Source organism: Synechococcus sp. 1G10 (assembly GCF_002252625.1).
Taxonomy (GTDB): Bacteria; Cyanobacteriota; Cyanobacteriia; order PCC-6307; family Cyanobiaceae; genus Regnicoccus_A.
The window spans coordinates 1-55,683 of the sequence record NZ_NQKW01000015.1 but is presented as its reverse complement, the minus strand read 5'-3'; the positions used below and the strand labels follow the sequence as shown (position 1 = coordinate 55,683).

Annotated in this window: 53 protein-coding genes and 1 pseudogene (1 of these 54 only partly in view); 19 read left to right on the top strand and 35 right to left on the bottom strand. The window is 64.6% G+C overall.

The window, feature by feature from the left end; translation table 11 throughout:
* Together CJZ82_RS12505 and CJZ82_RS12500 are read left to right on the top strand one after the other, a co-directional pair.
* Positions 1-993, top strand: partial view of an ABC transporter ATP-binding protein gene (locus CJZ82_RS12505; RefSeq protein WP_094556109.1) — the 3' portion only. 627 nt of this gene lie to the left of the window's left edge; 993 of the gene's 1,620 nt are visible here — the last part of the coding sequence; its start codon lies beyond the left edge, outside the window; the stop codon is at positions 991-993.
* Between the two features lie 3 nt (positions 994-996).
* Positions 997-2,307, top strand: a complete 1,311-nt coding sequence (locus CJZ82_RS12500; RefSeq protein WP_094556108.1) for a chloride channel protein — start codon at positions 997-999, stop codon at positions 2,305-2,307.
* Here CJZ82_RS12500 and CJZ82_RS12495 read toward each other — a convergent pair.
* Genes CJZ82_RS12495 through CJZ82_RS12485 form a run of 3 tightly spaced genes read right to left on the bottom strand, consistent with a single transcriptional unit; the run spans position 2,258 to position 4,565 of the window.
* Positions 2,258-3,262, bottom strand: coding sequence for an RluA family pseudouridine synthase (locus CJZ82_RS12495; protein ID WP_094556107.1), 1,005 nt, complete (start codon positions 3,260-3,262; stop codon positions 2,258-2,260). The genes CJZ82_RS12500 and CJZ82_RS12495 overlap by 50 nt on opposite strands.
* Entirely contained in the window at positions 3,259-4,182 is a 924-nt protein-coding gene (gene ylqF, locus CJZ82_RS12490) for a ribosome biogenesis GTPase YlqF (RefSeq protein WP_094556120.1), read from the bottom strand. Before ylqF ends, CJZ82_RS12495 begins: the two co-directional genes overlap by 4 nt.
* Positions 4,182-4,565, bottom strand: a complete 384-nt coding sequence (locus tag CJZ82_RS12485) for a universal stress protein (protein WP_094556106.1) — start codon at positions 4,563-4,565, stop codon at positions 4,182-4,184. The genes ylqF and CJZ82_RS12485 overlap by 1 nt, the downstream gene beginning before the upstream one ends.
* Positions 4,566-4,702: 137 nt before the next feature.
* On the opposite strand from CJZ82_RS12485, the gene pgk reads away from it, so the two are divergent.
* Positions 4,703-5,908 (top strand): phosphoglycerate kinase, encoded by a 1,206-nt coding sequence (pgk, locus tag CJZ82_RS12480; protein WP_094556105.1) that lies wholly within the window; start codon positions 4,703-4,705, stop codon positions 5,906-5,908.
* A gap of 6 nt (positions 5,909-5,914) precedes the next feature.
* Here the strand turns inward: pgk and CJZ82_RS12475 are convergent, their stop codons facing one another.
* Positions 5,915-6,301: a hypothetical protein gene (locus CJZ82_RS12475; RefSeq protein ID WP_094556104.1), complete on the bottom strand. Its 387-nt coding sequence runs from the start codon at positions 6,299-6,301 to the stop codon at positions 5,915-5,917.
* A gap of 72 nt (positions 6,302-6,373) precedes the next feature.
* On the opposite strand from CJZ82_RS12475, the gene CJZ82_RS12470 reads away from it, so the two are divergent.
* A complete protein-coding gene (locus CJZ82_RS12470) occupies positions 6,374-7,270 on the top strand; it encodes an NAD(P)-dependent oxidoreductase (protein ID WP_094556119.1) in 897 nt (298 codons plus the stop codon).
* Here the strand turns inward: CJZ82_RS12470 and CJZ82_RS12465 are convergent.
* Entirely contained in the window at positions 7,260-8,015 is a 756-nt protein-coding gene (locus tag CJZ82_RS12465) for a hypothetical protein (protein WP_094556103.1), read from the bottom strand. The genes CJZ82_RS12470 and CJZ82_RS12465 overlap by 11 nt on opposite strands.
* 72 nt (positions 8,016-8,087) lie before the next feature.
* On the opposite strand from CJZ82_RS12465, the gene CJZ82_RS12460 reads away from it, so the two are divergent.
* Positions 8,088-9,167 (top strand): glycosyltransferase, encoded by a 1,080-nt coding sequence (locus tag CJZ82_RS12460; RefSeq protein ID WP_094556102.1) that lies wholly within the window; start codon positions 8,088-8,090, stop codon positions 9,165-9,167.
* A 9-nt stretch (positions 9,168-9,176) separates the two neighbouring features.
* On the opposite strand, the gene cobD is transcribed toward CJZ82_RS12460, so the two are convergent.
* Entirely contained in the window at positions 9,177-10,349 is a 1,173-nt protein-coding gene (cobD, locus tag CJZ82_RS12455; protein WP_094556101.1) for a threonine-phosphate decarboxylase CobD, read from the bottom strand.
* A gap of 168 nt (positions 10,350-10,517) precedes the next feature.
* On the opposite strand from cobD, the gene CJZ82_RS12445 reads away from it, so the two are divergent.
* Positions 10,518-11,339 (top strand): pentapeptide repeat-containing protein, encoded by an 822-nt coding sequence (locus tag CJZ82_RS12445; protein WP_094556099.1) that lies wholly within the window; start codon positions 10,518-10,520, stop codon positions 11,337-11,339.
* Positions 11,340-11,342: 3 nt separating this feature from the next.
* Here CJZ82_RS12445 and CJZ82_RS12440 read toward each other — a convergent pair whose 3' ends face one another.
* The 6 genes from CJZ82_RS12440 to CJZ82_RS12415 form a co-directional block, all read right to left on the bottom strand.
* Positions 11,343-13,508, bottom strand: a complete 2,166-nt coding sequence (locus CJZ82_RS12440; protein WP_094556098.1) for a type II secretion system protein GspD — start codon at positions 13,506-13,508, stop codon at positions 11,343-11,345.
* A 115-nt stretch (positions 13,509-13,623) separates the two neighbouring features.
* A complete protein-coding gene (locus tag CJZ82_RS12435) occupies positions 13,624-14,454 on the bottom strand; it encodes a hypothetical protein (protein ID WP_094556097.1) in 831 nt (276 codons plus the stop codon).
* Positions 14,451-15,164, bottom strand: a complete 714-nt coding sequence (locus CJZ82_RS12430; RefSeq protein WP_094556096.1) for a PilN domain-containing protein — start codon at positions 15,162-15,164, stop codon at positions 14,451-14,453. Before CJZ82_RS12430 ends, CJZ82_RS12435 begins: the two co-directional genes overlap by 4 nt.
* A complete protein-coding gene (locus CJZ82_RS12425) occupies positions 15,161-16,084 on the bottom strand; it encodes a hypothetical protein (RefSeq protein ID WP_094556095.1) in 924 nt (307 codons plus the stop codon). Before CJZ82_RS12425 ends, CJZ82_RS12430 begins: the two co-directional genes overlap by 4 nt.
* A 94-nt stretch (positions 16,085-16,178) precedes the next feature.
* On the bottom strand, positions 16,179-17,384 hold the full coding sequence (locus CJZ82_RS12420; RefSeq protein WP_094556094.1) for a quinone-dependent dihydroorotate dehydrogenase: 1,206 nt from the start codon (positions 17,382-17,384) through the stop codon (positions 16,179-16,181).
* Positions 17,381-18,109 (bottom strand): ribonuclease H, encoded by a 729-nt coding sequence (locus CJZ82_RS12415; protein WP_094556093.1) that lies wholly within the window; start codon positions 18,107-18,109, stop codon positions 17,381-17,383. Before CJZ82_RS12415 ends, CJZ82_RS12420 begins: the two co-directional genes overlap by 4 nt.
* 77 nt (positions 18,110-18,186) lie before the next feature.
* Between CJZ82_RS12415 and CJZ82_RS12410 the strand changes: the two genes are divergently transcribed.
* On the top strand, positions 18,187-18,897 hold the full coding sequence (locus CJZ82_RS12410) for a DUF3747 domain-containing protein (RefSeq protein WP_094556092.1): 711 nt from the start codon (positions 18,187-18,189) through the stop codon (positions 18,895-18,897).
* 251 nt (positions 18,898-19,148) lie between these two features.
* On the opposite strand, the gene rplL is transcribed toward CJZ82_RS12410, so the two are convergent.
* The 8 genes from rplL to gloA all read right to left on the bottom strand — a co-directional run bounded on the left by rplL (position 19,149) and on the right by gloA (position 26,125).
* Positions 19,149-19,532, bottom strand: a complete 384-nt coding sequence (gene rplL / locus CJZ82_RS12405) for a 50S ribosomal protein L7/L12 (RefSeq protein ID WP_094556091.1) — start codon at positions 19,530-19,532, stop codon at positions 19,149-19,151.
* A 62-nt stretch (positions 19,533-19,594) separates the two neighbouring features.
* Positions 19,595-20,125: a 50S ribosomal protein L10 gene (rplJ, locus tag CJZ82_RS12400; RefSeq protein WP_094556090.1), complete on the bottom strand. Its 531-nt coding sequence runs from the start codon at positions 20,123-20,125 to the stop codon at positions 19,595-19,597.
* A gap of 287 nt (positions 20,126-20,412) precedes the next feature.
* Entirely contained in the window at positions 20,413-21,120 is a 708-nt protein-coding gene (rplA, locus tag CJZ82_RS12395) for a 50S ribosomal protein L1 (RefSeq protein ID WP_094556089.1), read from the bottom strand.
* Positions 21,121-21,239: 119 nt separating this feature from the next.
* Complete coding sequence (gene rplK, locus CJZ82_RS12390; protein ID WP_094556088.1) at positions 21,240-21,665, bottom strand: 50S ribosomal protein L11; 426 nt, start codon at positions 21,663-21,665, stop codon at positions 21,240-21,242.
* A gap of 123 nt (positions 21,666-21,788) precedes the next feature.
* Positions 21,789-22,472 carry a transcription termination/antitermination protein NusG gene (gene nusG, locus CJZ82_RS12385; protein ID WP_094556087.1) on the bottom strand — a complete coding sequence of 228 codons (684 nt, stop codon included), beginning with the start codon at positions 22,470-22,472 and terminating at the stop codon, positions 21,789-21,791.
* Positions 22,473-22,535: 63 nt separating this feature from the next.
* Entirely contained in the window at positions 22,536-22,784 is a 249-nt protein-coding gene (gene secE / locus CJZ82_RS12380; protein ID WP_094556086.1) for a preprotein translocase subunit SecE, read from the bottom strand.
* A 68-nt stretch (positions 22,785-22,852) separates the two neighbouring features.
* Positions 22,853-25,663: an ATP-dependent Clp protease ATP-binding subunit gene (locus CJZ82_RS12375; RefSeq protein ID WP_094556085.1), complete on the bottom strand. Its 2,811-nt coding sequence runs from the start codon at positions 25,661-25,663 to the stop codon at positions 22,853-22,855.
* A gap of 54 nt (positions 25,664-25,717) precedes the next feature.
* Entirely contained in the window at positions 25,718-26,125 is a 408-nt protein-coding gene (gene gloA, locus CJZ82_RS12370) for a lactoylglutathione lyase (RefSeq protein ID WP_094556084.1), read from the bottom strand.
* Between the two features lie 139 nt (positions 26,126-26,264).
* Between gloA and eno the strand changes: the two genes are divergently transcribed.
* The 3 genes from eno (at position 26,265) to CJZ82_RS12355 (ending at position 29,286) form a co-directional block, all read left to right on the top strand.
* Entirely contained in the window at positions 26,265-27,560 is a 1,296-nt protein-coding gene (eno, locus tag CJZ82_RS12365; RefSeq protein WP_094556083.1) for a phosphopyruvate hydratase, read from the top strand.
* A gap of 65 nt (positions 27,561-27,625) precedes the next feature.
* Complete coding sequence (locus CJZ82_RS12360) at positions 27,626-28,105, top strand: hypothetical protein (RefSeq protein WP_094556082.1); 480 nt, start codon at positions 27,626-27,628, stop codon at positions 28,103-28,105.
* A gap of 197 nt (positions 28,106-28,302) precedes the next feature.
* Positions 28,303-29,286, top strand: coding sequence for a hypothetical protein (locus tag CJZ82_RS12355; protein WP_233130224.1), 984 nt, complete (start codon positions 28,303-28,305; stop codon positions 29,284-29,286).
* 14 nt (positions 29,287-29,300) lie between these two features.
* Here the strand turns inward: CJZ82_RS12355 and CJZ82_RS12350 are convergent, their stop codons facing one another.
* Positions 29,301-30,437 (bottom strand): FAD-binding oxidoreductase, encoded by a 1,137-nt coding sequence (locus tag CJZ82_RS12350; RefSeq protein WP_094556080.1) that lies wholly within the window; start codon positions 30,435-30,437, stop codon positions 29,301-29,303.
* Between the two features lie 150 nt (positions 30,438-30,587).
* Between CJZ82_RS12350 and CJZ82_RS12345 the strand changes: the two genes are divergently transcribed.
* The gene (locus CJZ82_RS12345; RefSeq protein ID WP_094556079.1) at positions 30,588-30,923 is read left to right on the top strand and encodes a YidB family protein; all 336 of its coding nucleotides are present in this window, start codon (positions 30,588-30,590) and stop codon (positions 30,921-30,923) included.
* A gap of 18 nt (positions 30,924-30,941) precedes the next feature.
* On the opposite strand, the gene CJZ82_RS12340 is transcribed toward CJZ82_RS12345, so the two are convergent.
* The 5 genes from CJZ82_RS12340 to CJZ82_RS12320 all read right to left on the bottom strand — a co-directional run bounded on the left by CJZ82_RS12340 (position 30,942) and on the right by CJZ82_RS12320 (position 35,701).
* Positions 30,942-32,624, bottom strand: a complete 1,683-nt coding sequence (locus CJZ82_RS12340; protein WP_094556078.1) for an AarF/ABC1/UbiB kinase family protein — start codon at positions 32,622-32,624, stop codon at positions 30,942-30,944.
* Complete coding sequence (locus tag CJZ82_RS12335; protein ID WP_094556077.1) at positions 32,624-32,965, bottom strand: hypothetical protein; 342 nt, start codon at positions 32,963-32,965, stop codon at positions 32,624-32,626. Before CJZ82_RS12335 ends, CJZ82_RS12340 begins: the two co-directional genes overlap by 1 nt.
* A 36-nt stretch (positions 32,966-33,001) precedes the next feature.
* Positions 33,002-33,475 (bottom strand): hypothetical protein, encoded by a 474-nt coding sequence (locus CJZ82_RS12330; RefSeq protein WP_143593662.1) that lies wholly within the window; start codon positions 33,473-33,475, stop codon positions 33,002-33,004.
* A gap of 84 nt (positions 33,476-33,559) precedes the next feature.
* Complete coding sequence (sulP, locus tag CJZ82_RS12325) at positions 33,560-35,251, bottom strand: sulfate permease (protein ID WP_094556075.1); 1,692 nt, start codon at positions 35,249-35,251, stop codon at positions 33,560-33,562.
* A gap of 207 nt (positions 35,252-35,458) precedes the next feature.
* Positions 35,459-35,701 (bottom strand): hypothetical protein, encoded by a 243-nt coding sequence (locus tag CJZ82_RS12320; protein WP_094556074.1) that lies wholly within the window; start codon positions 35,699-35,701, stop codon positions 35,459-35,461.
* Between the two features lie 342 nt (positions 35,702-36,043).
* Here CJZ82_RS12320 and CJZ82_RS19640 point away from each other — a divergent pair, with 342 nt between their 5' ends.
* From CJZ82_RS19640 to CJZ82_RS12310, 3 genes and pseudogenes are all read left to right on the top strand, one after another.
* Complete coding sequence (locus CJZ82_RS19640; protein ID WP_369820060.1) at positions 36,044-36,190, top strand: hypothetical protein; 147 nt, start codon at positions 36,044-36,046, stop codon at positions 36,188-36,190.
* Positions 36,191-36,208: 18 nt separating this feature from the next.
* A pseudogene (locus tag CJZ82_RS12315) lies at positions 36,209-36,976 on the top strand (polyphosphate kinase 2 family protein); the annotation flags it as partial.
* 59 nt (positions 36,977-37,035) lie between these two features.
* The gene (locus tag CJZ82_RS12310; RefSeq protein ID WP_094556073.1) at positions 37,036-37,641 is read left to right on the top strand and encodes a GUN4 domain-containing protein; all 606 of its coding nucleotides are present in this window, start codon (positions 37,036-37,038) and stop codon (positions 37,639-37,641) included.
* On the opposite strand, the gene CJZ82_RS12305 is transcribed toward CJZ82_RS12310, so the two are convergent.
* From CJZ82_RS12305 to argJ, 4 genes are all read right to left on the bottom strand, one after another.
* Positions 37,616-37,894: a hypothetical protein gene (locus CJZ82_RS12305; RefSeq protein ID WP_198949761.1), complete on the bottom strand. Its 279-nt coding sequence runs from the start codon at positions 37,892-37,894 to the stop codon at positions 37,616-37,618. The two genes, CJZ82_RS12310 and CJZ82_RS12305, sit on opposite strands and share 26 nt — an antisense overlap.
* Complete coding sequence (locus CJZ82_RS12300; protein ID WP_094556072.1) at positions 37,891-41,133, bottom strand: efflux RND transporter permease subunit; 3,243 nt, start codon at positions 41,131-41,133, stop codon at positions 37,891-37,893. The genes CJZ82_RS12305 and CJZ82_RS12300 overlap by 4 nt, the downstream gene beginning before the upstream one ends.
* Positions 41,134-41,386: 253 nt before the next feature.
* Entirely contained in the window at positions 41,387-41,836 is a 450-nt protein-coding gene (locus tag CJZ82_RS17950) for a hypothetical protein (RefSeq protein ID WP_143593661.1), read from the bottom strand.
* Positions 41,837-41,939: 103 nt separating this feature from the next.
* The gene (argJ, locus tag CJZ82_RS12290; RefSeq protein ID WP_094556070.1) at positions 41,940-43,169 is read right to left on the bottom strand and encodes a bifunctional glutamate N-acetyltransferase/amino-acid acetyltransferase ArgJ; all 1,230 of its coding nucleotides are present in this window, start codon (positions 43,167-43,169) and stop codon (positions 41,940-41,942) included.
* A gap of 37 nt (positions 43,170-43,206) precedes the next feature.
* On the opposite strand from argJ, the gene coaE reads away from it, so the two are divergent.
* Positions 43,207-44,670: a dephospho-CoA kinase gene (gene coaE / locus CJZ82_RS19635; RefSeq protein WP_094556069.1), complete on the top strand. Its 1,464-nt coding sequence runs from the start codon at positions 43,207-43,209 to the stop codon at positions 44,668-44,670.
* Here coaE and CJZ82_RS12280 read toward each other — a convergent pair.
* Genes CJZ82_RS12280 through gatB form a run of 3 tightly spaced genes read right to left on the bottom strand, consistent with a single transcriptional unit; the run spans position 44,659 to position 47,032 of the window.
* Positions 44,659-45,147, bottom strand: a complete 489-nt coding sequence (locus CJZ82_RS12280) for a hypothetical protein (RefSeq protein ID WP_094556068.1) — start codon at positions 45,145-45,147, stop codon at positions 44,659-44,661. The genes coaE and CJZ82_RS12280 overlap by 12 nt on opposite strands.
* A complete protein-coding gene (locus CJZ82_RS12275; protein WP_094556067.1) occupies positions 45,137-45,547 on the bottom strand; it encodes a nucleotidyltransferase domain-containing protein in 411 nt (136 codons plus the stop codon). The genes CJZ82_RS12280 and CJZ82_RS12275 overlap by 11 nt, the downstream gene beginning before the upstream one ends.
* 15 nt (positions 45,548-45,562) lie before the next feature.
* Complete coding sequence (gene gatB, locus CJZ82_RS12270) at positions 45,563-47,032, bottom strand: Asp-tRNA(Asn)/Glu-tRNA(Gln) amidotransferase subunit GatB (RefSeq protein WP_094556118.1); 1,470 nt, start codon at positions 47,030-47,032, stop codon at positions 45,563-45,565.
* A 124-nt stretch (positions 47,033-47,156) separates the two neighbouring features.
* Between gatB and thiO the strand changes: the two genes are divergently transcribed.
* The 4 genes from thiO (at position 47,157) to CJZ82_RS12250 (ending at position 52,076) form a co-directional block, all read left to right on the top strand.
* The gene (gene thiO / locus CJZ82_RS12265; RefSeq protein ID WP_369820059.1) at positions 47,157-48,368 is read left to right on the top strand and encodes a glycine oxidase ThiO; all 1,212 of its coding nucleotides are present in this window, start codon (positions 47,157-47,159) and stop codon (positions 48,366-48,368) included.
* Positions 48,369-48,668: 300 nt separating this feature from the next.
* The gene (locus tag CJZ82_RS12260) at positions 48,669-49,634 is read left to right on the top strand and encodes an outer membrane protein (RefSeq protein ID WP_143593660.1); all 966 of its coding nucleotides are present in this window, start codon (positions 48,669-48,671) and stop codon (positions 49,632-49,634) included.
* A gap of 236 nt (positions 49,635-49,870) precedes the next feature.
* Entirely contained in the window at positions 49,871-50,848 is a 978-nt protein-coding gene (locus CJZ82_RS12255; RefSeq protein ID WP_233130223.1) for a hypothetical protein, read from the top strand.
* 58 nt (positions 50,849-50,906) lie between these two features.
* Positions 50,907-52,076 (top strand): aldo/keto reductase, encoded by a 1,170-nt coding sequence (locus tag CJZ82_RS12250; protein WP_094556063.1) that lies wholly within the window; start codon positions 50,907-50,909, stop codon positions 52,074-52,076.
* Here the strand turns inward: CJZ82_RS12250 and CJZ82_RS12245 are convergent.
* Positions 52,073-53,602 (bottom strand): GMC family oxidoreductase, encoded by a 1,530-nt coding sequence (locus CJZ82_RS12245; RefSeq protein WP_094556062.1) that lies wholly within the window; start codon positions 53,600-53,602, stop codon positions 52,073-52,075. The two genes, CJZ82_RS12250 and CJZ82_RS12245, sit on opposite strands and share 4 nt — an antisense overlap.
* 234 nt (positions 53,603-53,836) lie before the next feature.
* Complete coding sequence (locus CJZ82_RS12240; RefSeq protein WP_094556061.1) at positions 53,837-55,408, bottom strand: IS5 family transposase; 1,572 nt, start codon at positions 55,406-55,408, stop codon at positions 53,837-53,839.
* Between the last annotated feature and the right edge of the window lie 275 nt (positions 55,409-55,683).

Genomic DNA, 55,683 nt, shown 5'->3' with positions numbered 1-55,683 from the left:
GCTCTGCTGCTGATCAGCCACGACCTCGCCATGGCGGGGCGATGGTGCCAGCGCATCGCCGTGCTCGACCATGGGCAGGTGGTGGAGGAGGCGCCCGCCATCAGCCTGCTGCAAGCTCCCAGGGCACCGCTCAGCCAGCGGCTGGTGGCGGCGGCCCGCGCCCGCGAAGGCAGCCACACCCCAGGCGCCGCCGAGGCGTCGCTGCTGCTGGAGGTGGAGGAACTGCGCTGCTGGCATCCGCTGCCCTCACCGCCGTGGCGGCAGCGCTGGCTGAAGGCCGTCGATGGGGTGAGCCTGCGCCTTGGGGCGGGAGAGACCCTCGGGGTGGTGGGAGCGTCCGGTTGCGGCAAAAGCACTCTCTGCCGCGCCCTGATGGGTCTGACACCGGTGCGTGGTGGCCGCGTGAGTCTGGAGGGCCGCGACCTGCTCAGGATGGGCGGGGGAGAGCTCGCCAGAGCCCGCCGCAGCCTGCAGATGGTGTTCCAGGATCCGCTGGCCTGCCTCAATCCGAGCATGACCGTGGGGGAAGCGGTGGCGGATCCGCTGCTGATCCATGGCGTGGCCAGCAGGCTTGAGGCCCGCGCCAGGGCCCGCGAAGGGCTGGCCACCGTGGGACTGGAGCCGCCGGAGCTCTACGAGAACCGCCTGCCGCGTCAGCTCTCGGGAGGCCAGCAGCAACGGGTGGCCATCGCCCGTGCCCTGGTGCTGGAGCCGAAGGTGCTGCTCTGCGATGAGAGCGTGAGCATGCTCGACGCCGAAGTGCAGGCGGAGGTGCTGGCCCTGCTGCGGCAGCTGCAGGGGCGCCTCGGTCTGGGGTTGATCTTCGTGACCCACGACCTGGCAGTGGCCGGCGGCTTCTGTCAGCGACTGATCGTGCTCGACGGGGGGCGAATCGTGGAGGAGGGGCCCGCAGGAGCGATGCTCGAGCGGCCCCAGGCCATGATCACCCGCCAGCTGGTGGAGGCCTGCCCACGGCTGCCAGCGCCCGCCTGAACCATGGCCTTCCTGCGCCGGGTGTCATTGCGGAAGATCGCGAGCCTGCTGCGGCTGTTCCTGCTGGTGAATGCGATCGGCATCGGGGTGTCCCTGGCGATCTGGGTCTACGGACTGGAAATTCAGGCGGTGAATGCCCTGCGCCTCCAACTGGCCAATCACCTGCCCCGCTGGTTCGTGCTGCCCATGATGGGCGCGCTGGGGGGCGCCATCGCCGGAGGCCTGATCAGCGCTGTCGAGCCCGGTGCCAAGGGATCGGGGATCGTGCAGGTGATGCTCTGGCTGCGAGGGGTGCCGGTGCCCATGGGTTGGCGGGTGGCGGTGGTGAAGCTGCTGGCCAGTGGCGTGGCGATCGGCGGCGGCATCCCGGTGGGGCCTGAGGGGCCATCGATTCAGATCGGTGCCTCCCTGGCCAAGGAAGCCGCTGGTGGGATTTACCCCCACGACCACCAGCAACGTCTGGCGGTGGCCATCGGCAGTGGCGCGGGATTGGCTGCCATGTTCCACTCCCCCCTTGGTGGAGCGCTGTACACGATCGAGGAGTTGCTCAAGCGCTCGGACGTGCGCACCAACGCCATCGCGGCCTTCGCCACCTTTGCCACCATCGCCTGGACCCGCCTGCTCTCGGCGGCTCCCGTGGGACCGGCCTGGCTGCGTGATTTGTTGCCGATGATCCTCTATCCCAGCCGCCTCGATGATTTCCGCCTGGTGGATGTGCCGATCCTGCTGCTGCTGGGAGTTCTCGCCGGCGGCTTGGCGGTTTTTTATCAGCGGGGCATCCTGCGCCTGCGCCTGACCCTGAGGCAGCTGAGGCTGGAGGCCTGGCAACTGCTGCCGCTGGTGGGGCTGGCGATCGGCCTGGGCTGGTCGCTCCTGCCCGGCAGCTTCGACAACCCTGACCGCCTTGACTTCGACGCCCTGCTGGGGCTCAGCGCCCCGTCCACCGCCCTGTTGGCCCTTGGGGTTGAAGGAGTGGGGACGGCCGTGGCGGTGGCGGCGGAGGCCCCGGGAGGATTTTTGGCACCGGCCCTGGTGGTGGGCGCATCCCTGGGCACCCTGGTGCAGCAACTCTGCCTTCTGCTCTTTTCCTATGCCCCCGCCACCCTGCTGTTCGCCGGGGGCGGCGCCTTCCTGGGAGCCCTCACACGCACGCCGCTGACGGCGATCCTGCTCACCTTCGAGCTGAGCAAGAACTACGCGTTGCTGCTGCCGATCGGCTTTGCGGTGCTCACCGCCATCGCCGTGGCCGACCAGCTCGAGCGCCTCACTCTGTTCGATGTGATGCTCGAGGAGGCCAGCCCGGGCTCCCGCTGACGGCTGGGTTGAGCCGCTGGCGCAGGGCGGTGAGCAGGGCCTCGAACACTGGCGGCAGTGGAGCCGCGAAAGCCAGCCGCTCGCCGCTGATCGGATGATCGAGACCCAGGGCCACCGCATGCAGGGCCTGGCCGGGCAGCTCCAGCGGCAGCTTGCGGCAGCGGCTGTAGGTGGCATCGCCCACGATCGGATGGCCGATGTGGGCGCAGTGGACGCGAATCTGATGGGTGCGGCCGGTGTCGAGCCGGAAGCGCAGCAGGGAGTAATCGCCGAGGCGCTCGATCAGGGTCCAGTGGGTGCAGGCGAAGCGACCCTTCTCATCGGCCACCACGGCGTATTTCTTGCGATCGGCAGGATGACGGCCGATCGCCCCCACGATCGTGCCGCTCTCGGCCGCAGGCGCCCCATGCACCACCGCCAGGTACTCCCTTGAGGCCACCCGCTTCTGGATCTGCACCTGCAGTCGCACCAGGGCCTCCTGGCTCTTGGCGACCACGATGCAGCCGGTGGTGTCCTTGTCGAGGCGATGAACGATGCCGGGGCGCATCTCACCCCCGATTCCGGGCAGATCGGGGCAGTGGTGCAGCAGACCATTCACCAGCGTGCCGTCGCGGTTGCCCGGCGCCGGATGCACCGTGAGGCCGGCCGGCTTGTTGAGCACGATCAGGTGGGCGTCCTCGTAGAGAACATCGAGGGGTATCGGCTGGGGCAGCAGGTAGGGCAGCGGCTCAGGCGGCGGCATCCACAGCTGCACCTCGTCGTGGAGCCGCAGGGGAGTCTTGGCCCTGCCTGTGACGCCATTGACACGCACGTAGCCGGCATCGATGAACTTCTGGATGCGGGCCCGGCTCTGCTCCGGCCGCTGGGCCACCAGCCAGCGGTCGAGGCGCATCGGCAGCGGCTTCGGGTAGTGGAGCGTGACCAGTTCACCCTCTCCTTCGCCAAAGCCCGTCATGCCGGATCAGGCGGCAGCTCGAGGGCGATCGGACCGAGGAAGGAGCGGCGGAAGTCGTCGAGCAGGCGCTGGGCCATGCGGGCTGTGTCGCCACTGGTGTGGCGGGCGGCGGCGGCCTCCAGCCAGCCCCAGCCATCCACCACGGTGTCTTCCAGGCGTGTGATCGGCACGCCATAGCGCCCCAGTGCGCCACTGAAGGAGATCCCCGCCGCCGGATGGACCTGCAAACCATCAAGCAGGCGCAGGAAGGCCACGGCCACGGCCTCGCCGTCGTAGGCGGCCTGGCCGATGTCATCGCAGAGGGCGAGCAGCAGGGCGGCGCGCTGATCATCGAGGCGTGGCGGCAGCACCCCGGGGGCATCGAGAAGATCCAGCTCCTGGCCAAGACGGACCCAGCGCAGGGTGCGGGTCACCCCGGCGCGGCGGGCGCTTTCGACCACCTTCTGACGCACGAGGCGGTTGATCAAGGCCGACTTGCCAACGTTGGGGAAGCCGAGCATCAGGGCGCGCACCGGGCGCGGCCGCATTCCCCGTCCCGCCCGGCGGGAGTTGAGCTGCCCACCAGCGCGGATGGCCGCCTCCTGGAGCTGCTTGACGCCAGTGCCCACCTTGGCGTCGCACCACCAGGGGGTTTCACCCCGCTCGCGCAGCCAGTGATCCCAGGCCTGGCGGGCCGCTTCGTTGATCATGTCGCGTCGGTTGATCACCAGCAGACGCGGCTTGGTTTTCATCCAGCGCTGCAGACGGGGGTGGCCGGTGGCCCGGGGGATGCGGGCATCTCGCACCTCAATCACCAGATCCACCTTGGCGAGCTGGGTGAACAGCTGCCGCTCCGCCTTGGCGATGTGCCCCGGATACCACTGGATCGCTGGTGCCGACTGGCTCAGACCCTCACCGACGGGGGTGGCGATCCCCTCCATCAGGGCACCACCAGCACAGGGCATGGGGCTAACTGAATCACCCGCGACGCGGTGCTGGGCTGATCGTCGTCGAGGGACAGGCCACGGGTGCCCATCACGATCAGGTCGGCATTGATCTCATCGGCCACATCCCCGATCACGAAGGCGGGCCGCCCTTCGCGCTCAATCACCTCACAGGTGACACCGGCCTGCTCGAAGTGGCCGCGGGCCTGCTCCAGAAGCCGCGCCACAGCGGCGGCATCGTGCATGACACCCTCTTCGGGCTCCACCACGGAGAGCACCACCAGGCGGCTGCCGTGCTGGAGAGCCAGCTTCAGGGTCAGGGCCGCCGTGTCCATGGTCTGGCGGCTCTGGTCGATCGGAAACAGAACGGTGTTGAACATGGGTTCGCCATCAAGTGGTCGCCATCCCGGCGCAAGGGTCAGACAGAAGATGCCGCCCCACTTGTCCTAGCGCCCGCCTGGGACCTGGGCCGAGGGCTGCGGGTTAATCTCTCCCATCCTCGACCTCCCCAGCCCCCATGGCGAAGCGATCCCTGACCAGCCTGTCCGTTGCCGATCTGCAAGGCAAGCGTGTTCTGGTGCGGGTCGACTTCAACGTACCTCTGGATGAGAGCGGTGCCATCAGCGACGACACCCGCATCCGCGCGGCCCTGCCGACCATCACCGACCTCACCGCCAAGGGCGCCAAGGTGATCCTGGCCGCCCACTTCGGCCGGCCCAAGGGCGAGGTGAATGAAGCGATGCGCCTCACCCCGGTGGCTGCCCGCCTGAGCGAGCTGCTGGGCAAGCCGGTTGTGAAAACCGAGAGCTGCATCGGCCCCGATGCCGAGGCCAAGGTGTCGGCCATGGCCGACGGTGATGTGGTGCTGCTGGAGAACGTGCGCTTCTTCGCCGACGAAGAGAAGAACGAAACCGAATTCGCCATGAAGCTGGCGGCCCTGGCAGAGGTTTACGTGAACGACGCCTTCGGCGCCGCCCACCGGGCCCATGCCTCCACCGAAGGCGTGACCGAATTCCTTCACCCCAACGTGGCCGGTCATCTGATGGAGAAGGAGCTGCAGTATCTGCAGGGCGCCATCGATGAACCGAAGCGCCCGCTGGCGGCCATCGTGGGAGGCTCCAAGGTGAGCAGCAAGATCGGCGTGCTCGAGTCGCTGATCGACAAGTGCGACAAGGTGCTGATCGGCGGCGGCATGATCTTCACCTTCTACAAGGCCCGCGGCCTGGCGGTGGGCAAAAGCCTCGTTGAGGAAGACAAGCTCGAGTTGGCCAGAGAGCTGGAGGCCAAGGCCAAGGCCAAGGGCGTGCAGCTGCTGCTCCCCACCGATGTGGTTCTGGCCGACGCCTTCTCCCCCGACGCCAACACCCTCACCACTTCGGTGACTGAGATCCCCGATGGCTGGATGGGCCTCGACATCGGCCCGGATTCGCTCAAGGCCTTCCAAGCCGCCCTGGCCGACTGCAAGACCGTGATCTGGAACGGCCCCATGGGAGTGTTCGAGTTCGACAAGTTCGCTGCCGGCACCAATGGCGTGGCCCACACCCTGGCCGATCTGAGCGCTCAGGGCTGCTGCACGATCATCGGCGGCGGTGATTCCGTGGCAGCGGTGGAGAAGGTGGGGGTGGCCGAAAAGATGAGCCACATCTCCACCGGGGGCGGTGCCAGCCTCGAGCTGCTGGAGGGCAAGGTGCTTCCAGGTGTCGCCGCACTCGACGACGCCTGAGGCCGCTCAGATCTGGTCGGCCGGGCCGTCACCGCGGCGGCCCTGGGGTGCCTGTAAGCCCAGCCGCTGATGCAGGGCCCGGGCTTCCTCCCTGGTCCGGCCCATCAGCTCGCGCCTGGCCTGACGTTCAGTCTGGCGGCAGGCGCTGAGTGCCTCCAGGTCCTTGGCCTCGTTCAGGCAGCGCTCGCCCTTGCGGAGGATGGCGATCTGGTCGGAATGGTCCCGCAACGAGAGACTGCGCTGCCCTTTGAACAGCTCACTTTTCTGGTTGGGGGTCAACTGAAGGCGGGTTGACCCGGTCTGGGCCTGGCCCGAGCCCACCTGCAGCAGCATCGCCAGGGCGGCCGCGGCGGGAGGCATCAGCACAAGCTGGGCATTCCGGATGAACGACATGGCGGAAACGGTTCAGGCTCAACCATGCTCGCCTGGCCGGATCACCAGGGTCCAACTGAACGGGCAGAAGTGATGACCAGATCTTTCGTGGCCTTCCTCGGTCTTGGAGCTCTCGGGGCACCGATGGCGGCCCGGGTACTGGCGGCAGGGTTTCCTCTCATCGTCCACAACCGCACCCGGGGGGCAGAAGAGCCGCTGGCCGCCTCAGGGGCCACCAGAGCGTCAACAGCGGCTGCAGCAGCGGCCTCAGCCGAGCTGATCGCCGTCTGCCTCAGTGATGACACCGCCGTTGAGGAGGTGCTGTTCGGCCCAGCCGGGGTGGCCGAGGGCGCGGCCCCAGGCTCCCTGGTGATCGACTTCTCCACCATCGCGGCAGCCACCAGCCAGCGGCTGGCCGCCCGCCTGGGCGAGCTGGGAGTGGGATATCTCGATGCCCCGGTCACAGGCGGCACCGAGGGGGCTCGAGCCGGCACGCTCTCCCTGTTGGTGGGAGGCTCCAGCAACCACCTGGAGCGTGCTCGCCCGCTGCTGGAGGTGGTGGGTGGCCGGATCAGTCATTTCGGGCCGGTGGGATCGGGCCAGCAGGTGAAGGCCGTCAACCAGATCCTGGTGGCCGGAAGTTACGCCGCCCTGGCGGAAGGACTGGCCCTGGCCAGGGCCCTGGGGCTGCCGCTGCAACAGGTCTGCGCCGCCCTCGAAGTGGGTGCCGCGAGCTCCTGGGCCCTGCAGCACCGTGCCGGAGCGATGATCGACGACTCCTACCCCCTCGGCTTCCGCCTGGCGCTGCATCGCAAGGATCTGGCGATCGCCCTCAAGACAGCCGCCGCGGCCGGCGTGACCCTGCCGATCAGCACCAGCGTGGCCGGGATCGAGGATGCCCTGATCGCAGCCGGTCACGGCGACGAGGATGTGTCAGCTCTGGCGCGTTGGTTCAGCCCAAACCAGGCTCCAGGTTTGCTCAGGGAGTGAGCGCGGCCTTGTCGGCCACCACCCGCACCCGCTTGGTGGTGCTGATGATGCCCTTGGGGTGGACCAGCAGCACGGCCCAGGTCTGGCTGCCGGGCTTGAGGGGTGCCTGCACCGATTTGAACAGGCCGCCACCGCCGAGGGCCGCCAGCTCCAGATCGGGGGTTTCCAGGGCGCTGATCTGCTCAGGCGTGATGGCGGCGATGCCACCGGCTGCCACCGCCCCATCGAGCGGTTCATCGAAGACCACGTCCACATCGTAGCGCTGGCCCGTGAGGACCGCGTCCGGAATCAGCACACTCACCGGCAGGCTGGCTTCGCCGCTGCGCAGGGTGGTGCTTTCGCGAATCAATTCCTGGCCGTTCAGCCGTGTGCCGTTGGCGCTGAGGGCCAGCACCTGCTCGGCCTGCAGGCTGTAGCGGAAGGGGCCCTCCGAGCGGCTGCCGGTCACCGCGATGGCCACGGTGGGGCGACCGTCGCGCAGGGGAGCGCCGCTGCTCACCGTCCAGCGGGCATCGGGGAAGCGCTCACGCAGAAGCTTGTAGCGGGCCTCCAGGCGAGCGGGATCCAGGCCGGGGCCCGCTTCCACCATGGCGGTCAGGTTGGAGGAGTTGCCGCTGTTGAGGGCGCCCTCCAGGCTCTGGAGCAGGGCCGGGGACGGTGGGGCGGCCTTGGCAGCCGGCAGGCTGACAACCACCGTGGCCGCCAGCAATGCCAGAAGAAATGGGCGGAGGGGCGACTGCGGCATCAGGGGAGGCCATGGCGGCCCTTTTAAGTTAGGCCCGCCCAGGTCAAGCGCCGTGCCCGTCAGCGAAGGTCCATGTCCAGGCTTCTGATCGCGGCCAGCGGCACCGGCGGGCACCTGTTCCCGGCCCTGGCGGTGGCGGAAGCCCTGCCCGACGGCTGGCAGGTGCAATGGCTGGGGGTTCCCAACCGCCTCGAGCGGGAGCTCGTTCCCAGTCGCTATCCCCTGCACACGATCCGGGCGGGGGGGTTGCAGGGCCGGGGCCTGCGCAAGCTGTGGCAACTGCTGCGCCTGATCGCCGCCAGCGTGGCGGTTCGCCGGCTGATCCGGCGGGAGGGCATCGGCCTGGTGTTCAGCACCGGGGGCTACATCGCCGCGCCGGCGATCCTGGCGGCCCGCTGGTGCGGGGTGCCGGTGGTCCTGCATGAATCCAACGCCATCCCCGGACGGGTCACCCGCCTGCTCGGTCGGCACTGCAGCCGGGTTGCGGTGGGGCTGCGGGCAGCGGCGGAGCGCCTGCCCAAGTGCCGGCCCCTGGTCACCGGCACACCGGTGCGCGCCGACTTCCTGCGGCCAGCCCCCCTGCCCAGCTGGGTGCCCGAGGGAGAAGGCCCCCTGGTGCTGGTGATGGGCGGCAGCCAGGGTGCCCTCGGGCTCAACCACATGGTGCGCCCCCTGGTGCCGAGGCTGGTGGCCGCCGGCTGCCGCGTGGTGCACCTCACGGGCAGCAGCGATCCGGACACCGGCAGCCTGCGGATCCCCGCTTACATCGAGCGGCCCTTCAGCGACGAACTCCCCGGCCTGTTGCAGCACGCCCAGCTGGCCATCAGCCGCGCGGGGGCCGGCAGCCTCAGCGAACTGGCCGTCTGCGGCACCCCCACGATTCTGGTGCCGTTCCCCCAGGCGGCCGACCATCACCAGGACGCCAACGCCGAAGCCGCCGCGGCTGCCGGAGCCGCCGTGATCGTGTGGCAGCACACCTCTGAGCATCCGGCCCTGGAGCAGGCGGTGTGGCGGCTGCTGGGGCCACGGCTGCGCGGGGCAAGCGCTGGCCTCGATCCGCTCCACACCCTGAGGGCGGGCATGGAGCGGCTGGCGGTGCGCGACGCCGATCAGCGGCTGGCAGAGCTGCTGATTGAGCTGGTTAGCAGCTGATCGAGCTGGTCAGCGCCTGATCTCCTGCCGCAGGGCCCGCAGCAGCCGTCGGTTGTTGCGGCGGTTTTGCAAGGCAATCCGCAACCAGCGCTCGCCCAGGCCAGCAAAGGAGCGGCAGTCGCGCAACAGCACGCGATGGTGCCGCTCCAACCGCTCGCGCAAAGGCACCAGGGAACTCTCCGAACGCACCAGCAGGAAGTTGGCGGCCGAAGGCAGTGGCGTGAGACCTGGCAGCTGCTGCAGGCCCTGCTCCAACCAGGGACCCTCCGCAGCCACCCAGCGCTGCACCCGCTGCTGCCAGCGCCGATCGCCCACCACCGCCTCCCCCACGGCGGCGGCCAGACCATTCACCGGCCAGGGGTCGCGCCAGCCGGCCCAGCGCCGCAGCCGGGCCGGATCGGCCAGGGCGTAGCCCAGACGCAGGCCAGCGATCGCCAGCAGCTTGGTGAGGCTGCGGATCACCACCAGATTGGGGTGGTCCTTGAGCAGCGACACCAGCGACTGCTCCTCCCCGCCCGGCACCAGGGGCAGAAACGCCTCATCCACGATCACCAGCTCAAAGCGCTCCAGCAGCGGCTCGAGAGAGCTTCGGCTCCAGAGCTGGCCTGTGGGGTTGTGGGGATTGGTGATCCACACGGCCTGGTGCGCACCGGCCGGAGCTGGCGGCAGTGGCTGGGGCCAGGTCAGCGCTCCCGGCAGCGGCAGCTCCAGGGGCCAGGCGCTCCAGGCACCGCCCCAGCAGGCCAGGGCCCGGGGATAGTCGGCAAAGCCCGGGACTGGCAGCAGGCTGGCGCCCGCTGCGGCCGCATCGCGGGCCAGCCAGGTGAACAGCTCGGCGGCCCCGTTGCCTGGCAGCACAGCGGCCGGATCGAGCTGGTGATGGGTGGCGATGGCCTGGCGCAAGCGCAGCTGGTCGCGGTCGGGGTAATCCCGCAGGGGCGAAGGCCGGCCTGCTGGCGTGCGCACCGCCGCCGCCAGCACCCGCCGCACCGAAGCCGGCGGCCCGAAAGGGACCAGGGAGGCGCTGGCATCGAGCAGATCGGCCGGGCGGCAGCCCAAACGCCGGGCCACGGCCTCCAGGTTGCCGCCATGGCGATCGGGCGCCGCTGGCTTCAGCTCTGCGGGCTTCAGCGACCGAGCGTCCGTGTCAGCTCCAGCAGGCTCCCCATAGTGAACATCCATGCTCTACAGCCTGAACCAGCTGTTCGCACACATGGTGCCCCTGGTGATCTTGCCGGCAGCCTGCAAAGGAATCACAATCTGCTCTCGCCTAAGCGTTAAGCAACGTGACGTGGCGACTTCCCCAGTGGCCACCGGCTCAAAGCAATCCCCCTTCACCCCTCATCTGGCATGGCGCCCCCGCCGCGAACCCATGGCTTCCTGCTGAGGGGAGCACTGCTGCTCGTCACTTCCACCCAGTTGCTCTCAGGAGCGGCCCAGGCTGCCGAGACCAGTGAAGTGATGCGACTGCTCGAGAAACGGGCCTGCGCCAGCTGCCGACTCCAGGATGCGGATCTGGTCCATGCCGACCTGCGCGACGCCGACCTGAGCAAGGCCCAGTTACAGCGGGCCAACCTCAGCCGCGCCCAGCTGGATGGAGCCAATCTCCAGGGCGCCAATCTCACCTTCACCTCGCTGCTGGGGGCCTCTCTGCGCGGCGCGGACCTGCGGGGCGCCCAGCTGGAGGGCACCGATCTGCGCGAGGCCGACCTCAGTGGGGCACTGCTGGATGGGAATGCCCTGGCTCGCAGCCACTGGAAACAGGCGGTGGGGGTGAATCCAAATGCCAGCAACTACGCCGATCTGCACAATTCCGGCGTCGAGGCTGCTCTTCAGGGACGAGCCAGAGAGGCCGAAACCTATTTCAACCAGGCCATCCAGAAACAGCCTGACGCCGCTCTGAGCTGGCTGGCTCGGGGCATCAGCCGGGCCGAGCAGGACAAGCGCGATCTCGCGGCCGCTGATTTCACCTATGCCGCCAGTCTTTATGAGCAGCAGGGCAACTTGCCGGTAGCAAAGCAGATTCTCAAAGGCGCCGAAGATCTGAAGAAGGATCCCGACTCCAAAACAGCTGGCAATGGCTGGGGCGGTCAGTTGATGCAGGCCTCAGCAGGAATCTTTCAACTCCTGGCCCCACTGGCCATCAAATACTTCGCCCCATTGGCTTTCTGAGCTTCAGGGGCTATACATTAAGCGGCGAGCATCCCTGCTGGAAGGATTATATCCGTAACCAAAGCTGCCGCCTTGCTCATCGTCGATGATGCGAGGAGTGACGAGGATCACCAACTCATTCTTATTGCGGGAACCACTGGTCTTGCGGAAGAACTGACCTAATAGAGGCAAATCTCCCAAAATTGGCCATTTCGACACGACCTGGAAATCTTCATCCGAGATCACCCCGGTGAGAATAAGGGTTTGGCCGTCGCGCACACGCACGCTACCAGTGTCAAGGCGCCTCAGACGCAGGATGTCGATATCTCCGCAGCCCGGCACTGGCTGACGATCAACCACACCGGAGATTGCCGGCGAGAGGGTGAAAGTCACGAAGCCATTGTCATCGATCTTGGAAACTCGGGCCCCGAAGGTGAGGCCAGCCGTACTGAATGAAGGTTCACACGTGGTGCCAGCATTCTCGTTCTGAGTGACATCGTAGGAAGTAACAACTTGCCGGCCTACTGTCACAAACGACTCATTTGCCCGTGTTCGACCGATCGTGGCTTGACTCAGACCGGAGGTGTCGCTGGACCCACCCCCCTCGCCGCCAGAGGACAAGCCTACGCCGCCCACATCGGCACCACCGACGATGGTTTCTGGATTTTCACTCAGGATGAGAGTGGGGCTGGCTAGGACTTTGGCGTTTTCAGACTGGATCTGCGCGCTCAGGAAGTCAAAAAAAGTATCCTTAGGATACTGCATTCCCGGGTTGGAATTTGGTGTCGGCGAGCCGAGAACGTTATCGAGAACACTACTGCGGTTAAACGCACCTGCCGCTGGTGGCAGCAGACTGCCGAACGCGCCCAGCAACTGGCCCCCATTGTTAACAATGAAGTTATTGCCGTAACGGAAAGCAAAGCTGTTGTCGATCTTCGTGTCGTTCGTGAGGGTCAAATCCAGGATCTTCACTGACAAGGCCACCTGGCGCTGGCGCAGATCCAGCTGCTTGAGATACTGCTCTCCAATTGCCACTAACGATGGCTCTCCCACGATCGTGATCGTGCCCAGCCGTGGATCAGTGGTGGCGCGAAGCCCCACCAGGGGACCGCTCGAGGCTCCAAAGGCCTCTACGGTCTGCTGGGTGGATGTGGTACTCTGTGATGTGGCGGTGAGACCGCTGCCGGCGGGCTGAGCCCCCAGGGGCACACCCTGGGACACTGCTGTAGTGATCGTGTTGGTCTTGGTGACCTGGGCCCCGAGGTTGGCGAGATAGTCAGCTGCAGAGTTGGCGGAAACCTGGTTCAGGCGGTACACCTTGGACATCTGGGGACCGATGGTCTTGCCCAGCACATCGGAACCCACCAAGATGGTGTTCCCCTCCTTGCGGGCCTGCAGCCCGGAGGAGAGCAGTACAAAGTTGAAGGCCCGCTCAAAGAGTTCGTTCTGGAACGCGACCGTCACCGGAGAGGAGGGCTGTCTCGTTGACCCTTGTGGCCCCATTCCCCCCGCCGCCATTGAAGCATCGGAGAAAGAAAAGCCGTACCCACCCATCTGGGACAGCACCATCAGCACATCGCGGGGGTTGGCGCTGCGGGTGGTGAGCGTCACCGGCGGGCCGTAGAGGCTGAGGTAGCCGCGGTTGCGGATCGTCATCGTGCCCACGGCGATATCGCCGGATGGGGGCGCCACCGCCCGGGGCCGCAGTGGCGGCACAAAGGAGGAGGTGGGAACCCGCCCCGGTGCCCTCAGGTCAATACCGGCCGACTGACTCATCGGCAGTTGGGGTGCATCGAAGCGCACCGTCAGATCTCGGCCATCACTGCTCACCACCGGCGTGCCCAGGTTGCGCCCGGGCATCGGCGTCACCTTCAGCTGGAACTCCGTGCCGGTGCCATCGAAGGTGATCGAGTCCACGCCTGCGTCGGTCATCGACAACGACTGGGGGCCAGCTTGGAGACCACGGATCCGGTCGGTGCGCAGCTCACCCAGCCACACCCGGCCCTGCAACTGCTGACGCAGATCGTTGCCGGTGCCCGCGTTCTGGATCACCAGCTCCAGGGAATCTGGCAGTCGTCGCAGCTTCAGCTGCAGGCCGTCGGAGCGAATGGCCGCCTGGGCCAGGGCTGGAGTGGGGGAAAGCGTCAGGGGCAAGGTCGCCAGCAAGGTGCTGCTGGTGGCCAGCCACATTCCGGCGCGGAATCCAATACCAGCTGGGCCCATCAACACGTTTATCACGCCGGAATGGTATAGGGAGTGCTCTGTAAAAACCAGTTGATCAAATGCAACTGTGGCCCCTGCCCTCTCATAGGGGTGGAGCCGGGGGCGGCGCTGTGGGCTTGGGCTGGGGAGCCGGCGGTGAGACCGGTTCAGCGGGGCTGGCCTCTGGGGGCGTATCAGCAGGAGCTGGGGCGACGGCGGTGTTGGCTGGTTTGCCGGATGGCTTGACGCCTAGGCCTTCGCTGTAGAGGGCCAGGTTCAGCTTCAGCACAACCTGGGGAATGGGCGGCGCCTGGGCTGCGGGCCTGTTGGCGACCGGCTGGGCCTGGGCACGGATGGCTTCCAGATCAAGGTTGAGATCGCTCTGGGCCACCAACAGGCTGAAACGCTCCAGCCGGCGCAGGAACAAGAGCAGGTTCGGATAGCGGCCACGGGCGCTCAGCAGCAGGGTCGTGCGGCGCAGGCCATCGGCTTCGAGCGGATCAGGCGGGGCGGCGGCCTCCTTCTCATTTCCGCCAGCAGGCGCCGGAGCGGCAGCAGGCTTGGCCTCCACGGGCTCAAACACATCGAGCTGAACCCCAGTGGCTGCGGCTTCCCGGTTGAGCTGGGCCAGAAAGGTGCTGATCTGGCCGCTGCCCGCGATCAGCTTCAGCAGGCTGGAGCGCTGACCATCCACGGTCTTGACCTGGTCAAGCTGGCGCACCCGCTGGGCCCGCAGCAGCGGCAGCCGCTCATTCATGCCCCGAAGCTCATCAAGCTGGAGCTGATTGCGGCGCAGCTGATCCCAGGGCTGAAACACTCCCCCGAGGGCCACCAGGCCTGTCACCACCGCCCCAGCCGCAACGGGCAAGCCGATCAACACACCATTGCGCAGAAGCAGGGACCGGGGCGGTGCGCCCTGCTGAAGATTGGTCATTGCAGCAAGCCTTCCTTCTGCAGAAGCTCCAGGCGGCGTGCCATGCCCCCAGCGCCCAGCTCCTGCAGCTGGGTCAACTGGACCGATCCGGACGGTGAAGGGCTGAAAGCCGCACTGACTTCAAACTCCACGAAGCCACTCTCGGGGGCCCTCCTGCTCTTGTTGGGGTCTTTGTCGTTGCGGATCGCGCGATTGAGATTCACGCTGGCAGGGTTGATCAGTGGCGAACCCTTCAGTCGCAGCACCAGGGCGTTGATCCGCTCAAAGGCCCCGGGGTCGCTGGTGCGGCCCTTGAGCTGCAGATCTTCCTTGCCCACTTGAACCGAAGTGAGCTGCAACTCAGCCGGGGTGCGGCCTGCCAGGTCCGTCATCAAAGCTGAGCCTGATCGCACAGCGACCAGACCAGTCACCAGCTCAGCATTTCCTTTGCTCTTGCGCTCCAGATTCCCCTTGTCGGCGGCGAGTTCAGCCTCCAGCGTCTCCACCTGGCCCCTCACCGGCGCCAGCCTGGCAAGTTCCTGCTCCAGCAGCATGGCCTGCAGCTTGAGCAGCAGCGTCGCCCCGAGGGCGCAGAGCACGAGGCCAGCGCCGATGGCCGATCCGATCAGCACCAGCCGCATGGCATCGGGCGGCCTGGGCGGCTCCGCGGGGAGTCCCAGCTCAAGGCGGTGTTCACGCAGCAGGTCAAGGCCGGGAAGAATCTGGCTCATGGAACCAGCTCCGCTAACGTCAGCCCATGCAGAGTGAGCAGAGCCGGGCCGGGGGGCAGCTCCTCTTCGCCGTCATCGGGGGGGAGAGCGATCCAGCCCTGGGCCACCGGATCGAGGATCTCCACCGGCCAGTCGCCGCTGCGGCGCAGGTTCTCGGCCAGCAGAGGTAGCTCCGGGCTGGATCCTGCCAACCAGAGGCGAACGTCCGTCGCGCCGGGATCCCGGCTGCGCCAGTAGGCCAGGTATCGCTCCAGCTGATCGGCAATGTCGTCCATCGAGCCGTTCAACTCCTGCCCATACTCGGGCAGACCATGCCGCACCAGGGTGAGCCGTGCACCCCGCTCGTACGGCACCAGCAACGCGTCGAGCCGATCAGGCCCGGCACCCTCCAACAGAGGAGCCAAGGCCCTCAGTTCACACACCTGGGCGGCTTCCAGGCGTTCCAGCTCCACGCCGGCGATGTCGAACACCTCGATCCAGCTCAGCACCCGCTGGCGGGGCGCAGTCACCAGGAGGGAGGAACAGCCAGCGGCCTGACCACCATCAGCCTCCAGAGGCAGGAGGCTGATGGTGGCCTTGGACAGCTCATAGGGCAAAGCCAAGGCGGGATCGATCTGGCGCAGGGCCTCGCCCGGCTCCTCAGGCCATTCGTCGAAGGGCCACTGCACCACCCTCCAGGCACAGGCCGCAGCCGGCAGCGCCGCCACCACCTCAGCCCCCACCAGACCGAGCTCAACCAGCAGATCGCCGATCAGATCGCCCAGGGCCATCACCTGCTGGGGATCGCCTCCGGAGCAGGCACCGGCGGGCAGGGACACCCGCCGTAGAAGATCCAGCTGCAGCGGCTGGCCGCGACCCTTGGTGGTAAGCACCGTGACCGCTCGATCCTCCAGAGCGATCCAGACCCGGCGTGGAAACAACTTTGCGAGGAATGGCTGGAGTTGTTGCCGCAAACCGGCAAGGACCAATCGTCTCGTCCTGGAATCCGCACGCAGCCTATCGGCCTAGAGGCGTTTACGCACCTACCCAGGGCAGACCGCTGCCCACGACCTCACTGAGGTGGCTGCAGCCATGACGATCCAGCTGGTCGCCCAGACCCTCGAGAATCGCCGGCACCAGGCCCGGACCCTGATAAATCCAGCCTGTATAAAGCTGGATCAGCGAAGCTCCCGCCGTGATCCGCTCCCAGGCGGCCTCGGGGGAATCGATGCCTCCCACCCCAATCAGCGGCAGGGCTGGACCGGCCGTGGCCCGTAGCCGCCGGATCACTTCCAGAGCCCGACCGCGCAGGGGAGCGCCGCTGAGGCCGCCGGCCTCCTGGGCGAGGGTTTTCCCGGTCTGGGGGAGGCGCCGGTTCTCCAGCCCGAGCCGGTTGACGCTGGTGTTCACCGCGATCACCCCGGCCAGCCCCTCCTCATAGGCCAGTCGGGCAATCGTGTCGATGGCGTCGTCTTCAAGGTCGGGGGCGATCTTGACCAGCAAAGGCGGGCAGGCCGAGAGACGGCGCAGCCGCTCCACCAGGCGCCGCAGCTGGATGGCGTCCTGCAGGTCGCGCAGGCCCGGGGTGTTGGGTGAACTCACATTGATCACCATGTAGTCGGCCAGGGGCGAGAGCAGCTCCAGGGAGGAGGCGTAGTCGTCGGGGGCCAGCTCCAGGGAGGTGATCTTCGACTTGCCCAGATTGAGGCCCAGCACCGCAGGCCGCTGGCCCGGCAGGGGCAGGCGCTGGCGCTCAAGGTTGCGCTTCACCCCCAGGGCGCCGTCATTGTTGAAGCCCATGCGGTTGAGCGCGGCACGCTCCTTGGCCAGGCGGAACAACCGCGGCCGCGGGTTGCCCGGCTGGGGGTGCCAGGTGATCGTGCCAAGTTCGGCGAAACCGAACCCGAACAGGTGCCAGATCCCAGCCGCCACCGCGTTCTTGTCGAAGCCAGCGGCCAGCCCCACAGGATTGGCGAAGCGACAGCCGAACAGCATCTGCTCGAAGCGATGGTCTCGCCGTTGCAGCTCGGCGCCGAGGCCCGCCAGGCTTCCCGACACCAGGGGCCAGTCGCGGCGCAGGGAGGCCTGAGCCAGGGCCGCGAGGGTGAGGCTGCTGAGCTGCTCAGCATCGGCGCCCTCATCTCTGGCCAGCAGCGGGCCCACCCAACGGCGGTACAGCGACCCAGTGCTGGTGCCGCCGCTGGCGCCTGATGCGGCGTGGTCCGGATGCTCCAGGATCATGGAGACTCCTGCAGGTCGGGCTCGGTGCGCTCCAGACGCCAGCGGCCATCGCTGGTGGGACTCACCCGCCAGTCACGCCAGATCCAGGGGCCCTGCCGCTCTTGCAGACGGGCCAGGGGCTGCTCCACCAGGCGGGCCAGTTCGGCGGTAGTCAAGGCGTAGCCGCCGCTGGCGAGGCGGTCGGCCACCTCAAGGCGGGTGAGCAGTTCGCCAAGGGCCGCGGGAGCCGGCTGATCGAGCCCGTCCCCCTCACTCTGGTCCAGCTCGGGGGAGCTTCCGCGCGAGTAAGCCACGGCGATCGCATCGCAGCGGTCGTTGTCGGGATCACCGCTGTGCCCTTTGACATGGGCCAGACTCAACCCCGGCAGCCGTGCCCGGTCCAGCTCCTCCCAGAGGTCGCGGTTGAGCACGGGACCGCCGGAGGCGGTCCGCCAACCCTTGCGCTTCCAGCCCGGCATCCACTTGGTCAGACCATCGATCAGGTAGCGGCTGTCGGTGCGCAGGCGCAGATCGGGATGAAGGGGCAGATTCCGCAACTCCTTCATCACGGCCAGGGCCGCGGTGAGCTCCATGCGGTTGTTGGTGGTCGCCGCAGCGGCACCCCCCAGTTCGCGCACGCTGCCGTCCTCGAAACGCAGCAGACAGCCCCAGCCACCCGGGCCAGGATTGCCGCTGCAGGCGCCATCACAGGCGGCCGCCACCACCCGAGCCGACTCAGCTGCCACTGGGCAAGCCGGCCATTGTTCGGTAGACAGTGGTGCCGTAGACCTTGGCAACGATGTTTGGACGCGTGAAATCGACCATGCAGCGAACCTACCTGGCCCTTGCTGGGGCTGGGCTGGCCGCCACCGCGCTCCAGGCCGTCACAACGCCCCTGGCGGAAGCCGCCGGTGTCTTCGACAGCCAACCGGTGGAAGCGGCCCGCTTTGCGGTACTGGCCAAGCCGGTGGGCTTCGCCGACTGGTCACTGGTGCTGATCGAGCAGACGGCCGACGGCCAGCCCTGCTGGCAGGCCAGGCCCGACGGCCTGGTGGATGCCTCGATGAACCGCTTCGACTCCAAGGGGATCTGCACCAGCTACGCCGGCAGCAACGCCTACTCCCTGCGGGTGGCTGGCCAGGACCTGGCCAGCCGCTACCGCCTTCGCCTCGCTCAGGTGGGCAACGAGCTCCAGTTGCAGGGCATGACCCCGGCGGACACCACCCTGCTGCTGCTGGGCAGGGGCCAGTTGAGCCGCAGGGATCCCAATGGATTCGTTCCGATCAAGCTCGAAACCGACTGGCAGCTGAACCGCCGCGTCTTCGGCCAGCAGACCCTCAACCACATCTATTTCGCTGCCAGCAGCCCCCTGGAGCAATTGATCGCCCAGGCCGGCGGGGGCAGCCCCCAGAGCGTTCAGCCCATCGCCAGCGCACGGCCGGGCAGCCTTGGACGCGCCATGGAGAACATGGCCAGAGGTGGCGAGCTGGAGAGTGGTCCGATCGCTCTGCAGGTGATCCCCTTCCGGGAGTGACAGTCGACACAGCGGCCCTCGCCGCTGGCGCCCCTTGGATCCGCTCCGTATCTTTGACATGTGTGAGGAGTGCAGAACGCTCTCCCGGGGTCGAAACGAGGACAGACTCCCGGCATCGTTCCACCTCGAAAGCCTGCCTTCGGCGGGCTTTTTTTTGTCTTGTCGTCCCCCCCAGCAAAAAGCCGGCCCCTGGAGGCCGGCAGAAACGAGCGGGGTGGTGTTGGCAGAGGGGGAACCTCCGCCGGGCGCGATCACTTGATGGTGACTTTGCCGCCCACTTCCTCGATGGACTTCTTGAGGGCTTCGGCTTCGTCCTTGGTGATGCCTTCCTTGACAGCCTTGGGAGCTGCCTCGACGAGGGCCTTGGCTTCGCCCAGGCCGAGGCCGGTGGCCTCGCGGACGGCCTTGAGAACCTTGATCTTGGCGGCGGCGTCGAAGCCGTCGAGGATCACATCGAACTCGGTCTGCTCTTCAACAGCCTCAGCGGCAGCGGCAGGAGCAGCCGCCATCATCACGCCGGCGGAAGCGGCGGCGGACACGCCGAAGGCCTCTTCGATCTGCTTGACGAGCTCGGAAGCTTCCAGCAGGGAGAGGGTCTTCAGTGACTCGAGAATGTCGTCAGTTTTGGTGGTCATGGTTGAGAATCAGCAACAGATCTGTGGAATGAAACCGGCCGAGCCGGTGAATTTCGAGGGGCTCAGCTGGCGTCGCCGCTTTCGGCGTGCTGCTTGAGGGCCCGGGCGAGACCGGAGGGAACTTCGTTGATGCCAACAGCCAGCTTGGTGGCCACCGCATTGATCGCACCAGCAATCTGGGCGATGAGCACCTCTTTCGAGGGCAGCTCACCAAGGGCCTTGATGTCGTTCTGGGAGAGGAGCTTGCCTTCGAAAAGGCCGCCTTTCACATCCGACTTCTTGGTGTCCTTCTGGAAGGCCTGAATGGCCTTGACGGCACCACTGACATCGCCCTTGATCAGGATGAAGGCGTTGGTGCCGGTGAGCAGGGAATCGAGTTCCAACCAGGCACTGTTTCCATCGATGGCACGGCGCATCAAGGTGTTCTTTGTCACCTTGCAAATGCCGTTACTGGCCTGCAGACGGATCCGCAGATCAGACATCTCCTTGATGGAAAGGCCCTTGTAATCAAGGACCAGTGCCATTTCGGCCTCACCGAGGAGCCCCTTGAGCTCTTCGATGATCTGTTGCTTGTTCTCCAGCGTGCGGCCCATGGGTTTGGTACGGAGTTGGGGGAACAAGCCGGGACGCGGCCGCCGACTCCCCAGCCGGTGTTAACCGAAGGGAGAGCATCGAGGCCGCTGAACGGTGATCCGCCCGGAGAATCCGAACCGAAAAAAGTCGCGTGCACCTCGGCAGGGTTTACAGGACTGGAGCAACTGGAATCTCCCACCGAAGCGGGGAAACCGAAGCCAAAGAACTGACCTGCTGTCTTGGGCCGGGCGCGTGCCCGATCCATGAGCCTACACGGCAGGTTGCGCCATCAATCCACGCCCGGCACTCAGCCCTCCAGCTTGATGTCCTGCAGGGCGGTGAAGTCGACGGAAACGGAGGGACCCATCGTGGAGGTGAGGTAGAGGCTGCGCCAGTAGCGGCCCTTGGCACCGCTGGGCTTCTGGCGATCGATTGTTTCCTGCAGGGCCTTCAGGTTCTCCAGCAGGTCGTCGACTGAGAAGCTGGCTTTGCCGAAGCGCACGTGCACAATGCCGGTGCGATCGGCGCGAAACTCAAGCTTGCCCGCCTTGAATTCGTTGATGGCCCCCGCCAGATCGGTGGCCACGGTGCCGGCCTTCGGGTTCGGCATCAGGCCACGGGGACCGAGCACCCGGCCCAGCTTTGCCACCTTGGGCATCATGTCCGGGGTGGCGATCAGCAGGTCGAAGTCCATCTGACCGCCGGCGATGGCGTCCACCAGCTCGTCGTCACCGGCGAGGTCGGCACCGGCCGCCTTGGCCTCGGCCACCTTCTCGCCACGGGCGATCACGGCGATGCGGATGGTCTGGCCAGTGCCCTTGGGCAGGGCCACGGTGGTGCGCAGTTGCTGGTCGGTGTACTTGGGATCGATGCCAAGGCGAACGTGGGCTTCGATCGTTTCATCGAACCTGGCGTTGGCGTTGGCCTTCACCAGCTCGAGAGCCTCGAGCGGGGTGTACTCGCGGTCCTCGATCTTCTCGAGCAGAGCGGTGAAACGCTTGGATTGTCTGGGCATGGGTTTCAGCGGGGTTCAGGCGACAGGCTTTCCGCGGCCAGGGCCGGCGGTGACTGTCTCCCCCGGGTGGGGTGATTGGGGTGGATGAAGCAGGAGGGCGGAGCTGGGCTCCAGCGGGATCAGTCGCTGATGGCGACGCCCATGTTGCGGGCGGTGCCTTCGATGATGCGCATGGCCGACTCCAGAGTGGAGCAGTTGAGATCGGGCAGCTTGGTGCTGGCAATCTCATGGAGCTGGGCACGGCTGATGGCGCCCACACTGCCCTTGGCAGAGGTGGCGGCACCCTTGTCGATGCCGGCGGCCTTGGTGATCAGCACCGAAGCCGGAGGCGTCTTGGTGATGAAGGTGAAGCTGCGGTCTTCGAAGACCGAGATTTCAACCGGGATCACATAGCCGGCCTTGTCCTGGGTGCGGGCGTTGTACTCCTTGCAGAACGCCATGATGTTGACCCCGTGCTGGCCGAGGGCAGGGCCCACCGGTGGTGCAGGGTTGGCTTTGCCGGCGTTGAGCGCCAGCTTGATTACGGCAACGACTTTTTTGGCCATCGGCTGGTCTACGGAGGGAAGCGCTGCGGATCGCCTGACCCTTGGGTCAAGGCGTTGGGCGGCGACACCCGAGAGATGCCGCCAGGTTGGGCCGCCCTCCGCAGGGAGGCGGCCCCGTGGCGATCAGCTTTGCTTGCTGATCTGGGCGAACTCGAGTTCCACCGGGGTTTCCCGGCCGAAGATCGAGAGCAGGGCCTTGAGCTTGCTGCGCTCGCCGGAAACCTCGATCACCTCGCCCTGGAAGTCCTTGAAGGGGCCCGCCGTGACCAGGATCTGATCGCCCTCGGCCAGATCGACCTTGACGACGGGCTTCTTCTCGGCGGCGCGTTTGAAGATCCGTTCGACTTCCTGACGGGTCAGGGGCCTGGGCTTGATGTGACCACGGGCCCGGCCGGTGGAGCGACGCTCCTCCTGGCCCACGAAGTTGATCACGTTGGGGGTGCTCCGCACCGCCATCATCGTGTCTTCATCGAGCATCATCCGCACCAGCACGTAGCCAGGAAAGACCTTTTCCTCGGCGGCCTGGCGGCTGCCGTCTTTCTTGAGCTTCACCGCCGGGGTCTGGGGAATCTCGATCTCGAGGATGCGGCTGTCGACCCCCAGCGTGATGGCACGTTGCTCCAGGGTGGCCTTCACCTTCTTCTCACAGCTGGAGGCCACCTGCACCGCATACCAGCGGGCCACCATCGGCTTGCCTTCGCGCTCGACCGCCGGGGGGGGAGCTTCAAGGGCGAGCGCGTCAACGGTGGCGGCGTCCTCAGGGGCGCCGTCGAGGCTGGCGGCAGTGACGAGATCGGCTTCGGACACGGGGACGGAGGAGTGGGTGCTCAGAACGAACAGGACGGGGAGAGTGATGGAGCCACCGGCTCCTCAGGGAAAGACCTGGCTGGACGCCCAGCTGTAGAAGCGATCAACGGCGGCGATGGTGGCGGCCGAGAGGCTCACCATCAGGATCACCGCCACCGACTCGCTGAAGAGCTGCTGACGACTGGGCCAGACCACCTTGCGCAGCTCCTCCAGGGTGGAGGAGACGAAACCGCCGACACCAGCGGGCTGGGCAGGCTTGGCCTCCGGCTCAGCGATGTCGTCGGGGGCGTTAGTGCGGCTGGGAGAATCCACGGGCGCGGGCGCACCGGACGGCAAGGCGAACCGGCAAACGAACACCCTACCGGACACCCTTTCAACCCTTACTCCAGGGGGAGGAAGCGCAGACTCTCGGCACCGCCGGGGCCGGCAGGATCGCCGAGGCAGACGCGCACGCCTCGGGCCCCGCGGAAATGGTCTTCGAGCAACTCGGTGGCCAGGGGATTCTCGATGCGACGGCGCAACACCCGGCGCAGGGGCCGGGCGCCGAATTCCGGCTCATAGCCCAGTTCCGCCAGCCGGCTCACCACCGCCTCATCGATTTCCAGCTCCAGCCGTTGCTCCCGCAGCAGCGCCGCCAGCTCCGCCACCTGGAGTCGCACAATGCGTTGCAGGTCGCTCGGCGCCAGGGGCCGGAAGCGGATCACCTCGTCGATGCGGTTGAGGAACTCCGGCCGGAACTGTCCGGCCAGGGCGCGCTCCACCGCCGCCTCAAGGCCGGATTCGTCGCCGCTGCGCGCACTTTCAAGAATGGCTTGGCTGGCCAGGTTGCTGGTCATCACCACCACGGTGTGGCGGAAATCGACCGTGCGGCCCTGGGAATCAGTGAGGCGGCCATCGTCGAGCACCTGCAGGAGCAGGTTGAACACCTCGGGGTGGGCCTTCTCCACCTCATCGAGCAGCAGCACCGCGTAAGGACGGCGGCGCACGGCCTCGGTGAGCTGCCCCCCCTCCTCGTAGCCCACATAGCCGGGGGGCGCCCCCACCAGCCGGGCCACGGCGTTGCGCTCCATGAATTCACTCATGTCGAGCCGCACCAGGGCGTCCTCCTCATCGAAGAGAGCCGCCGCCAGGGCCTTGGCCAGTTCGGTCTTGCCCACACCGGTGGGACCGAGGAAGAGGAAGGAGCCCACGGGCCGGCGCGGATCCTGCATGCCGGCCCGGGCCCGGCGGATCGAGGCCGCCACCGCCGCCACCGCCTCAGGCTGGCCGATCACCCGCTCCGCCAGGCGCTGCTCCAGCTCCAGCAGCTTCTGGCGTTCCCCAGCCAACAGCCGCTGGATCGGGATGCCGGTCCAACGGGCCACCACATCGGCGATGTCGCCCTCCTCCACCTGCTCGCGCAGCAGGGAGAGACCGCCGCGCTGATCATCGAGCAGTTCCTGCTCCAGGTCGGCGCGGCGCTGTTGCACCAGTTGCAGCTGATCCACCTGCAGGCGAGCCGCTTCCTCGAACTCGCCGTCCCGTTCGGCCTCGGCGATCGCCAGCCTCAGCTCGTCGTCCTGCTGCAGCAGCTCCCTGAGCTCCGCCAGCTGATCGCGCTCCGCCTGCCAGCGCCGCTGCAGCTCCTGCAGCCGCTCCAGGGCGGTGCGCCGCTGCTCCTGCAGAGCCACCCGCTCGTCCTGGGAGGAGGCCTCAGCCCCGAGCAGGGCCAGCTCGATCCGGCGCAGGTCGAGTTCGGCGGCCTCCACCACCTGGGGCTTGGAGGTGACCTCCATGCGCAGCTGGGCGGCGGCCTCATCGATCAGATCGATCGCCTTGTCGGGCAGGCAGCGGTCGGCGATGTAACGCTCGGCCAGACGCACCGCCGCCTGCAGGGCCCCATCGGTGATGGTGACGCCGTGGTGGAGCTCATAGCGCTCCTTGAGGCCCCGCAGGATCTCGAGGCTCACTTCCCTGCTGGGCTCACGGATCACCACCTGCTGAAAGCGGCGGTTGAGGGCGGGGTCCTTCTCCACCGTGCGGCGGTAGTCCTCCGGAGTGGTGGCCCCGATGCAGCGCAATTCACCCCTCGCCAGGGCCGGCTTGAGAATGCTGCCGGCATCGGCACTGGAGCGATCGGTGCTCACCACGGCGTGCAGCTCATCGATGAACAGCACCACGCCACCATCGCCAGCCACACCACCGCGGCCCTGCTCCGGCTCCTTCACCTCAGCCAGCACGCTGCGCAGGCGTTCCTCGAACTGACCACGGAACTTGGCGCCGGCGATCAGGGCACCGAGGTCGAGGGCGATCAGGCGCAGGCCCTTGAGGGAGTCGGGCACTTCGCCGCTGGCGATGCGCTGGGCCAGGCGTTCGGCGATGGCCGTCTTGCCGACGCCGGGCTCCCCGATCAGGACCGGGTTGTTCTTGCCGCGGCGGGAGAGCACCTGGATCAGCCGGCGGATCTCGGTGTCGCGGCCGATCACGGGATCGAGCAGGCCCGCGCGGGCGGCGGCGGTGAGGTCGCGGCCGTACTGCTCGAGGGCGCTGGGCTCAGCCTCCAGCGTCAGCGGCTGCTCAGGTGCTGGCGTCGGGGCTGGCCTGGAGCGGCGGGGGAGGGGGGCGGCCGCAGGGCCAGACAGCGGCGAAACCGCAGATGGCTCCTGGGACGGGCTGTCGATCCAGTCATCAGCTGGAGCAACCGGAGCTGAGCTGATGCCCGCCGGGCTGGGGGCGGGGGCAGCAGCGGGCCGCAGCTGACGCAGCAGCTCAGGCTCATTCAGCCCCTCGTCCGCCAGCAGCGCGCCCCCCAAGCGAGGTTCATCGAGCAGGGCCAGGAGCAGATGGGGAATGTCGAGCAGGCGCGACCCCCAGCTGGCGCGGCGGCGGTCGGCCTCCTCCAGCAGGTCTTCGAGGGCATCGCCGATGTAGAGCTCGTCGCCAGGCGAGGAGGGCTGCTCGGCGCAGAACGCCTCCAGACCATCGAGCAGGCGCTCGCGCTCGATCGGCAAGGGATCCACCCAGGCCGCAAAGCGCGGATCCTGCAGCAGAGCCTGGAGCAGATGCTCCACATCCATCTGGTCATGGCGCCAGCGGCGGGCCTGATCCTGGGAGGCCAGCAGCAAGTTCCAGGCGGCCTCGCTGAACCGGTCGGGATCGCTGGTGAGGCTGACGGGCTGGGGGGTGCTCAAGGGCAGGGACTCAGGGCGCATCGGACCGCGAGGCCATCGGACTCAGTTCAACCCATCTTCATGCGCCGCTGGCGCTCAGGCGGCGCTCCGCTCGGGGCTGGACGACAACTGAATCAGCTCCACCTTGTAGCCGTCGGGATCCTCCACGAAGGCGATCACGGTGCTGCCGTGCTGCTTCGGGCCCGGCTCCCGCAGAATCCGCCCTCCCTTGGCGGCAATGGCGGCGCAGGTGCCGTGGATGTCATCCACGCCAAGAGCCATATGGCCGTAGCCCTCGCCCAGCTCGTAGCGCTCGATGTCCCAGTTGTGGGTGAGTTCCAGCACGGTCGTGTCGCTCTCGTCGCCGTAGCCCACGAACGCCAGGGTGAAGCGGCCGCCGGGGTAATCCTTGCGGCGCAGCAGACGCATCCCCAGCACCTCGGTGTAAAAAACGAGCGAGCGCTCCAGATCGCCCACCCGGAGCATGGTGTGCAGCAGGCGCATCGCGTTCGGCAGGGCAGATGCGCTCAACTTTGGCGGCAGGGCCGAACCAAACGGCTGGTCCGTCGGTACCGACCGTCACATCGGAGCGCCCCGGGGAGACCCATAAGATCGCCGCAAGCCCTGACCGCCTGCAGTTTTCGTGTTCGACTCCCTCGACCTCGTGATCGATTCCATCGTGGCTCGGGAGGTGCTCGACTCCCGCGGCACCCCCACGGTGGAGGCGGAAGTGCGGTTGGAAGGGGGCGCTCAGGGCCACGCCATCGTGCCCAGCGGCGCCAGCACCGGCGCCCATGAGGCCCATGAGTTGCGCGATGGCGGCAGCCGCTACGCCGGCAAGGGCGTGCTCCAGGCGGTGGCGAACATCGAGGAGAAGATCGCCCCGGTGCTCTGTGGCCTCACCGCCATCGAGCAGGTGGCGGTCGACACCGCAATGATCGAGCTCGACGGCAGCGACAACAAATCAGCCCTGGGGGCCAACGCGATCTTGGCCGTGAGCCTGGCGGTGGCGCGGGCGGCCGCCGATGGAGTGGGCCTTCCCCTCTACCGCTACCTGGGCGGGCCCATGGCCACCCTTTTGCCGGTGCCGCTGATGAACGTGATCAACGGCGGGGCGCACGCCGCCAACAATCTGGACTTCCAGGAATTCATGCTGGTGCCCCATGGCGCCCCCAGCTTCCGGGAGGCGCTGCGCATGGGCACCGAGGTGTTCCATACGCTCAAGGGTCTGCTGGCCGCCCAGGGCCTCTCCACCGCCGTGGGTGATGAGGGCGGCTTTGCCCCCAACCTGGAGAGCAACGATGCGGCCGGCGCCCTGCTGGTGGCGGCGATCGAGAAAGCCGGCTACAAGCCCGGCGAGGAGATTTCCCTCGCCCTCGATGTGGCCAGCACGGAGTTTTATGCCGAGGGCCGCTACGCCTTCGGCGGCGGCTCCTACAGCTCCGCCGAGATGGTGGCTCAGCTGGAGGCGCTGGTGAGCCGATACCCGATCGTCTCGATCGAGGATGGCCTCGCCGAAGACGACTGGGAGGGCTGGGCGCTGATGACCGAGCGCCTCGGAAGCCGGCTCCAGCTCGTGGGCGACGACCTGTTCGTGACCAACACCAGCCGCCTGCAGAGGGGGATCGACGCCGGCACCGCCAATTCGATTCTGATCAAGGTGAATCAGATCGGCTCCCTCACCGAAACCCTGCAGGCGATCGATCTGGCCGGCCGTGCGGGCTACACCAGCGTCATCAGCCACCGCAGCGGCGAAACCGAGGACACCACCATCGCCGACCTGGCGGTGGCCACCCGCGCCGGCCAGATCAAGACAGGCTCCCTCAGCCGCAGCGAGCGGGTGGCCAAGTACAACCGCCTGCTGCGCATCGAGGACGAACTGGGCGGCCAGGCGCTTTATGCGGGCGCCGAAGGGCGAGGACCCCAGGGGAAAGCCTGAGCAGCAGCGACCCCGCCAGTTGATTCCAGGGGGGTACGATCGCCGCCGACTTTGCCGGCTCTCCCGTGATCCCTTCCAGCCCAGCGCGTCTGGCCCGAGTTTTCTCGCTGCTGACGATCGGGGTCATGGCGGGGGGACCGATGCTCGCGCAGCCAGCTCCCACCTGCACCTTCCTGATGCCCATCGGCGGCTCAGAGGCGGTGGTGAGCAAACGGATCGGGCCAGGAAGGCTGCTGGGTCGCAACAACTGGAACACCGATTTCATCGTCGATAAGCCCTTCAGCAGCTATCGCTTCTTCTTCACGGCCACGTCCACCGATACAGCCAGTTATCCGGTGCAGGGTTTCATGCGGTTCACCGACGGAACGAGCCTGCAACTGTTCAACGAAACGATCACGCCGCCCCAGGGGACAGGCCGGATGTGGGGCCCCTTCGCCTCCGTGCCGGGCAAGCGCACCAGCCTGATGAACTTCCGGATCGGTTCCTCCAGCCAACCTGGAGCGCTCGGGTTCAGCTACCGCATCTCCGTTCAGGGCTGCAACTGATATCCAAGACCGATCGAGCCGATCACCTCACCGCCGACGATCTGGAGAACATCAGGCCAGTTCAAGTCTGGCCGAGGCATGGATCCGCATGTGGGCATGACTCTGCGTCAGGAACAGATTCACTGGTACGCTCCGCTGCAACATTCGAGCTGCGTTCTGTGTACTCCAGCCTCTCGCCGCTCCTGAAGCTTAAGACCGTGGCGACGGGGGCGGGCCTGTTGATCAGCGTCATGGGCTCGATGCTGACAGCTTCAGTGGTGCGTGCCGCTGAACAGCCTCCGGCTGAACCGTCTCAAGCTGAACCAGCCGCTGTTCAACCCAGTTCCGAAGAACCATCGCCATCGCCCTGGGCCGCCACCGTGGAGCTCTACGGCTTCGCGCCGCTGCGCACCTCCGGGACCACCACCGTCAGAGGCTTCAGCACCGACCTGGATCTGGACCTCGATCAGGTGCTCAGGCCCCTCACCTTCGCGTCCTACATGCGGGGCAGCGTCGAATACGGACGCGTCGGTCTACTCACCGACATCACCTACGTCTCCGTCAAGGGGCAAGAGGGAAGGCTCATTGACATCAAGACACGCAGCATCGAAGGCCCTCGCGGCGAGCGCAGCCTCACCTTCACACCCGATGGCCAGGGCAGCCTGAACGCCAAAGTCGGGAACATCCAGGGCATCTACGACCTGGCCCTTCGCTACCGCTTCGGAGAGCGCGAATCAGCCGTAGCCCGCTCAGGCAGTTTCACCGTCATCCCCTATGCGGGAGTGCGGTTCGTCAACATGCAGTACGACCTGGAGGTGGAGGGCCAGGGACCTGGCGGTACCTTGACCTTCCGAGGCCCGAATCTGGAGGGATCCCGGACGCTGGAGGGGTTGAATGTGCGGCGGCAGCAGTCCTTCGGCGGCACCGTGGTGCAGCCCCTGGTGGGAACCCAGGCCATGGTGTTTCTCTCCCCCCGCCTGAGGCTCTTTGCCCGCGCCGATGTCGGCGGCTTCGGTGTGAACAACTCGGATGATTACTCCTGGAATGCCCAGGCGGGTCTCGGCTACGCGATCGGCAACTCCACCCAGTTCAACCTGTCCTGGCGCTACATGCACCTGGGCGGAAGCAATGACCGAACCCCCGAAAATGCCTACAGCATCAATCAGAATGGCGTGGAAGCCGGTGTGAAGTTCTTCTTCTGACTCAGCAGCCGGCTTCAGCCTTGAGCGGAACCCGGCAGGGCATACAGCTCGGAGAAACCCTCGAGGATCCGCGTTTCCGCTGCGGCATCGAACGTGGTCGTGTCATCGCCAGATTCGTAGGTGCCCCCGAGCAGGATTCCCTCTGAGCGGGGATGGAGGTAGAGGGATCCGGCTGAGAGGGTGTAGCGCAGGAGCGGATCGGGAGGGAGCATGGTCAGCTGGCCCTTGATGGGCGCCAGGTCCGTATCGCCGAACAGGGCGGCGCTGCCGAGTCCGGTGCAGTTCACCACCACGGTTTCGGGCAGCACAGCGATCTCGCCAGGCGCTTCGAAGCGCCGCTTCACCAGCTCCACGCCAAGGCGCCGCAGATCGCGCTGGATCGCCCGCAGATACAACGGCATGTCGATCAGCATCCCCGGCGCAGCCCCCGCCCAGGCCGCCCGAAAGGGCAGGCCGCGATCTGAGACATCCTGGAAGGGCGGGATCAGATCGGCCAGCAGCGCGTCGGCCCACCCGGGTGTGGGCGGCTGCGAGCCCAGGCGGAGGTGGGGGAGAACCGCCACGCCATAGCCTCTGCCGATCAGCCGCCGGAAGCGCTGATGCGAGAACAGCAACGCCTCCCGCAGGCGGGCCTCGAGCTCAGGTGTGCGGAAGCCGGTGTCCACCAGCTGGGAGGGGAACCAGCGCGCCGCCGCAACATCCGAGGTGGTGTCCGGAGAGAAGCGATCGGCGTACACACGCACCGGGCGGCCCCGCTCCCGCAGCAGCCACGCGGTCGCCAGGCCCACCGCGCCGCCGCCAAGCACCGCCACCGGCCCCCGGCCTGGCGCCGCCAGCGCCAGGTCCACCGCCTGCCGGGCCGTCCCCCAGGAGAGGGTGACGCCGGAGCCGCCGTGGCCGTAGTGGTGGATCAGCGTGGTGCGACCCATCGCTTCCGCCTCCAGCCGGACACCCATGGGCCGGAACGGTCTCAGACCCACCAGCCGCCGCACGATGCGCTCGGGTGCGAGGTCCGGCACCGCAACGGTGAAGTCGGCGGGGAGGAATGAGCCTGCCGCTGTGGGGGCCGAAGCGACGGGTCTCCAGGCCCCGGCCAGGACGGAGCCGGCCAGCGCCGTGGATCCAAGCAGGAACTGACGGCGCGACGCCATGGGCCTCCGATCCCCCCTCAAAGAGCATCAGGATCGCGCAGGCACTGCCGCGGCCCTGAAGCGGGCCAACTGGATTGCGAAGAAAACGGCGAGGAATCTGCGGAACCGCACCACTTCAGGCCAGGTTGAACCTGTCAGCCATTCGTGTGCATGGACCTCCTCAACTCCTTGATCGGCGGCGTCGTCTCGGCCGTGGCCGGCGACAAGGCACCGGCTCTCAACCAGTTCATCGAGAGCAATGGCGGCGTGAACGGACTGTCGGAGAAATTCCGCAGTGGCGGAATGGCTGAAACCTTCTCCAGTTGGGTGAGCACCGGCGACAACGCCGCGATCACAGCCCAGCAGGTGCAGGCAGTGATGGGGAATGCCCAGGTTCAGGAGATGGCCAGGAAGATGGGCGTTGATCCAGCGATGGCCTCCGATTTCATCGCCAAGGCCCTGCCGCAGGTGATCGACCAGCTCACCCCCCAGGGAAAGCTCAACTGAATCGAACGCTCAACTGAATCAGTTGCTGCCTCCGCTGGCTCCGGGCAGCTTCTCCAGCCGTGCGTCTCGGCGCAGCCGGCCCTGCAGCTTCAGCCAGCTCAACACCACCGGTGCGGCCAGCACCAGCGGCACCGCCACCAGAGCCGGGGTCGGGCCGCTGGCCAGCAGCGCCGCCGCTACGGCCAGGCCGCCGAGCAGGAATGACTGACCGGAGACCTGCTGGGCCAGCGCCAGACGCCGCAGCAAGCGGTCGGTCTCCCCGGCGCGGATCTGCACCTGAAGATCACCCTGCTCGATCCGGGCGAGGCTGTCGTCAAGACGCCGCGGGATGCCAAGGGAGCGGCTGGCCAGATCGCCGGCCTGGCGCCCGAGTTCACCTAGAAAATCATTCGGTCCGTTCCCGCTGGCGGTCATCAGGGGCAGCAGGTAGGGGCGGGCAATCGACACAAGACTAAACCCGGGATCGAGGCTGCGGCCGACGCCCTCAAAGGTGGAGAGGGCTCGCATCACGAAGATCAGCTCGGACGGCAGCCGGAACGGCTGGCCATAGACCAGGTCGTAGAGGTCACCGGAGAGCTTCTCGAGGATGTTGGCGGAAAACGGCGGCGTGAGCGCTTCGGTGAGCATCACCCGCACCAGCCGACGCACCGGGCCGGGGTCGATGCCAGCCGCGATCACTCCGGCCCCCTGGAGTTCCACCACCAGGGCCGAGGCATCCCGTGCCGCCGCGGCCCGCACCATGCGGCCCAGCCGGCTGCGCAGGCGCTGGGAGATCTGCCCCATCATCCCGAAGTCGTAGTAGATGAGGGCACCATCAGCCGCCACGGCCAGGTTGCCGGGATGGGGATCGGCGTGGAAGAAGCCGAAGCGCACCAGCTGCTGCAGGTAGCTGGCCGCTCCCTTTTCAGCCACCGCTGCCGGATCGATCCCTGCCTCCACCAGGGCACTGCGATCGGTGATCTTGATGCCGGGCAAAAAATCGAGGCAGAGCACGCGGCGGGTGCTGAGTTCCCAGATCACCGAGGGGATGCGGATGCCGGCGTCGTCGAAGAACTGCTGGCGGAAGCGGGCGGCGTGTTCAGCCTCGAGGCGGAAATCCAGCTCCCGCAACAGCACCCGTCGGCACTCCTGGGCGATCGACACCCAGTCGCGGCCCTCACCCCAGCGCGGATGGCGCTGCATCACCGCCGCCACCTGCTGCATCACCTCCAGATCGAGGCGGAACAGCCGCTCCAGCCCCGGCCGCTGGATCTTGAAGACCACCTGGCGGCCACTGCGCAGGCTGGCGCGGTGCACCTGGGCCAGGCTGGCGGAGCCGAGCGGCTGCTCCTCGAGATCGATGATCTCGGCGCAGCGCTCCCCCAGTTCCTGCTCCAGGAGAGCCTGCACCGTGACGAAGGGGAAGGCCGGCACCCGGTCCTGAAGATGGGCCAGCTCCTCCACATATCCCGCTGGCAACACATCCGGGCGGGCCGAAAGCAGCTGGCCCAGCTTGATGAAGGCGGAGCCGAGGCTGATCAGTTCATTCGTGAGCCAGCGGGCACGCCGCTGCTGCCGCACCTGCCGCCGCTGCTCGCTGACGCCACCTGGATAGGTCCAGTCCTTTCCGTCCCACCAGAGACCCAACACCAGGCTCAGCACGGCCGACCAGATGCGCAGCGAACGGGCCAGGGCACGCCACTGTTGGCGCAAGGTCCCCATCAACCCCGGTCCTCGAGTTGGCGGGACAGGTTGGCCACGCGGGCACGCAATTCGTCGATCTGATCCAGGGGCGAATCAATGGACCATCCTCGGGCGCTTGAGCCTCCGGAGGACGGTCCAGTGTCAGCGTCATCTGCGGGGAAGCCAGCTCCAGCTTCGGTTTCCAGCCGCTGGGCCTCCTGCTCCACTTCACTCCAGAACAGTTCCAGTTCACGGCGAAGGCGCTCCGGGGCTTCCTGGGCCAGCACAGCCAGGCTGGCGGCCGAATCGGCGAAGCCGCTACCAAGGCGGGCTCCCAACCGATTCAACGCAGCCTGCAGGAGGGATTGGGGGGCATGCATCGAATGGACCGTCCGCTCTGGCCAAACTGTGGCAGATCAGGGCTGGACGTCGGGAGCGGGCGGTGGTGGTGGCGCGGCCGGCGGGGCTGGTTCCCCGGCAGGCTCCACACCCTGGGGTTCAGGCGTGGAATCCGAGCGCTCGGAGGCAGCCTCGCTGGCTGGCTGCACCTGCCGGGGCTTGCTGCTCTCCTGCTTGCTGGTCTCCTTCTTGCTGCTCTCCTGCTGAATCAGCTCCGGATTGCCCGGAAGCTCCTTCTTGTCTGCACCGAAGCGCAGACGCAGGCTCTCCAGGCTGGTGCCTGGAAAGGGCTTGACATCAAAGCTCTGGTCCAGCTTGACCGCCTCGCCCTGGCCCAGGCTCAGCAGCCGGTCGGTGAGGCCATAGCCCACGCCAAAGCAGAGGCCGGCCGCCAGGGGCAGCACCCAGGGGGCCCAGCGCTTCGGCGGTGACGGCGACTCAAGGCCGGATCGACGGGATCGGCGCCGGGCTCCGGCCTCTGCCTCTGGCATGGGAGCTGGATGCAACTGCCTTGCCATCCTGACCTCCAGAGAGGCAGGCGGGGCCATGGCTTCACCTCAAGCTCCGCATCAGGCTCACCCGAGGGGCCCGGCGGCGCCTTTCGAAGCCTGGTTCTGGAAGGCGGCGATCGCCGTCGGCAGGGTGGGATAAAAGTGCTCGGCGCCGATCCTCTCCGCCACACCGGCTCTGGCGAGTTGGAGGTAGAGGTCCTGCTTGACCCGGGCCATGGCGAAGACGATGTGCCGCCCAGCCAGCTCCTGCTGCAACTCCTGCAACACATCGGCCGCGGTGATGTCGATCTCCACGATCGCCTCCGCATTGAGCACGAACCAGTCGACGGCAACGGTTTCGGCATCGATCGCCAGCAGGGCGCGGCGGCGGAAGTCCTCGGCATTGGCGAAGCAGAGCGGCGCGTCATAGCGGTAGAGCACCAGCCCGGGGATCGTGCTGGCGCCCTCCCAGTCGGTCACGTCGTGGAGGCCATCCAGGTGGGGCACATCGCCCAGGACCGCGTCGTTGGGGCTTACCAGGCGGGCGAACAGATCGATCACCGACAGCGCCACCGACAGCGCTACGCCCACAAGGATGTCGGTGAGCAGCACCCCGGCGAAAGTGACCAGCGCCAGGCGGAACTCACTGAGCTTGAAGCGCCGCAGGCGCCGAAATTCGGGGATATCAATCAGGCGCAGGGCGGCATAGATGACGATTGCGCCCAGGGCCGCCTTCGGGAAAAGGGCCAGAAGTGGCCGCAGAACGAGCAACACCAGCAGCACCACCACGAAGGCCACCAGCGAAAACAGCTGGGAGCGGCTGCCGAGCGACTCGCCGATGGCGGTGCGGCTGCCGCTGCTGCTGACCGGAAAGCCCTGCATCAGACCGTTGCCCAGATTCACCGCCCCCAGTGCCAGCAGCTCCTGGTCGGCGTCGATGCGGTAGCCGCCACGGGCCGCAAAGGCGCGGGCGGTGAGCACGTTGTCGGAGTAGCCCACCAGGGCGATGCCCACAGCAGCAGACAAAAGGAATCTGAGTTGCTGAGGCGCGACGCCATCCGGCAGGTGGAAGCTGGGCAACCCGGCAGGGATCTCCCCGATCACGGCGACGCCGCGCTGGTCGAGATGCAGCACTGCCACCACCGCCACGGCCAGCAGCACGGCCAGCAGCGGACCTGGGGCGGTGGGGAAGCGGCGCTGCACCAACAGCAGAAACAGAAGCACCCCAAGCGCCAGCAGCAGCGTGGGGAGATGGATCTCCCCGGAGCGGCGCAGCAGCTCCAGGATCTGCCCGGACAGTGACTCGGCCTCCAAGGAGAGACCGCTCACCTTGCCGATCTGGCCGCTGATCATGATCACGGCCACCCCGGCCATGTAGCCCACCAGAATCGGCTTGGAGAGCAGATCAGCCAGAAACCCCAGCCGACTCCAGGCCCCCAGAAAGCAGACCAGCCCCACGAACAGGGCCAGCAGGCTGGCGAGGCTGGCGTAGAGCGTTGGATCACCCCCGGCGATCGGGGCGATCGCCGCCGCCGTCATCACGGCCGTGGTGGATTCGGGCCCCACAGAGAGCTGGGGGGAGGAGCCGATCAGGGCATAGAGCAGCATCGGCGGCAGGATCGCCCAGAGCCCGGCCACTGGCGCCACTCCTGCCAGCTCGGCATAGGCCATGCACTGGGGGATGAGATAAGCCGCAACGGTGACGCCAGCGAGTAGATCACCTCTGAGCCAGGACGGTTGGTAGGCGCGAAATCGCCTGAGGGCTGGCATATGCATGAAGATTCCCTGATGTACTCAGCATGCTTTGGCACTCGTTGTCGTACCTGGAAAAAGCGATTTTTGTCGCAGATCCTGCGAAGCGCTGCTCTCCTCTGCACCAAAGAATCCGCCCTGTAGAGCGTATCGATCTACAGGGCAGCTGGCTGAGCTGGTTGCTTTCGCTGCCCTACAGACATGGACATCATTCACGAACTGATCAACCGCTCAGTCCCAGTCGAAAGTGACCAGACGCTGGCCAGGCATCAAGGAGCTGGCCTCCTCCCTCAGGATCTGTACCGCCTCGTTACTGACATCGGGGTGGTTACGCATCCCTTGGACGATCAGGCGGACGTCCTCGGCAGTGAGACCAGTTGTGGCGATCCGCTCTTTGAGCTGGGCGCGGAACTGAGCGAGCAGGGCCTGCTCCTTCTCGCTGAGCTGCCTGGCTCCAGGGTGATTAATTTCCATGGGAGGCCTGCCAATCAATGGTTCCTGAGTACTTCAGAGTAAGTCATCAGCTGGATCGAGGCCACTCCATCGCCAACTTTCTTCAATAAGGATCAAGACCGCAATCAAGCTGCAGTTCGCGAGCGATCCCCTTGCGGCGAGTCCCCTTGAAGTGATTGTTGGTCGGTTGATGTTGTGCTCCCATTTCCTTGAGGGGGCGGTGGCCTGGAACGCAAACGAGTGGGGCTATTCCTGCAAGTGCCTCGGCCTGAATCGTCATATTCTGGTCTCACGATCGCCCCAGTTCAGATCGTGGCGCACCGCCGCTGGCGCTACTAGAACAAAGGAAGGTGGGGGAGCAACATGCAGACCAACCAGACCAACCAGTCGATCGGCAATAAGGAGCTGCTCAGGCGGGCGTGCGAGCTCGCCGCACCCTTCCGGGTGACCAAGGGGGAGGAGTTCCGTCTCAAGGACACCGATCCAGGCGACACCCTCGATTTCGACTGAGAGGACAAGCCCAGGTCAAAGGAAGCCCTGGCCATGGGAATCGAGCTGCTGGCAGAGTTTCAGGACATGCTCTACGCGCAGGACCGCTGGGGCCTACTGCTGATCTTCCAGGCCATGGATGCCGCCGGCAAGGACGGAACGATCAAGCACGTCATGTCCGGCGTCAATCCACAGGGTTGTGAGGTGTCTTCATTCAAGGCTCCTTCGCCGGTGGACCTCGACCACGACTTCCTTTGGCGCTGCATGCAGAAGCTGCCGGAACGGGGCCGGATCGGCGTCTTCAATCGCAGTTACTACGAAGACACGCTGGTGGTGCGGTTGCATCAGGAACTGCTCGGCAAGCAGAAGATGCCTCCCGAACTGGTCAGCAAAGACATCTGGAAAGAGCGCTTCACAGATATCCGCAACTTCGAGAGCTACCTCGCGCGCAATGGCATCGTGGTGCGCAAGTTCTTCCTGCATGTTTCCAAAAAAGAACAGAAGCGCCGCTTCATCGAGCGGCTCAACAACCCTGACAAGAACTGGAAGTTCTCCGCGAACGACATCAAGGAGAGAGCCTACTGGGACGACTACATGCAAGCCTACGAGAGCATGATCCGCCACACAGCCACCAAGACCGCGCCTTGGTATGTGGTACCCGCCGACAACAAGTGGTTCACCCGGGTGGCGGTGGCTGCTGCCATCATCGAAACCCTGGTTTCACTGGATCTTCACTACCCCAAAGTCAGCGAGAAAGCCCTCCAAGAGCTAGCCGCCGCCAAGCAGTCGCTGTTGAATGAAGACTAACCACTTGTGCATCAGTCAAAGTCATGTGGCAGTCAGCATTTTACAGGTAGGATCAACAAATGAACCTTAACGATCCAGAGCAGCCGCTTCATGAGCGCGTTGGTGCACTGGAAGCCGCAGTCTCAGCGCTCAGCGAACGTCTCCACAGCCTGGCCTCCCAGGTGTTGCAGCATGAGGAGTCGTTTGCCCTGGTTTCCGATGTAGCCCGCTATGCGCCGCTGCGGGATCTGCTAGCGGCTGGCCGCTTCCGTGACGCCGATGTGGAGACGGCGAATGTGCTTTTCGATTGCATCAATACCACCCTGGAGAACGTCACTCCAGAGGAGATCAAAACCTTTCCGATCGGACCCCTGCGGATTGTCGACCAACTCTGGCGAAACCACAGCGATGGGAAGTTTGGATTCAGTGTGCAGGAGCGGCTCTACCGCTCTCTCGGGGGAACGCTTGATACGCTGATCGCTCAGGATGTGGATCTTTACCAGACGTTCTGCGACCGCCTCGGTTGGCACAGCGAGGGACAATTCACCGAAGCTGATGGGACTGACGACATCAGCGCCATGCCGGAGGGAGCCCTGCCAAGGTGCTGTTGGTTCAGCTCCTACGGAATGAAGATCACCAACCTGCTGCTGGTACGCCTGATCACCGCCGACCTGGGGGGGGGCTGAGAGGGTCTTCCCGCCGGCGAAGAGACTCCGAGCGCCGGCGCGTGGACTGACTGATCACGGCAAATCCGCCGCCGATTGCAGCGCCAAGACCCGCACCGATCAGCGGATAGGAGCGGTAGAGGCTTCGATAGAAGCCACTCTCATAGCGAAACCGGCCTACATCGGGTTGACCAAGATAGGAGAAGGTGATGCCGGTGAGCCCCCCGAGTACAGCGGTGACGACCGCAGCGAAGCTGACAAGACGCCAATTCATGAGCCCATCCCCTCCTGTGATTCCGCCACCTTCACTGGCACAGGAACTGGCTCCTTCAACAGATACCTACGCTCCAGCCCCTTGATCACGATGAACAGCACCGGCGCCATACCCAGGCTGAGGACGGTGGCCACCAGGTAACCGCCAAAGCTCACAGTGCCGATCGACCAGCGGCTGATCGCGCCGGCGCCGGAGGCGGTCATCAGCGGGATGTACCCCACCAGGCCCGATGCGGCGGTCATCACGATCGGCTGAAAGCGGGCTTTGGCTGAGGCAATACCAGCCTGGCTCAGACTCATCCCCAGCCGCAGGTATTCGTTGGCCTGCTCGACGATCAGGATGGCGTTCTTGCTTGCCATACCAATCAGCATCAGCAGACCGACTTGGGCGAAGATGTCATTGCTGATCACCGGCCAGAAGCTGCCCGCCTGCAGGGCATTGGCACGAATCCAGATCGCTGCCATCGCCCCGAGCGCAGCCAAGGGGACTGTGAGCAAGATGATCAGTGGGTCAACGTAGCTGCCGTACTGAGCCGCCATAACTAGAAACACGAGTACGGTCGCCAAAGCGAAGATGGCGCCCGTGGCTCCGCCGGCTGAGCGTTCCTCCAGCGACAGCCCTGTCCACTCGTAGCCAAAGCCTGGATCGAGCACCTCGGCTGCCACCTCCTCCATCGCAGCAATTCCTTGGCCGGAGCTGAATCCGGGGGCAGGAGTAGCCTGAATCTTGATCGCCTCGTAAACGTTGTAGCGGGTGATTGTGGGTGGGGCGAAGAAGGGCTCGGTCTCAATCACGTTGTTGAGCTGAACCAGCTCCCCCTTGCGCGAACGTACATAGAACGAGCCGATCACGGCGGGATCAGTGCGGTACTGGCCGTCGGCTTGGACATACACCCGGTACTGATCCTTGTCGAAGACGAAGTCGTTGACGTAGCGGCCGCCCAGATAAGCCTGCAGAGTGCCGAACACCTCGTTGATGTCCACATCAAGCGACTTGACCATATCCCGCTTGACCCGGATCGACAGTTGCTCCACGCCGGGGGTGAACGTGGTGGTGACCCGCTCCAGTTCAGGACGCTGCTGGGCGGCCGCGATCATGGCGTTGAGGTTCTTGAGCAGCGCTTCTGTGGGCAACCCGGCACGGTTCTGCAGCTGGAACTCCAGGCCGCCGGTCGCCCCCACGCCATCGACAGGAGGCACGTTGGTGGCAAAGGCCAACGACCCGTTGACCTCCTTCTGCAGCCGCTGGTTCAGCCGGGCCAGGATGCTGAACACTGATTGATCCGCGCTTGGCCGTTGATCCCAGGCGCTCAGGCGGATAAAAAACAGATACTTGTTGTAGCTGTTACCTTCCAGGCCGTATCCTGCTGCTCCCAGATAGCTCTCAATCTCAGGCTTGAAGTCAGCAAGGATCCCATTCACCTGCTCCACCTGTTTCTGGGTGTAGCCAAGTGAAGCGCTGGGAGGGGCCTCACCCAGGAGGATCATGAGACCCTGATCCTCTTCTGGGATGAAACCCGTCGGCACGATCTTCAGCATCATCACCGTGGCCAGCAGCCCGGCGACGAACAGCGAAAGCACCACATGGCGATACCTCACCAGCAACTCAATCGTTCGCCCATACCAGGCGAACAACGCGGCGAAGCCCTTGTTGAAGGGACGGAAGATCCAACCGAACAGAAAATTGATGGCCCGATCGCTTGCTCCTGGCGGGGACCCCTCCGGCTTGAGGAAAAGAGCCGCGATCGTGGGTGAAAAGGTAAGGGCGTTGAAGGTAGAGAACACGATCGCTGCCGCCAGCGTGATGGCGAACTGGCGGTAGACGATGCCGGTTGTGCCGGGAAAGAAGGACACCGGAATGAACACAGCCAGCTGCACCAGCGCTGCCGTGATCGTCGGGGTAGCCAGTTCGTTCATCGAATCGAGAGCCGCCTGCATCGGCCGCATCCCCTGGCCGAGCTTGTCCTTGACGGCCTGCACGATCACCACGGCGTCATCTGTGACGGTGCCGATCGCCAGGATGATGCCGAACATCGTGAGCTGGTTGAGACTGAAATCGAAGCCCAGCACCACGGCCATCGCACCGATCATCGCCACCGGCATCGCCAGAGCCGGCACGATCGTGGAGCGCCAGTCCTGCAGGAACAGCAAAATCGTGAGCACTGCCATCACGATCGCCTGGAGGAGATTCGAGGTCACATCCTTCAGCGATGTGGTTACGAACAGGGTGGAGTCGTAGGGGATTTCATAGCGCAGACCCGGTGGAAACTCTGCGGCAAGCTTCTCCACCAGCGCCTTCACCCTGGTGCCGGTATCGAGGGCATTGGCACCGGGCAGCTGATACAGCGCCAGACCCGCCGAGGGACGTCCACCCAGGCTGGCAATCAGGTCGTAGTTCTCGGCGCCGAGCTCGACACGTCCGATGTCGCGGATCTTGGCGGTCTCGCCAGCAGCACCGACCTTGACGATCAGATTCTCGGCGTCAGCCACACTGGTGAAGCGGCTCTCCGCCTTGAGTGGAATGGCGAACTCCTGGCCTGGGACCATCGGCTCCTGACCGATTCGGCCAGCACCCGACTGGATGTTCTGTTCCCTCAGGGCCCGCTCCACATCGAGAGGTGTGAGGCTGTAGGCCGCGAGTTTCAGGGGATCAAGCCAGATGCGCAGGGCGAACTTGCGCTCGCCGATGATCGTGGTGCTGCCGATGCCAGGGATCCTGCGGACCTCATCGACCAGGTTCTGATCGATGTAATTGCTCATGAAGAGCGGGTCGTAGAGGGGCTTGCCCTTGGCATCGGTATCGGAATAGAAGCCGAAGGCCAGCAGCAGGCTGGGGGATGCCGCTTCCACCGTCACACCCGTCTGCTTGACCGCATCGGGCAGGGTTGGGGTGGCCTGATTCACCCGGTTCTGCACGTTCACCTGGGCGATGTTCCGGTCCACCGCCACTGGAAACGCCACGGTGATGTTGGCAATCCCGTCTGAGGAGGTGTTTGAGTACATATATTTCATGTCCTCTACACCGTTGATCTCCTGCTCCAGCACGTTCGTGACGGTGTCAACGGTGGTGCGGGCATCGGCGCCGATGTTCACCGCCGTGACCTTCACCTGGGTGGGCGCCAGCTGGGGCAGCTTCTCAAGGGGCAGCAATGGGATGGCGATGCCCCCCATGATCAGGATCACAAGGGAACACACCGTGGTGAGGACGGGACCCCGAATGAAGCGATCGGAAATGCTCACGGAAACCCGATTCAGATCAGAAGCCTAGGGCTCAAACGAAATGGGCGCAGCCCATTGTTGCTCAAAGCGGATCGACCACATCAAAAGCTACAGCTATCACAATCAGGCCTGAAAGCAACCATCAATATCGATGGACTACGGGAATTTTGAACTCCTTGCTGACATGAATACGAAACCAGAAGTGCGGCAAAATGATTGATAATCTATCAGTTATTTTACGCCACTCTTTCCATACGGATCAGCAGGCCTTCAATTACTCCCCGAAGGCCACAGAACAGGCAGCATTCAGAAGCTGGGCTTCCTCCGCCGTCTGTGGAACGCGCCCATCAAGCAGACCTTCCTGGCAGTCCGCTGTCATCTCCACAGCAGAAGTGCCGGTATTCACCGTAAAGCTCACGCCGTAGGGGCCTTCGGGGGCCACGCTCGGGTAATACAGCTCATAGCTGGTATCCGGCACGGTGATGGTGGTGACCTCAGCTTCGATGGCATCGTCCACCGCTGCCGCGATGACGGCCCCTGTGGCCAGAGTCGCCAGTCCCCAGCCAACCGGCCTGACATTCCACCAGCCCCAGCCGCCCGATCCGCCGTACCAGCCCGTATTCCAGGGGCGGGCAGCACCCCAACCCGGTCGGGCCCAGCCAGACCAGGAGTTGTTCCATCGGTTGTCAGCGCGGTCCCCACGCAAATCGGTGCGATTGGACACACGTTCGCTGCGGTTGTCCTGGCGTGTGCCGGCATTGCTCTGCCGCTGGGGTTGCCCGCCAGCCGCCGATCGGCGCTGCTGTCACCGCTTGGCACACCGGTGTTCAGGTGGTGTAGTCGGCGTTGATGCGCACGTATTGATCGGAGAGATCACAGCCCCAGGCCAGACCCTGGCCGGGGCCGTCGCCCACCACCAGGCGGATGGTCACGGTGTCGCCACTGAGATAGGCGCCGGCGGCGCGCTCAGCCATGAAACGGGAAGCGGCCGGGCGGTCGAAGGGCAGGGGCTGACCTGCGGCCATCAGCTGGTGCTCCCCCAGCCAGAGGGCCACCGCCTCGGGGTCGAACTCCACGCCGGCGCGGCCCGCCGCGGCCACGATCCGGCCCCAGTTGGGGTCACGGCCGTGGACCGCGCACTTCACCAGCGACGACCCGCAGATGGTGCGGGCGATGGCACGGGCGCCGGCGTCATCCGTCGCCCCCTCCACCCGCGCTTCGATCAGGCAGGTGGCCCCCTCGCCGTCGCGGGCAATCGCCCTGGCCAGGTGCTGCGACACCTCCGTCAGGCCAGCCTCCAGCGCGTCGAAGTGCTCCGGGCTCAAGGGCTCGCCGGCTGCAAAGGCCAGGAACGTGTCGTTGGTGCTGGTGTCGCCGTCGACCGTGATCGCATTGAAGGAACGATCCACCGCCCGCCGCACCATCCCCTGCCACAGCTCCGCCGGCACACCGGCATCGCAACTGAGGTAACCCAGCATCGTGGCCATGGAGGGGTGAATCATCCCGGAGCCCTTGGCCATGCCGCCGAGGCGCACACGCCTGCCGCCCAGGTCGGCCTCCAGGGCGATCTGCTTGTCGATCAGATCGGTGGTGAGGATGGCCGTGGCGGCAGCGGCGCCCCCCTCGGGGCTCAGGTCCTCCACCAGGGGATCGAGGCCCGCCAGCAGGATCTGCATCGGGATCGGCACGCCGATCACGCCGGTGGAGCAGATCAGCACCTCCTCAGCCGCCAGACCCAGGAGATCGGCGGTGGCCTGGGTGGCGCGCAGGCTGTCGATCAGGCCCAGATCACCCGTGCAGGCATTGGCCTGGCCTGAGTTGGTGAGCACCGCCCGGGCACGGCCACCGCTGGCCGTCAGCCGCTCGGCGCAGAGATCCACGCAGGCGGCCCGCACGCGGTTGGTGGTGAAGCTGCCCGCGCAGACAGCCCCTTCCGGGGCCAGCAGCAGCGAGAGATCAGGGTTGCCGGAGGCCTTGAGGCCAGCGGTGCTGCCGGCCGCCAGGAAGCCGGTGGGAGCGGTGAGGCCACCGGGGATCGGGTGCCAGGGAAGGGACACGGCGGCAGGATGACTCACACCATCCTGCCGAGCCGCCGTGGCGGAGCCAACCACGCCCGAGTCGCCGTCTCCGAGGGAAGTGGAGGCCCTCTGCTGCGAGCTGGCCGGCGTGCACTTCCCCTGGGACACCACCCGCTCCCTTGAGCTTGCCCTGCTCAAGACCTTCTGCGTCCCCTCGATCTCCGCCCTGCTGGAGCGCACAGGTGAATTCACCCACAGACCGCGCAAGCGCTACGACGACACCGGTCTGATGGTGGCGGAGCTGTTGCGTTGTGGCCCCCGCAGCCCGGAGGGGCAGGCGGTGATCACCCGGATGAACCGGATCCATGGCGCTTATGCGATCAGCAACCGTGATTTCCTCTACGTGCTCTCCACCTTCGTGGCTGAACCGATCCGCTGGTTGGCCCGCTACGGCTGGAGGGCCTTAAGCACTCGGGAGCAGACCTGTTTGTACCTCTTCTGGCGCCAGGTGGGCGAGGCGATGGGACTTCAGGCCATCCCTGACAGCCTGGCAGCGCTGATGGCGTTCAACCACAGCTTCGAGCTTGAGGCTTTCCGGAGCGCCCCCAGCAACCGGCGGATCGCCGAGTCCACCCTGGCGATGCTTCTGGACGACTGGCCTGCTCCCCTGCGTCCGGCCCTACGCGGGGTACTGCTGTCGCTGGTGAGCCGCGACGTCTGCGGCAGCCTGGGGTGGACCAGCAGCCCCGACTGGCTGCAGACCCTGGTGCTGGGCGGCTTGCGCCTACGCAGCCGCCTTGCCAGCCGTTGGCCGCGGGGGCAGGGCAACACCCGCTTTTACTCCGAACGCCCAACCCCCAGCTATGGCGCCCGCTTCACCCTGGAGCAACTGGGGCCTCCAGCCATGCTGGAGCGGCTGAATCGGCCCCGCTGGCGGGGCGGCCAGCGGCGGATCGGCCTCACCGGCGGCATTGCCAGCGGCAAGAGCAGCGTGGGCCGCTGGCTCGCCGAACGGCATGGGCTCCCGGTGCTGGATGCGGACACCTACGCCCGGGACGCCCTGGCGCCCGGCAGCACGGGGGAGCAAGCCGTGCTGGAGCGCTACGGCGGCAGGGTGCGGCAGGTGGGAGGGGGGATCGATCGATCCGCCCTCGGGCGGATCGTGTTCACCGATGCGGCGGAGCGGGCCTGGCTGGAGGCCCTGATCCATCCGCTGGTGCGGGAGCGCTTCGAGACGGAGCTGAAGCGGTTGGCGGCCGCACCAGTGGTGGTGCTGATGGTTCCCTTGCTGTTCGAAGCGGGCCTCGAGGAAATGTGCAGTGAGGTGTGGCTGGTGGACTGCGACGCCGAGCAGCAACTGGAACGGCTCTGCCGCCGCGACGGCTTCGACCATGCCGAGGCCGAGGCTCGCCTCGCGGCTCAATGGCCCATGGGCGAGAAGCGCACCCGCTCCGATGTTCTGATCGACAACCGGGGAAGCGAGGAGGCACTGACCGATCAGGTGGAGCAGGCTCTGCGCTCTGCTCCTTCAGTCGGCTGAAGCCCGCTCTGCCAACGCCGAGGCCCAGTCTTCGAAAGCTCTCAGGTCGGCCTCCAGCCTGCTCCAGACCTCAGGAAGCGCCTTGATCAAGGTGGCAATCGGTTCCGGGCGCAGCTCATCGGCGTAGAGGTTGCGCACCAGATGCCGGAAGCGCAGATACTCCTGCAGCGACGTTTGGGTGCTTTCGCGAAGCACCGCCGGACGCTGATCGGTGGCCATCGCCATCCGCTCCAGCAGTCGACGGTGCCAGCCGTCCCCTTGGCGCGGCGTGCCGCCATTGAGTGAGCGGCTCACCAGAAGCAATACGCGCTCGATGCCGGTGTAGAAGCTGTGCAGCCTCAACGCTGCCGCCTCCACGGTGTCAGGGCCTTCCCCCAGTCGAGGCAGGCTGCGGACCAGAGTCGCTACCAGGATCTCCAGCCGCTGACGCTCGCGGCGCAGGTCGTCGCGGAGCTCGCGCAGATCCTCAGGTTGCATCGCCGCCGTGGCAACCCGATTCAAGGGGAGCTTGGGCAATCTGTGCGCCTGCCAGCAGAGCTTTGCCGTGGCGCAGCAGCCGCTCGGCGAGCTCAGCTGGGAGGTCTTCCAGGCGCTTGAGATCGACCGGCAGCGGACCGGCCGCCTCAGCCAGAGCGATGGCCTTCAGCAGCTGATCAGCGGGCAGACCCTGCACGAGCAGATCGAGATCGGAGTGCTCCTTGAACCCAGAGCCCAGCAAGGAGCCATGCACCCAGAGCCCGCTGAGCTGGGGCCAGTGCTCCTGCAACACCTGCGCAGAGCGCTCAGCCTGGCTGAGGCCTGCCTGGCGCCGCTGCTCCAGCGCCTGACGATCGGCCGCGAAGCGCTGCAGCCAGTAAGTCTCGGCGTGGAGCGTCATGGGATGAGTCTGCCTTCAGCCCTTGAGCTTCGCCACCAGGATCGAGTTGGCCAGCTTGGGATCGGCGCGGCCGCCGGTCTGCTTCATCAGCTGGCCCACGAAGAAGCCCTGGAGTTTGGTCTTGCCGCCCCGGAATGCCTCCACTTCGGCTGGATGGGCGGCCAGCAACGCCTCCACCACCGCGGTGATCGTGGCGGGGTCACTGATCATGCCCAGGCCTCGCTCAGCCACGATCGCCTTGGCGGAACCGCCCTGCTCCAGCAGCTCCGGCAGGATCTCCTTGGCGATCTTGCCGCTGATCGTGCCGTCGTCGATCAGATCCACCAGCTCCGAGAGACCCTCGGGTTTCAGGGGCAGCTCGGTGATCGAGAGCTTGCCCGCATTGAGATAGGCGGCGATGTCGCCGGTGACCCAGTTGGCAACCGACTTGGCTTCGGCTCCAGCGGCCACGGCAGCTTCGAAGTATTCAGCCATCGCGCGCTCATCGGTGAGCACCCGGGCGTCGTAGATCGAGAGGCCGAACTCCTCGGCGTAACGGTGACGCTTGGCCGCCGGCAGCTCGGGCAGCTCAGCGCGCCATCCCTCACGCCGCTCTGAGGTCACCTCGATCGGGCCCAGATCCGGTTCGGGGAAGTAGCGGTAGTCGCTGCTGCCTTCCTTGATGCGCATGCTCTTTGTGAGCTGCTTGGCCTCATCCCAGAGGCGCGTTTCCTGCACAACCGGCTCGCCGGATTCGTAGGCCTTGATCTGGCGCTGGATCTCGTGGTCAATCGCCTTCTGAATGGCGGAGAAGGAGTTCATGTTCTTGATCTCCACCTTCACGCCGAAGGGGGCCTCAGGGCCGCGACGCACGGAGATGTTGACGTCGCAGCGCAGCGAACCCTCCTGCATGTTGCCGTCGCTCACGCCCAGATAGCGCATGATGCGCCGGATCTCGGAGGCGTATTCGGCAGCCTCCCGGCCTGTGCGCAGATCCGGCTTGCTCACGATCTCGGCCAGGGCCACACCGGCGCGGTTGTAATCCACCAGGGAATGGCTGCTGCCCGCCAGGCGATCGCTGCCGGCATGCACCAGCTTGCCGGCGTCTTCCTCCATGTGCAGCCGCTCGATGCCGACTGTCTTGAGGTAGGTGTCCTTGCCCTTCTCGGCCACCTCCACCTCGATCCAGCCGTTCTCGGCGATCGGCTCGTCGAACTGGGAGATCTGGTAGTTCTTGGGCAGATCGGGATAAAAATATTGTTTGCGGTCGAACTTGCTGTGCTCGGCCACCTGCAGGTTGAGCGCCAGAGCGGCCTTCACCGCATACTCCAGCACCTTCTCGTTCAGCACCGGCAGAGTGCCCGGCAGGCCGCAGACCACGGGGTCGATATGGGTGTTGGGATCGTCGCCGAAGCTGGTGGAGGCGGCCGTGAAGATCTTGCTGGCGGTACCCAGCTGCACATGGGTTTCCAGGCCGATCACCGCCTCCCAAGCCCCTTCTGCCATCGCCGCACCCATCCCGTTCTCCTGGCTTGCGCCGATCTTATTCAGAGGGCAAGTCGCTGGCGCCGCAGCCGGGAAGCAGCCGCAGGCTCATCGCCCGCTGAAGACGCATGGATAGCTTGAGCCCATGGCACCACGTCGCATGGATGGAGTCTCGGCAGGCAGAGCCCCATCCGAGTCAGGCACGGAACCTGTACTGATCCTCGGCGGCGGCCTGATTGGCCTGGCGGTGGCCCACCAGTTGGCCCGCCGGGGTGAACAGGTACGCGTGCTCAGCCGGCGGCGCAGCGAGGCCGCCGGGTTCGTGGCGGCCGGCATGCTCGCTCCCCACGCCGAGGGGCTCTCGGGCCCGCTGCTCCAGCTGGGGCAGGCCAGCCTGGCGCGTATTCCGGCCTGGGTGGAGCAGATCGAAACCGACAGCGGCCTGAGTTGCGGCCTGCGCGCTTGCGGGATCGTGGTGCCCTTTGCCACGGCGCAGCAGCGCGACGCCTATCCCACCGCCGTCTTCGGCACACCGCTGACGCGCGCTGGACTGGAGTTCGAAATCCCCGGCATCGGCCCGCGCTGGCAGGCCGGGCTGCTCTTCCCCCAGGACGGCCAGATCGACAACCGCCGCCAGCTGATGCGGGCCCTGGAGCGGGCCTGCGTGGAGCGGGGCGTGGCCTTCGAGGAAGGGGCCGAAGTGCTGGAACTGATCCGCCATCAGGGTGAAGCGCTCGAAGCGGTGCGCATCCGTCGCGCCCAGGGCGACGACGCCACGATCAGCTGCCGGCGCGCGGTGTTGGCCTGCGGCGCCTGGAGCGCCCGGCTGCTGCATGAGCTGCCGGTGGTTCCCGTCAAGGGCCAGATGCTCTCGCTGCAGGGGCCCCGAAACGCCCTCAAGCGGGTGCTGTTCGGCCCGGGCACCTATCTGGTGCCGCGCGAGGACGGTCTACTGGTGGTGGGGGCCACCAGCGAACCAGACGCCGCCTTCAGCAAAGGGCTCACCCCGTTCGGGCAACAGCAACTGCAGGCGGGCATCGAGGCATTGCTCCCGGAAGCGGCCAGCTGGCCGCCGATGGAACGCTGGTGGGGCTTCCGGCCGGGCACGCCGGACGAAGCGCCCCTGCTGGGGGCCGGCCCGATCCCGGGTCTATGGCTGGCAACGGGGCACTACCGCAACGGTGTGCTGCTGGCGGCGATCACAGCGGAGCTGATCGCTGCATTGATCGTCTACGTCAGCCTATCTGGCAGGGGCCCAATCACTCACGGCTTGGACGACAGAGACCGCGAGCTTCTCGAGGCGTTCCGCTGGGATCGGTTCAGTGCCGGCGCTTGCGCGGCGTCTCTCCCAAGTTGAACCAGCCTTGTTAAGAAGGCAAGCCATCCGACCAAGCGACGGCGGATGGAGTTAAGACGCTGGGGATGCTGGAAGGTCTTCTTCAATCGCCGATGCCTAACGATCGGTCAAACAGCCATTTTTGTAAGCATCGCTACACGAGAAGGCTATGACGCAGTGGACAAGCGCTACAGCACGGTGCCCGGGAGAGGCATGAGGGGTGCGAAGTTGCAGCAGCACCCGCCAAAGTAAGTGGCACAGTTGCTGGTCGAATTCGAAACGCAACGCAGAAGATCTCCAAACCTTCTGTGAAAAGCATAGATGCGGACTGCATCTGTAGTTACGGCTTGCTTTCTAGGGCTTTGCTACGCCCCCGGCCATGCCGCCGAAGCATCGGGGAGTGCCAAGGCCGATTCCGGCGCCCCACTCGCCGGCCCATCGCTCGAAGCCGAAGCAACAGCTCCCAACACCAATGTGGTGCCGGGCTCCGAGCCTAGGGCAACTCCAGCAGGGCCCGCAGAAACAACTGGTGAGACAACTCCTTCTCTGACCCAGCAACAAATCCTGCAGCGTATAGATATCCTTGAGCTAGAACTCAAGATGCTTCGCCAAGCCGCAGGTGGTGGCCAGGCAGCGCCCGTGGTGCTCTTGCCCAAGAAGGGAATCTACGTACAGGGTGACTTGGGAATCCAGAGCCGTGCGTTCGCCGGTGAAAATGGCATCGTTAACCTTACCTTCAAGCCAGGGTTTTACGGATCCCTGGGCTTGGGCTACCGTTACGACCGCAATTTCCGTTTCAGCTTTGAGTATTCATCACTAGACAACAGGGTAGACAAGATACGTCCTGGCATTCCCATACCGGTGATTGACCCCGTGGTAGGCCCGGTGGGAGCAGATGGCGCCCAGTTCCCCTCCAACGGTAATGTACAGCTGCAGTCGTATGTTCTAAATGCTTATTACGACCTCAATGGATTCGGATATCAAAAGCGATTTCGTCCCTATCTTGGCGTTGGCGTCGGACTACAGACCACAACACTCCGCGGAGTGACGCCAGCCTTCTTCCCGGCCATCGGCAGCAACTCCGCAGCTAACGTTAGCGATACACAGCCAGTAATCAACTTTCAAGCTGGTATCTCCTATTTAGCCAACAAGCAAACTGAGTTCTACCTGGGAGGCAAGTTCTCGTACGCTCACGTCTTTCTGCTGGAAAACACAGACTTCGGTACTCTGATGCCAAACGGCTCACGCAACTGGATTCTTAGCACCGGCATTCGCTACACCTTCTGATTTAACATGAAACATCGGGGCGAGGATTCCCCGCCCCAATCATGGATGTTAATGATTGATAGTTTGCAGCCAGTGTCCAACCACAGATCCGTCACAAGCCACATCCCCTCGTAATCGATCCACACCCGAAGTAACTTTTTATGCACCCGCCCTGCGGCATATCAACTCCGTCGCGCCCTCACTCCCATCATCCTTGGCGGACCCTGTGCCGATGGGGTCTAACTAGCGTCGCACTGTTGCCGACCCTACTGCTGGGACTTTCCCAGGCATCATTGGCCGGCATGGATGAGGAGACGGAAGAAGTGATGATGCAGATGCTGACGGAGAAGCACCACGCTGAACAGCTGAAGCAAGAGGAGGCGGCACAACAGGAGAGGGATGTCGACAGCGTGACCCGTGGTCAAGATGAGGGTGTCTCTCCTGAAACGGGAACGGCAAAGAAGAACAGTTCACCGTTCTCCGGCACGGTACAGCTGGATGTACGCAGCCGTTACATTCCCTACGGAATCGTGATTCAGGGCGAAGGAGTTACCATCCAGCAGTTTGTCAACCTCCGCTATAGCATTTACGAAGGCACAGACTTTCTAAATAACATCACCGTTTTCGGAACAGCATGGGGTGATTTCAGCACTAATAAGAACTTGTCAAGCCCTACCAGTCCGTATCGGAATTTCACCGAACTTGACCTGATAGCTGGAGCTTCATTTACAATTGCTAAGCGCTATAATTTAGCAATTAGCTATACAGAACTGTTTTCGCCAGCCAGTGCTTTTGGAGACGGTCGCTACATGAAGGCACAACTTGTTTACGATGACACGAATTACACACGCAATTCTATTTCGTTCCGTCCGCAAGTTTCAGTTGTCTACGAACTCCCTGGCCAGCCCATCGGCTTAGCCCCGAATGCATGGTTGATCGAGCCCGGATTCACACCGAATTACACATTCGCCCGACAAACCCAGTCACCGATCAATGTGTCGTTGCCGATGCGAATAGGCCTAGGCCCTCAATTTTATAACGGCTCAACTTACGGCTTTTTCTCGGTGGGGCCACAGATGACAATGCGCATCCCTTTCCTGTCGAGCGCTTCCATCACGACAAACCTAACTGCCGGCTACACTTATTACAACCTTGGCAAAACAACTGCCGAGTTCGCACCGAACAAGTCCTATAGCCAGCACAACTTCAATCTCGGACTCAGTCTGAATTTCTGAACAGTTGCAGTGCTGCTCAGTCAGTGTTACCCTGCGAGGAAGTCACTAGTAACTGCGGATGAAATATCAGCTTCTAGGCCGATCTGGGCTTCGCGTTTCTCAATTGGGGCTCGGATGTGGGACCATTGGGACCAATTGGGGATCACTGGGAGCCGATCACGCTGAGTCCATGCGCATTCTCGAGCAGTTCGCCACTGCGGGTGGAAACTTTCTAGACACATCCAATCGATACCAGGAATCCCAGTCCGAACAGTGGCTGGGAGAATTTATTGCATCAGATCGTGATTACTTCGTAGTTGGTACCAAGTACTCACTTGGAGACGGCGCTGCTGATTTCAATGCTAGAGCCCAGACAACAAACCACCGAGACCCCAACAACCGTGGCAACCACCGCAAGAACCTTCGCAGATCAGTAGAGGCCAGCCTGCGCCGGATGAATATCGATTACATCGACCTGCTTTGGGTTCACATCTGGGACTACACAACACCCTATGACGAAATCACACTTAGCATCAACGATCTGATTCGCGAAGGCAAGATTCTATATGCTGGACTCTCGAGTGTGCCCGCATGGGAAGTCGCTCGCATGAACACCTACGCAGATCACCACGCCTACCACCCATTCATCGCGGTTCAGAACGAGTGGAGCCTTGTTGAACGCTCGCAAGAGCCTGAGTTCGTGCCAATGTGCCGGGCATTGGATATGGGGGTCGTGGCTTGGTCTCCTCTCGCCGGCGGGCTGGTTTCAGGAAAATACAACCGGGGCGAACTGGCACCCGGCATGCCCCATCGGCTGATTCCGCATGTCAGCGACCCCAGCCAGTTCTGGTATAAGACTACTCAACGGAATTTAGCCATCATGGAAGAACTGCTTCCGATCTTCGATTCAATCGGAGAACCTGGAACGGCAATCGGCCTGCGCTGGCTAATGCAGCAAAAAGAGGTTGTCACTATTCCGATCTTTTCAGTGCGTACGGTAGAGCAGCTCAATGAAGCCCTTCGGAGCCTGGAATTCGAATTGGACACAACGGTAATGGAGAAAATAACAACGATCACGGAGCCTGCGATCAACCCCCCAATTGGGAAGTACGGAGCGTATCCGTATCCGATGCTCGAATACGGTAGCCCTGCACTGCCCAATTTCTACTCACGCAACCTGCTCTACGGAGAGACAGAGCCTATGATCGTGAACCACCGAACGCCCTCCCCCTACAAATTCAAGCCCTAACCTTTCGCTAAGGCAGCAGCAGCGATAAAAGCGGCAGCGAAGATCACAGCTTGAGGATTTCCACTCGGTAGACTGGGCAGAATAGAGGCATCGGCAACATAAACATTTCGGGCACCATGAACCCTGAAGTCCGCACCGCAGGCACCCCCATCCGTAGCCAAACCCATGGCACAACTCCCCACCGGATGCCAGATCGTGGTGGCGTACTGACGCAGGTAGTTCTCCTCATCTGTGCCCAAACCCGGGCACAGCTCTCGCCGACAGAAGGGACGCAAGGCCGACGTGTCGGCAAGATCTCTTACGTTCTCGAGGGCACGGCGATAGGTGGCCAGATCTAGAGGATTTCTTAGGTAAGCCGGATCAATCGCAAAGGAGAGGGCTCCCCCACTGGCGCGAATCGGCACAATTGAGCCATTGCTGCTGGGGCGAGCAAGAATCGGTACGAAGATCACTGTATGAGGAGGCTTTGGATCTGGCAAGAATTCTGGAGGGATAAAGCCATCAACCCCAGCGGAGAAATTAATCTGAATATCCGCCTCAGGTGTAGTGCGCAGCTCCGAACGAGTGAACAGGGCAGCTTCGCACAGATATTCTGTAGCCCCAGGATCTACATCAGACTGATAAGCAACCATCACCCGCATGTGATCAGACAGATTTACACCGACTGCTGAATTGGGAATCTGACAGGGTATCGAGGCAGCCTTGAGTTGGGATGGGTCGCCGATACCTGAGCGCATCAGCAGAGCAGGCGTCTGCAAAGCACCAGCGGTGATGACAAAACGGTCAGCCGTGATCGTGTCACCATTGTCGAGCAGTACCCCCTGCGCCTTATCACCTTGCATAATCAGCTCGAGAACGGAGCTGTCGCAAAGCACTGACAAATTGGGCAAGTTATGCCCATCAATAAAGGAACGAGCCGTACTGGCGCGACAGCCTTCAGGATCAATGTTGAGTTGCATCAACCCTGCTGTGTTGAGCTGAGACTCTCCATTGAAATCAGTGATATCAAATCCGCGCTCAGCTGAGGCTTGGAGAAAGGCAAGAGCGGCCGCGCTGGGTCGAGGCGTCTGACGAAGATGGATAGGGCCCGAGAAACCACGGACGCTCGTGTCAGCAAAATCCCCATCACAGTGCTCCAGATTGGCAAAAGCTTGCTGGAATCTCAGCGGAGACCAGTCAGGATGTCCCCCTGAGCGGCGATGCCACTCAGCAACCACCGAAAGGTCACCACGCACGTACATCATGGCGTTGACCGAGGTTCCACCGCCAAGAACTTTGCCCTGAATGATCGGCACAACACGATCATTGAGTCCCGGCTGGGGCACTGTAGAAAGCAGCCAGTCGGAATCTGGAGCCCAGGCCTGAAAGATGCTGGCAATGGACGGATCAATGAATCGCTGTTGATCGTGCCGATGGCCAGCCTCAATCAGGCAGACGCTGGCCGAACAGGACTCGGCCAGTTGGCGTGCAACGATACACCCGGCACCACCACCACCAACCACGACAACGTCATAATGAATGGTCATCGGGTCTGCACGTCCGGTCCACCAACAAGATAAAGAATGGCGCGCCTGCAGGCCAACAGCGGTGACCTTTCGTAGGGGAACCGCAAAAAGCTTGTAGGTATAGCAGGGCACAGAAACAAGCAAGCTTCTGCAGAACCGAGGCTGGAGGTAAAACGGGACTCCTGAAAAAGAGCGGCGGCCAAAACCGGTCCTCGAGTGGGCGTGGATGCGCAACAGGGGAGCCCACAAGCCTGGCTATGCGGTGACCGGCCAATCATCCCACTTGGGACATGGACCATTGCAGGCACCGCCGTCCATGGAATTGAGCTTAAAAAGACCCCACAGCCAAGCGAAAAGGAATACAAAAAGAAGGCGCAGCAGCCTCAGGATCTTCTCCGCGCACATCACCAGGAAGCTCATTGAGATTGAACCCTCAGCGCCAGCGGACAGTCTGGCCATGATCAACTTCAAGGAATATTTGCGCTTGCCTGTGCCAAAGACGCCTTCTACCTCATTGCGTCGGCGCTGATCGGCAAGTAGCTGTTGCCTGTGGGCGGCACTAACCTCTGGATCCTTGGGTGGCCTGCCCAGTCGTTTACCCGACAGCCTGATGCCAGCTCTCGTGCAGAAGTGCCTGTTCTTGGCATTGATGTAGATGCGATCCGCGCAGATGCGTTCTGGATAGCAGTCATAATCTTGTTTGTACTTTTCAGCTTGCGCAATCAGGTCACTACCTTCGTTGTAGGCATCCCAGCTGATGCGGTGTAGGAATGGAAATCCGTTCTGAACCGAAACGCTGATCTTGGCCCCAAACTCAACTGCCGCCCTTGCCTTGCCGCGCACAATCGGACGGACCCAGCGTTGCACCAAGCTTACAAGCCGATCAGGGATGCTCCTCGTCTTGCTATGGAGGAGAATAGTCTGCTGACGGAACAGCTCACTACAAGCCAGCAGCTTCTGCCACCAATGCTCCTTGATAGCCGAAAGGCTTGCTCCAGCTGCGATCAGGGCATCGATAGATTCTAGATTGCGCTGCAGATAGCTGAGCTGTCGCCTCACCGCAGCTTTGAGCCTTCTCCACCTCGGCTTTTTCTGCTTAGCAACATTCAGGAAGTAAGCTCGGGCTTTGCCACGGTCATAGCGAGGTCGATGCACGCCAAAGCCAGTACCTTGTTTGCAGAGATCGTCAATTACTGTCTCGGTCGATACCCTTGCTTCATTCAAGAGCTTCAGGTCCGTGGGATAGGTGATGTCAGCCGGCGCGCAGGAGGCGTCAATGCTGAGTGTTCCCCAATTCTTCTCCTCTGGCCAGTCAGCGGGTTTGATCAGACCATCGAGTGAGAGCTGATCACCGTTACCCGACTCATCTCCATTTGAATCTTCATCGTCATGACACTGAGATGCGGCAGCCTCAATCAACATCTCCTTGCCTCGCTGAACCACGACCTCATTGATGCGCCTCAGGTCATCGTCTGAGAACCGCTTACGGAAGTGAACCATCATCGATGGATCAAAGGGCACCTTGCTGGAGTATCCAGCAAATCCCAGGAAGAACTGCATGTAGGCGTTCTCCTGGATCTGGAGAACTGTCTCTTCATCGGTGAGACCTAAACGCTGCTTGATGTAGAGCGATCCGAACGCCAGACGCACGGGCTTGGCTGGAGCCCCTACATTTACTCTGAACTGAGGAACATAAGCCTCCTCCATTTCTTGCCAAGGGATGAGCTCGGCAAGCAGCACCCAGCGGTTGCCAGGGTCGAGTGTGCCGCCAAAAGGCACGTGGAAATCTTCGATTGAAAGCTGACCGATATGCTGCTTTCGGTACATGTGCGGCTGTGATCGGTAGCAGCAACCCACGATTGCCGCATTCCTGGACAGTCTACCGGCTGTCACCGGCTGAAACCAGTTGGGGCGCAATGGATCTGGCTTTTTCAGGAGTCCCTAAAACTGAGCCAACAGGCCCAAGGCACATTAAAAGTGCTCAATGTCGTCTAAAGTCGCTTAAGAGTTCGCTGAAAAACTCAGCCAGCTCTGCGAAAATGGGACAACTGCACAGACGTTGATGCGAGGCCAACAGGAGCGCAGCGGCTCTCTGTTCTCCT

Excerpts from the sequence above, each read along its gene's own strand:
- CJZ82_RS12500 (WP_094556108.1), top strand. The coding sequence starts at position 997 with ATGGCCTTCCTGCGCCGGGTGTCATTGCGGAAGATCGCGAGCCTGCTG.
- CJZ82_RS12495 (WP_094556107.1), bottom strand. The coding sequence starts at position 3,262 with ATGACGGGCTTTGGCGAAGGAGAGGGTGAACTGGTCACGCTCCACTAC.
- ylqF (WP_094556120.1), bottom strand. The coding sequence starts at position 4,182 with ATGGAGGGGATCGCCACCCCCGTCGGTGAGGGTCTGAGCCAGTCGGCA.
- CJZ82_RS12485 (WP_094556106.1), bottom strand. The coding sequence starts at position 4,565 with ATGTTCAACACCGTTCTGTTTCCGATCGACCAGAGCCGCCAGACCATG.
- pgk (WP_094556105.1), top strand. The coding sequence starts at position 4,703 with ATGGCGAAGCGATCCCTGACCAGCCTGTCCGTTGCCGATCTGCAAGGC.
- CJZ82_RS12475 (WP_094556104.1), bottom strand. The coding sequence starts at position 6,301 with ATGTCGTTCATCCGGAATGCCCAGCTTGTGCTGATGCCTCCCGCCGCG.
- CJZ82_RS12470 (WP_094556119.1), top strand. The coding sequence starts at position 6,374 with ATGACCAGATCTTTCGTGGCCTTCCTCGGTCTTGGAGCTCTCGGGGCA.
- CJZ82_RS12465 (WP_094556103.1), bottom strand. The coding sequence starts at position 8,015 with ATGCCGCAGTCGCCCCTCCGCCCATTTCTTCTGGCATTGCTGGCGGCC.
- CJZ82_RS12460 (WP_094556102.1), top strand. The coding sequence starts at position 8,088 with ATGTCCAGGCTTCTGATCGCGGCCAGCGGCACCGGCGGGCACCTGTTC.
- cobD (WP_094556101.1), bottom strand. The coding sequence starts at position 10,349 with ATGGATGTTCACTATGGGGAGCCTGCTGGAGCTGACACGGACGCTCGG.
- CJZ82_RS12445 (WP_094556099.1), top strand. The coding sequence starts at position 10,518 with ATGGCGCCCCCGCCGCGAACCCATGGCTTCCTGCTGAGGGGAGCACTG.
- CJZ82_RS12440 (WP_094556098.1), bottom strand. The coding sequence starts at position 13,508 with ATGTGGCTGGCCACCAGCAGCACCTTGCTGGCGACCTTGCCCCTGACG.
- CJZ82_RS12435 (WP_094556097.1), bottom strand. The coding sequence starts at position 14,454 with ATGACCAATCTTCAGCAGGGCGCACCGCCCCGGTCCCTGCTTCTGCGC.
- CJZ82_RS12430 (WP_094556096.1), bottom strand. The coding sequence starts at position 15,164 with ATGAGCCAGATTCTTCCCGGCCTTGACCTGCTGCGTGAACACCGCCTT.
- CJZ82_RS12420 (WP_094556094.1), bottom strand. The coding sequence starts at position 17,384 with ATGATCCTGGAGCATCCGGACCACGCCGCATCAGGCGCCAGCGGCGGC.
- CJZ82_RS12410 (WP_094556092.1), top strand. The coding sequence starts at position 18,187 with ATGCAGCGAACCTACCTGGCCCTTGCTGGGGCTGGGCTGGCCGCCACC.
- rplL (WP_094556091.1), bottom strand. The coding sequence starts at position 19,532 with ATGACCACCAAAACTGACGACATTCTCGAGTCACTGAAGACCCTCTCC.
- rplJ (WP_094556090.1), bottom strand. The coding sequence starts at position 20,125 with ATGGGCCGCACGCTGGAGAACAAGCAACAGATCATCGAAGAGCTCAAG.
- rplA (WP_094556089.1), bottom strand. The coding sequence starts at position 21,120 with ATGCCCAGACAATCCAAGCGTTTCACCGCTCTGCTCGAGAAGATCGAG.
- rplK (WP_094556088.1), bottom strand. The coding sequence starts at position 21,665 with ATGGCCAAAAAAGTCGTTGCCGTAATCAAGCTGGCGCTCAACGCCGGC.
- CJZ82_RS12375 (WP_094556085.1), bottom strand. The coding sequence starts at position 25,663 with ATGCGCCCTGAGTCCCTGCCCTTGAGCACCCCCCAGCCCGTCAGCCTC.
- gloA (WP_094556084.1), bottom strand. The coding sequence starts at position 26,125 with ATGCGCCTGCTGCACACCATGCTCCGGGTGGGCGATCTGGAGCGCTCG.
- CJZ82_RS12350 (WP_094556080.1), bottom strand. The coding sequence starts at position 30,437 with ATGGCGTCGCGCCGTCAGTTCCTGCTTGGATCCACGGCGCTGGCCGGC.
- CJZ82_RS12345 (WP_094556079.1), top strand. The coding sequence starts at position 30,588 with ATGGACCTCCTCAACTCCTTGATCGGCGGCGTCGTCTCGGCCGTGGCC.
- CJZ82_RS12340 (WP_094556078.1), bottom strand. The coding sequence starts at position 32,624 with ATGGGGACCTTGCGCCAACAGTGGCGTGCCCTGGCCCGTTCGCTGCGC.
- CJZ82_RS12335 (WP_094556077.1), bottom strand. The coding sequence starts at position 32,965 with ATGCATGCCCCCCAATCCCTCCTGCAGGCTGCGTTGAATCGGTTGGGA.
- CJZ82_RS12330 (WP_143593662.1), bottom strand. The coding sequence starts at position 33,475 with ATGCCAGAGGCAGAGGCCGGAGCCCGGCGCCGATCCCGTCGATCCGGC.
- sulP (WP_094556075.1), bottom strand. The coding sequence starts at position 35,251 with ATGCATATGCCAGCCCTCAGGCGATTTCGCGCCTACCAACCGTCCTGG.
- CJZ82_RS12320 (WP_094556074.1), bottom strand. The coding sequence starts at position 35,701 with ATGGAAATTAATCACCCTGGAGCCAGGCAGCTCAGCGAGAAGGAGCAG.
- CJZ82_RS19640 (WP_369820060.1), top strand. The coding sequence starts at position 36,044 with ATGCAGACCAACCAGACCAACCAGTCGATCGGCAATAAGGAGCTGCTC.
- CJZ82_RS12310 (WP_094556073.1), top strand. The coding sequence starts at position 37,036 with ATGAACCTTAACGATCCAGAGCAGCCGCTTCATGAGCGCGTTGGTGCA.
- CJZ82_RS12305 (WP_198949761.1), bottom strand. The coding sequence starts at position 37,894 with ATGAATTGGCGTCTTGTCAGCTTCGCTGCGGTCGTCACCGCTGTACTC.
- CJZ82_RS12280 (WP_094556068.1), bottom strand. The coding sequence starts at position 45,147 with ATGCAACCTGAGGATCTGCGCGAGCTCCGCGACGACCTGCGCCGCGAG.
- CJZ82_RS12275 (WP_094556067.1), bottom strand. The coding sequence starts at position 45,547 with ATGACGCTCCACGCCGAGACTTACTGGCTGCAGCGCTTCGCGGCCGAT.
- gatB (WP_094556118.1), bottom strand. The coding sequence starts at position 47,032 with ATGGCAGAAGGGGCTTGGGAGGCGGTGATCGGCCTGGAAACCCATGTG.
- thiO (WP_369820059.1), top strand. The coding sequence starts at position 47,157 with ATGGCACCACGTCGCATGGATGGAGTCTCGGCAGGCAGAGCCCCATCC.
- CJZ82_RS12260 (WP_143593660.1), top strand. The coding sequence starts at position 48,669 with ATGCGGACTGCATCTGTAGTTACGGCTTGCTTTCTAGGGCTTTGCTAC.
- CJZ82_RS12250 (WP_094556063.1), top strand. The coding sequence starts at position 50,907 with ATGAAATATCAGCTTCTAGGCCGATCTGGGCTTCGCGTTTCTCAATTG.
- CJZ82_RS12245 (WP_094556062.1), bottom strand. The coding sequence starts at position 53,602 with ATGACCATTCATTATGACGTTGTCGTGGTTGGTGGTGGTGGTGCCGGG.
- CJZ82_RS12240 (WP_094556061.1), bottom strand. The coding sequence starts at position 55,408 with ATGTACCGAAAGCAGCATATCGGTCAGCTTTCAATCGAAGATTTCCAC.